At 70.1% G+C, this 54353-nt stretch carries 50 protein-coding genes and 1 riboswitch; of the genes, 23 read left to right on the top strand and 27 right to left on the bottom strand.

The window, feature by feature from the left end:
* Positions 1-192 precede the first annotated feature (192 nt).
* Both rpsR and rplI read left to right on the top strand, forming a co-directional pair.
* Entirely contained in the window at positions 193-429 is a 237-nt protein-coding gene (rpsR, locus tag EBH09_RS17800; protein WP_003949403.1) for a 30S ribosomal protein S18, read from the top strand.
* An 18-nt stretch (positions 430-447) separates the two neighbouring features.
* A complete protein-coding gene (gene rplI / locus EBH09_RS17795) occupies positions 448-894 on the top strand; it encodes a 50S ribosomal protein L9 (RefSeq protein ID WP_121747978.1) in 447 nt (148 codons plus the stop codon).
* A gap of 110 nt (positions 895-1004) precedes the next feature.
* Here the strand turns inward: rplI and EBH09_RS17790 are convergent, their stop codons facing one another.
* Entirely contained in the window at positions 1005-2342 is a 1338-nt protein-coding gene (locus tag EBH09_RS17790; protein ID WP_121747977.1) for an MATE family efflux transporter, read from the bottom strand.
* A gap of 459 nt (positions 2343-2801) precedes the next feature.
* On the opposite strand from EBH09_RS17790, the gene dnaB reads away from it, so the two are divergent.
* Together dnaB and EBH09_RS17780 are read left to right on the top strand one after the other, a co-directional pair.
* Positions 2802-4280 (top strand): replicative DNA helicase, encoded by a 1479-nt coding sequence (gene dnaB / locus EBH09_RS17785; RefSeq protein WP_121747976.1) that lies wholly within the window; start codon positions 2802-2804, stop codon positions 4278-4280.
* 59 nt (positions 4281-4339) lie between these two features.
* Positions 4340-5725: a serine hydrolase domain-containing protein gene (locus EBH09_RS17780; protein WP_121747975.1), complete on the top strand. Its 1386-nt coding sequence runs from the start codon at positions 4340-4342 to the stop codon at positions 5723-5725.
* An 85-nt stretch (positions 5726-5810) separates the two neighbouring features.
* Here the strand turns inward: EBH09_RS17780 and EBH09_RS17775 are convergent, their stop codons facing one another.
* Together EBH09_RS17775 and EBH09_RS17770 are read right to left on the bottom strand one after the other, a co-directional pair.
* A complete protein-coding gene (locus tag EBH09_RS17775) occupies positions 5811-6263 on the bottom strand; it encodes a GNAT family N-acetyltransferase (RefSeq protein ID WP_121747974.1) in 453 nt (150 codons plus the stop codon).
* Between the two features lie 58 nt (positions 6264-6321).
* Positions 6322-6786, bottom strand: a complete 465-nt coding sequence (locus EBH09_RS17770) for a MarR family transcriptional regulator (RefSeq protein WP_121747973.1) — start codon at positions 6784-6786, stop codon at positions 6322-6324.
* 141 nt (positions 6787-6927) lie between these two features.
* Here EBH09_RS17770 and EBH09_RS17765 point away from each other — a divergent pair, with 141 nt between their 5' ends.
* Both EBH09_RS17765 and EBH09_RS17760 read left to right on the top strand, forming a co-directional pair.
* Positions 6928-8139 carry an MFS transporter gene (locus EBH09_RS17765; RefSeq protein WP_121747972.1) on the top strand — a complete coding sequence of 404 codons (1212 nt, stop codon included), beginning with the start codon at positions 6928-6930 and terminating at the stop codon, positions 8137-8139.
* A gap of 112 nt (positions 8140-8251) precedes the next feature.
* The gene (locus EBH09_RS17760) at positions 8252-8671 is read left to right on the top strand and encodes a heme-binding protein (protein WP_121747971.1); all 420 of its coding nucleotides are present in this window, start codon (positions 8252-8254) and stop codon (positions 8669-8671) included.
* Positions 8672-8715: 44 nt separating this feature from the next.
* Here EBH09_RS17760 and EBH09_RS17755 read toward each other — a convergent pair whose 3' ends face one another.
* The 6 genes from EBH09_RS17755 to EBH09_RS17730 form a co-directional block, all read right to left on the bottom strand.
* Positions 8716-9582 (bottom strand): GNAT family N-acetyltransferase, encoded by an 867-nt coding sequence (locus EBH09_RS17755; RefSeq protein WP_121747970.1) that lies wholly within the window; start codon positions 9580-9582, stop codon positions 8716-8718.
* Positions 9583-9727: 145 nt separating this feature from the next.
* On the bottom strand, positions 9728-10210 hold the full coding sequence (locus EBH09_RS17750; RefSeq protein WP_121747969.1) for an NUDIX hydrolase: 483 nt from the start codon (positions 10208-10210) through the stop codon (positions 9728-9730).
* 68 nt (positions 10211-10278) lie between these two features.
* The gene (locus EBH09_RS17745; protein ID WP_121747968.1) at positions 10279-11184 is read right to left on the bottom strand and encodes a LysR family transcriptional regulator; all 906 of its coding nucleotides are present in this window, start codon (positions 11182-11184) and stop codon (positions 10279-10281) included.
* A 231-nt stretch (positions 11185-11415) separates the two neighbouring features.
* Entirely contained in the window at positions 11416-12594 is a 1179-nt protein-coding gene (locus EBH09_RS17740) for a cystathionine gamma-lyase (RefSeq protein ID WP_121747967.1), read from the bottom strand.
* A complete protein-coding gene (locus tag EBH09_RS17735; RefSeq protein WP_121747966.1) occupies positions 12591-13085 on the bottom strand; it encodes a low molecular weight protein-tyrosine-phosphatase in 495 nt (164 codons plus the stop codon). The genes EBH09_RS17740 and EBH09_RS17735 overlap by 4 nt, the downstream gene beginning before the upstream one ends.
* A 5-nt stretch (positions 13086-13090) precedes the next feature.
* Positions 13091-13468 (bottom strand): phage holin family protein, encoded by a 378-nt coding sequence (locus tag EBH09_RS17730; protein ID WP_121747965.1) that lies wholly within the window; start codon positions 13466-13468, stop codon positions 13091-13093.
* Positions 13469-13527: 59 nt separating this feature from the next.
* Between EBH09_RS17730 and EBH09_RS17725 the strand changes: the two genes are divergently transcribed.
* The 4 genes from EBH09_RS17725 (at position 13528) to EBH09_RS17710 (ending at position 15820) form a co-directional block, all read left to right on the top strand.
* On the top strand, positions 13528-13845 hold the full coding sequence (locus EBH09_RS17725; protein WP_121747964.1) for a cupin domain-containing protein: 318 nt from the start codon (positions 13528-13530) through the stop codon (positions 13843-13845).
* Positions 13846-14026: 181 nt separating this feature from the next.
* Entirely contained in the window at positions 14027-14239 is a 213-nt protein-coding gene (locus EBH09_RS17720; RefSeq protein WP_007388908.1) for a DUF5326 family protein, read from the top strand.
* Between the two features lie 318 nt (positions 14240-14557).
* Complete coding sequence (locus EBH09_RS17715) at positions 14558-15283, top strand: IclR family transcriptional regulator C-terminal domain-containing protein (RefSeq protein WP_121747993.1); 726 nt, start codon at positions 14558-14560, stop codon at positions 15281-15283.
* Positions 15284-15382: 99 nt separating this feature from the next.
* Entirely contained in the window at positions 15383-15820 is a 438-nt protein-coding gene (locus tag EBH09_RS17710) for an SsgA family sporulation/cell division regulator (RefSeq protein WP_121747963.1), read from the top strand.
* A gap of 61 nt (positions 15821-15881) precedes the next feature.
* Here EBH09_RS17710 and EBH09_RS17705 read toward each other — a convergent pair whose 3' ends face one another.
* Positions 15882-17453 (bottom strand): YibE/F family protein, encoded by a 1572-nt coding sequence (locus EBH09_RS17705; protein ID WP_121747962.1) that lies wholly within the window; start codon positions 17451-17453, stop codon positions 15882-15884.
* A gap of 71 nt (positions 17454-17524) precedes the next feature.
* Positions 17525-17714: riboswitch (TPP riboswitch) on the top strand.
* On the opposite strand from EBH09_RS17705, the gene thiC reads away from it, so the two are divergent.
* The gene (gene thiC, locus EBH09_RS17700) at positions 17707-19500 is read left to right on the top strand and encodes a phosphomethylpyrimidine synthase ThiC (RefSeq protein WP_121747961.1); all 1794 of its coding nucleotides are present in this window, start codon (positions 17707-17709) and stop codon (positions 19498-19500) included. (Overlaps the previous riboswitch by 8 nt.)
* 150 nt (positions 19501-19650) lie before the next feature.
* On the top strand, positions 19651-21117 hold the full coding sequence (locus tag EBH09_RS17695; protein ID WP_121747960.1) for a VWA domain-containing protein: 1467 nt from the start codon (positions 19651-19653) through the stop codon (positions 21115-21117).
* A 25-nt stretch (positions 21118-21142) separates the two neighbouring features.
* Here EBH09_RS17695 and EBH09_RS17690 read toward each other — a convergent pair whose 3' ends face one another.
* From EBH09_RS17690 to EBH09_RS17680, 3 genes are all read right to left on the bottom strand, one after another.
* Positions 21143-22012: a hypothetical protein gene (locus EBH09_RS17690; protein WP_121747959.1), complete on the bottom strand. Its 870-nt coding sequence runs from the start codon at positions 22010-22012 to the stop codon at positions 21143-21145.
* A 182-nt stretch (positions 22013-22194) separates the two neighbouring features.
* Positions 22195-23301 carry a metallophosphoesterase gene (locus EBH09_RS17685; protein ID WP_121747958.1) on the bottom strand — a complete coding sequence of 369 codons (1107 nt, stop codon included), beginning with the start codon at positions 23299-23301 and terminating at the stop codon, positions 22195-22197.
* 326 nt (positions 23302-23627) lie between these two features.
* Positions 23628-24740 (bottom strand): LacI family DNA-binding transcriptional regulator, encoded by a 1113-nt coding sequence (locus EBH09_RS17680; protein WP_121747957.1) that lies wholly within the window; start codon positions 24738-24740, stop codon positions 23628-23630.
* 401 nt (positions 24741-25141) lie between these two features.
* Here EBH09_RS17680 and hisC point away from each other — a divergent pair, with 401 nt between their 5' ends.
* Complete coding sequence (gene hisC, locus EBH09_RS17675; RefSeq protein ID WP_121747956.1) at positions 25142-26221, top strand: histidinol-phosphate transaminase; 1080 nt, start codon at positions 25142-25144, stop codon at positions 26219-26221.
* Between the two features lie 74 nt (positions 26222-26295).
* On the opposite strand, the gene EBH09_RS17670 is transcribed toward hisC, so the two are convergent.
* On the bottom strand, positions 26296-26670 hold the full coding sequence (locus EBH09_RS17670; RefSeq protein ID WP_121747955.1) for a cyclophilin-like fold protein: 375 nt from the start codon (positions 26668-26670) through the stop codon (positions 26296-26298).
* 210 nt (positions 26671-26880) lie between these two features.
* Between EBH09_RS17670 and EBH09_RS17665 the strand changes: the two genes are divergently transcribed.
* The 5 genes from EBH09_RS17665 (at position 26881) to EBH09_RS17645 (ending at position 35919) form a co-directional block, all read left to right on the top strand.
* Positions 26881-28386: a cytochrome ubiquinol oxidase subunit I gene (locus EBH09_RS17665; protein ID WP_121747954.1), complete on the top strand. Its 1506-nt coding sequence runs from the start codon at positions 26881-26883 to the stop codon at positions 28384-28386.
* A 20-nt stretch (positions 28387-28406) separates the two neighbouring features.
* Positions 28407-29411: a cytochrome d ubiquinol oxidase subunit II gene (gene cydB / locus EBH09_RS17660; RefSeq protein ID WP_121747953.1), complete on the top strand. Its 1005-nt coding sequence runs from the start codon at positions 28407-28409 to the stop codon at positions 29409-29411.
* 72 nt (positions 29412-29483) lie between these two features.
* Positions 29484-32984, top strand: a complete 3501-nt coding sequence (cydD, locus tag EBH09_RS17655; RefSeq protein WP_121747992.1) for a thiol reductant ABC exporter subunit CydD — start codon at positions 29484-29486, stop codon at positions 32982-32984.
* An 80-nt stretch (positions 32985-33064) separates the two neighbouring features.
* Positions 33065-34747, top strand: a complete 1683-nt coding sequence (locus tag EBH09_RS17650; protein WP_121747952.1) for a GAF domain-containing protein — start codon at positions 33065-33067, stop codon at positions 34745-34747.
* 122 nt (positions 34748-34869) lie between these two features.
* Positions 34870-35919 carry a M23 family metallopeptidase gene (locus EBH09_RS17645; RefSeq protein WP_121747951.1) on the top strand — a complete coding sequence of 350 codons (1050 nt, stop codon included), beginning with the start codon at positions 34870-34872 and terminating at the stop codon, positions 35917-35919.
* A 12-nt stretch (positions 35920-35931) separates the two neighbouring features.
* Here the strand turns inward: EBH09_RS17645 and EBH09_RS17640 are convergent, their stop codons facing one another.
* The 6 genes from EBH09_RS17640 to EBH09_RS17615 all read right to left on the bottom strand — a co-directional run bounded on the left by EBH09_RS17640 (position 35932) and on the right by EBH09_RS17615 (position 41573).
* Complete coding sequence (locus EBH09_RS17640; RefSeq protein ID WP_193776377.1) at positions 35932-36819, bottom strand: HAD hydrolase family protein; 888 nt, start codon at positions 36817-36819, stop codon at positions 35932-35934.
* Positions 36820-36867: 48 nt separating this feature from the next.
* Positions 36868-37773: an LLM class flavin-dependent oxidoreductase gene (locus EBH09_RS17635; RefSeq protein WP_121747949.1), complete on the bottom strand. Its 906-nt coding sequence runs from the start codon at positions 37771-37773 to the stop codon at positions 36868-36870.
* Positions 37774-37825: 52 nt separating this feature from the next.
* Positions 37826-38284 carry a hypothetical protein gene (locus EBH09_RS17630; protein WP_121747948.1) on the bottom strand — a complete coding sequence of 153 codons (459 nt, stop codon included), beginning with the start codon at positions 38282-38284 and terminating at the stop codon, positions 37826-37828.
* Between the two features lie 6 nt (positions 38285-38290).
* The gene (locus EBH09_RS17625) at positions 38291-38839 is read right to left on the bottom strand and encodes an RNA 2'-phosphotransferase (protein ID WP_121747947.1); all 549 of its coding nucleotides are present in this window, start codon (positions 38837-38839) and stop codon (positions 38291-38293) included.
* 125 nt (positions 38840-38964) lie between these two features.
* The gene (locus EBH09_RS17620; protein WP_121747946.1) at positions 38965-40722 is read right to left on the bottom strand and encodes an SDR family oxidoreductase; all 1758 of its coding nucleotides are present in this window, start codon (positions 40720-40722) and stop codon (positions 38965-38967) included.
* A complete protein-coding gene (locus EBH09_RS17615) occupies positions 40719-41573 on the bottom strand; it encodes a M24 family metallopeptidase (protein WP_121747945.1) in 855 nt (284 codons plus the stop codon). The genes EBH09_RS17620 and EBH09_RS17615 overlap by 4 nt, the downstream gene beginning before the upstream one ends.
* Before the next feature lie 283 nt (positions 41574-41856).
* Here EBH09_RS17615 and EBH09_RS17610 point away from each other — a divergent pair, with 283 nt between their 5' ends.
* The 5 genes from EBH09_RS17610 (at position 41857) to EBH09_RS17590 (ending at position 45747) form a co-directional block, all read left to right on the top strand.
* The gene (locus tag EBH09_RS17610; RefSeq protein ID WP_121747944.1) at positions 41857-42819 is read left to right on the top strand and encodes an ABC transporter ATP-binding protein; all 963 of its coding nucleotides are present in this window, start codon (positions 41857-41859) and stop codon (positions 42817-42819) included.
* A complete protein-coding gene (locus EBH09_RS17605; protein ID WP_121747943.1) occupies positions 42809-43717 on the top strand; it encodes an ABC transporter permease in 909 nt (302 codons plus the stop codon). Before EBH09_RS17610 ends, EBH09_RS17605 begins: the two co-directional genes overlap by 11 nt.
* Positions 43714-44625: an ABC transporter ATP-binding protein gene (locus tag EBH09_RS17600; protein ID WP_121747942.1), complete on the top strand. Its 912-nt coding sequence runs from the start codon at positions 43714-43716 to the stop codon at positions 44623-44625. The genes EBH09_RS17605 and EBH09_RS17600 overlap by 4 nt, the downstream gene beginning before the upstream one ends.
* Before the next feature lie 11 nt (positions 44626-44636).
* Complete coding sequence (locus EBH09_RS17595) at positions 44637-45356, top strand: ABC transporter permease (protein ID WP_121747941.1); 720 nt, start codon at positions 44637-44639, stop codon at positions 45354-45356.
* A gap of 100 nt (positions 45357-45456) precedes the next feature.
* Positions 45457-45747, top strand: coding sequence for a hypothetical protein (locus EBH09_RS17590; protein ID WP_121747940.1), 291 nt, complete (start codon positions 45457-45459; stop codon positions 45745-45747).
* Positions 45748-45976: 229 nt separating this feature from the next.
* Here the strand turns inward: EBH09_RS17590 and EBH09_RS17585 are convergent, their stop codons facing one another.
* The 7 genes from EBH09_RS17585 to EBH09_RS17555 all read right to left on the bottom strand — a co-directional run bounded on the left by EBH09_RS17585 (position 45977) and on the right by EBH09_RS17555 (position 54203).
* A complete protein-coding gene (locus EBH09_RS17585) occupies positions 45977-46819 on the bottom strand; it encodes an HAD family hydrolase (RefSeq protein WP_121747939.1) in 843 nt (280 codons plus the stop codon).
* Entirely contained in the window at positions 46816-48093 is a 1278-nt protein-coding gene (gene serS, locus EBH09_RS17580) for a serine--tRNA ligase (protein ID WP_121747938.1), read from the bottom strand. Before serS ends, EBH09_RS17585 begins: the two co-directional genes overlap by 4 nt.
* A 580-nt stretch (positions 48094-48673) precedes the next feature.
* Entirely contained in the window at positions 48674-49606 is a 933-nt protein-coding gene (pheA, locus tag EBH09_RS17575; protein WP_121747937.1) for a prephenate dehydratase, read from the bottom strand.
* Positions 49607-49686: 80 nt separating this feature from the next.
* Entirely contained in the window at positions 49687-51015 is a 1329-nt protein-coding gene (gene efeB / locus EBH09_RS17570) for an iron uptake transporter deferrochelatase/peroxidase subunit (protein ID WP_121747936.1), read from the bottom strand.
* Positions 51016-51023: 8 nt separating this feature from the next.
* Positions 51024-53060, bottom strand: a complete 2037-nt coding sequence (locus tag EBH09_RS17565) for a copper resistance protein CopC (protein ID WP_121747935.1) — start codon at positions 53058-53060, stop codon at positions 51024-51026.
* Positions 53061-53073: 13 nt separating this feature from the next.
* Entirely contained in the window at positions 53074-53520 is a 447-nt protein-coding gene (locus EBH09_RS17560; protein ID WP_121747991.1) for a copper chaperone PCu(A)C, read from the bottom strand.
* A gap of 29 nt (positions 53521-53549) precedes the next feature.
* On the bottom strand, positions 53550-54203 hold the full coding sequence (locus EBH09_RS17555) for an SCO family protein (RefSeq protein WP_121747934.1): 654 nt from the start codon (positions 54201-54203) through the stop codon (positions 53550-53552).
* Positions 54204-54353 lie beyond the last annotated feature (150 nt).

Here is a 54353-nt window from a genome sequence, read left to right as displayed (position 1 = left end):
GGCCAGCAGGGCGGCGGCGCTCCGGCCGACGACCCCTGGGCGACCGGCGCTCCCGCCGGTGGCCAGCAGGGTGGCGGCGGTCAGCAGGGCGGCGGCTGGGGCGGTGGCTCCGGCGGCGGTGGCGGCTACTCGGACGAGCCCCCCTTCTAGGCGGGCTCCACTCACACTTCTTGATCACACAGGAGAGACATCATGGCTAAGCCGCCTGTGCGCAAGCCGAAGAAGAAGGTCTGCGCATTCTGCAAGGACAAGGTCACGTACGTGGACTACAAGGACACGAACATGCTGCGGAAGTTCATTTCCGACCGCGGCAAGATCCGTGCCCGCCGCGTGACCGGCAACTGCACCCAGCACCAGCGTGACGTCGCCACGGCCGTGAAGAACAGCCGTGAGATGGCGCTGCTGCCCTACACCTCCACCGCGCGATAAGGGAAGGGTGACCGAATCATGAAGATCATCCTCACCCACGAGGTCTCCGGCCTCGGTGCCGCGGGCGACGTTGTCGACGTCAAGGACGGTTACGCTCGCAACTACCTGATCCCGCGGAAGTTCGCTATCCGCTGGACCAAGGGTGGCGAGAAGGACGTCGAGCAGATCCGTCGTGCTCGCAAGATCCACGAGATCCAGACCATCGAGCAGGCGAACCAGGTGAAGGGCCAGCTCGAGGGCGTGAAGGTCCGCCTGGCCGTCCGCTCCGGCGACGCCGGTCGTCTCTTCGGCTCCGTCACGCCGGCCGACGTCGCTTCGGCGATCAAGGCCGCCGGTGGTCCCGAGGTCGACAAGCGCCGCATCGAGCTGGGCTCGCCGATCAAGACCCTGGGCGCCCACGAGACGTCCGTGCGTCTGCACCCCGAGGTTGCCGCCAAGGTCAGCATCGAGGTCGTCGCTGCCTGAGCTTTGCTCTCGCTGAAGCGATGAGATGGGGCCGCATCTCCCGACTGGGAGGCGCGGCCCCATCTTCATGGTCATGTTTCACGTGAAACATCGTGTTTCACGTGAAACCGTCAGCGCGTCGCGCCCGTGACGATCCAGCGACCCGACCGGGTACGCAGCCACAGCGTCAACAGGCGCATCGCCATCATCAACGTCATGGCGGCCCACAGGGCGGTGAGCCCACCGCCGAGCGTAGGGACGAGAAGCGCCACGGGGGTAAAGACCGCCAGGGTAAGCAGCATCGCCCAGGCGAGATAAGGGCCGTCGCCGGCACCCATGAGAACCCCGTCCAGGACGTAGACCACTCCGCAGATCGGCTGCGAGACAGCCACGATCACAAGAGCGGGCAGGGCGGTTTCCTTGACCGCGGAGTCTCCGGTGAACAGGGGCAGGAACGCTGGGCGTGACAGCACCACGAGCAGGCCGAGTGCGACCCCGACCGCGACACCCCACCCCACCATTCTCCGGCAGGCATCGCGGGCCCCTTGGGCGTCACCGGCTCCCAGGTAGCGTCCGATGATGGCCTGACCGGCGATGGCGATGGCATCGAGGGCGAAGGCGAGCAGACTCCACAGAGACAGGACGATCTGATGGGCCGCGATGTCGGCGTCACCGAGTCGGGCCGCTACGGCCGTGGCGATCATGAGGATCGCTCGCAGCGAGAGGGTGCGTACCAGCAGCGGTGCCCCGGCCTGGGCCGAGGCCCTGATGCCGACGAGGTCCGGGCGCAGCGAGGCACCGTGTCGGTGTGCCCCGCGGACCACCACCCAGAGGTACACCGCGGCCATGCCGCACTGGGCGATGACGGTCCCCCAGGCGGAGCCCGCGATGCCGAGGTCGGCGCCGTAGACGAGTACGACATTGAGGACAGCGTTGGCGAGGAAGCCGGCGATGGCGACGTAGAGCGGGGTCCGGGTGTTCTGCAGTCCGCGCAGGACGCCGGTCGAGGCCAGCACGACGAGCATCGCGGGGATACCGAGGGTGGAGATCCGCAGATACGTGATGGCGTACGGGGCCGCGGTGTCGGAGGCGCCGAAGAGCTCCACGAGGGAAGGCGCAGTGGGCAGCACGACGGCTATGACGGCGGCACCGAGCAGCAACGCCAGCCAGATGCCGTCCATGCCCTGGCGGATCGCGGATTGCAGGTCGCCCGCGCCGACGCGCCGGGAAACGGCCGCCGTGGTGGCGTAGGCGAGGAAGACGAAGACGCTGACGGCTGTGGTGAGCAGGGCCGAGGCGATGCCGAGTCCGGCGAGCTGCGCGGTGCCGAGATGGCCGACGATCGCACTGTCGGCCATGACGAAGAGGGGCTCGGCGACGAGGGCGCCGAAGGCCGGGACGGCCAGCGCGACGATCTCGCGGTCGTGTCGGCGCCGGACGTTCCGGGAGCGCGCGGAGGCCTGTGTCATGAGCACCAATCTAATCGTCCACAGGTAAGAGATGCAAAGCCTTCGCGGCCCTTACGCACCGTCTCACCGTGTGTGCTTCTGGGTACGGTTCGAAGCGATCTTGATCCGACTGGGAAAGTTTTTCTTCTGCACAGGGGGTGGACGAGAAAACCGCAGCTCAGGGTGGTTTCGCAGGTGGGGACGAGGGCTTGTTCACAGGGCTGTCCACCGGGTCGTGCACAGGTTTCGCGGAGTTCTCCACAGCATCTGACCGCTCGTCCACATGGCCTGTGGATAACCAGATTGGCTGACGGTGCCCGCGGGCCTACGGTGGTCCGGCGCCTGCTCCGTCCACCGGCTTGTGAACCATCACAAAACCGACGCGCCAGAACCGGAGTTGGGCGTCTTATTTGTCAGTGCCGTGCCGTAGAAATGAGGGGCACGGCGAGGTCCGCTCGGCGGACGGGAGGAGGTGGCTCGGTGAGCATTTCCGAGCCCTTGGACGACCCGTGGGCCGACAGCGGCCCCAGTGATCGTCTGCCCGCTTCCCGTCGTCGCGGTGACGGGGGCCGCAGCCGTGACGAGCAGCACGAGCGCGGTCCGGACAACGCCGCCTGGGACGGCGGCGGGCCGTCGTTCGAGCGGGTGCCGCCGCAGGACCTGGACGCCGAGCAGTCCGTCCTCGGCGGCATGCTCCTGTCCAAGGACGCCATCGCCGATGTCGTTGAGATCCTCAAGGGCCACGACTTCTACAAGCCGGCCCACGAGACGGTCTACCAGGCCATCCTCGACGTCTACGCCAAGGGCGAGCCGGCCGACCCCATCACGATCGCCGCCGAGCTCACCAAGCGCGGTGAGATCAACAAAGTCGGCGGGGCCTCCTACCTGCACACCCTCGTCCAGACCGTGCCGACGGCCGCGAACGCCGCGTACTACGCCGAGATCGTGCACGAGCGCGCCGTCCTGCGCCGCCTGGTGGAGGCGGGTACACGGATCACGCAGATGGGTTACGCGGCCGATGACGACGTCGACGAGATCGTCAATCGTGCCCAGGCCGAGATCTACGCCGTCACCGAGCAGCGCACGAGCGAGGACTATCTGCCGCTGGGCGACATCATGGAGGGCGCGCTCGACGAGATCGAGGCGATCGGTTCGCGCAGCGGAGAGATGACCGGTGTGCCCACGGGGTTCACGGACTTCGACTCGCTGACCAACGGCCTGCACCCCGGTCAGATGATCGTCATCGCCGCGCGTCCCGCCATGGGTAAGTCGACGCTCGCGCTGGACTTCGCGCGGGCCGCGTCGATCAAGAACAATCTCCCGAGCGTCATCTTCTCGCTCGAAATGGGGCGTAACGAGATCGCCATGCGGCTGCTGTCCGCCGAGGCCCGCGTCGCGCTGCACCACATGCGGTCCGGCACGATGACGGACGACGACTGGACCCGCCTGGCCCGCCGGATGCCGGATGTCTCGGCCGCCCCGCTCTACATCGACGACTCCCCGAACCTGTCGATGATGGAGATCCGCGCCAAGTGCCGGCGCCTCAAGCAGCGCAATGAGCTCAAACTGGTCATCATCGACTACCTCCAGCTGATGCAGTCCGGCGGTTCCAAGCGCGCCGAGAGCCGTCAGCAGGAGGTCTCGGACATGTCCCGTAACCTCAAGCTCCTGGCCAAGGAACTGGAACTCCCGGTCATCGCGCTCTCCCAGCTGAACCGTGGTCCCGAGCAGCGCACCGACAAGAAGCCGATGGTCTCCGACCTGCGTGAGTCCGGCTCGATCGAGCAGGACGCCGACATGGTCATCCTGCTGCACCGTGAGGACGCCTACGAGAAGGAGTCACCGCGCGCGGGCGAAGCCGACCTGATCGTGGCCAAGCACCGTAACGGTCCGACGGCGACGATCACCGTGGCCTTCCAGGGCCACTACTCGCGTTTCGTGGACATGGCACAGACCTGATCCCCCGGCGCGGGGGAAATCGGCTCGACGTGCGGTGCCTTGGTCTATGGACTGGGAGCATGACGACACATCAGGAAGAGTTGCTCCCCGCGACCCGCCGGGCACTGCTGCACCGAATCGCCGTGGCCCAGTCCGAAGGGCGCACGCCGTCGCTCGTCGCGGCGGTGGTTCGGGGTGGACACACCGTGTGGCACGGAGCGCGGACTTCGGTCGACGGACACGGCCCGGACGAGAACGTGCAGTACCGGATCGGCTCGATCACCAAGACGTTCACCGCCGTTCTCGTCCTGCGACTGCGGGACGAGGGACTGCTCGACCTCGGGGACCCGCTGGAGAAGCATCTGCCGGGTACCGGGGCGGGGGAGGCCACGATCGCCGAGTTGCTGGCGCACTCGGGTGGGCTGGCCGCCGAGTCCCCCGCGCCGTGGTGGGAGCGGACGCCGGGCTCGCTGCGGCCCGAGCTCGCCGATGTGCTGGGCGAGCAACCGCTCCTGCACCCGGTGGGCCGTCGGCACCACTACTCCAACCCCGGCTACACCCTGCTCGGTGCGCTGGTCGAGAAGTTGCGCGGTGCTCAGTGGGAGGACGTGCTGCGCAGGGAGGTGTTGGAACCGCTGGGTCTGGACCGTACGACCGGGCGTCCGCGAGCGCCGTACGCCGGTGGCTGGGCAGTGCATCCGTGGGCCGACGTGATGCTGGCCGAGCCCGCCGAGGACCTCGGTCGAATGGCCCCGGCAGGTCAGCTCTGGTCCACCACCGGAGATCTGGCTCGGTTCGCCGTGTTCCTGGCGAGGGGGGACGACAGGGTGCTGAGCGCGGAGACCGTGCGGGAGATGCGGGCGCCCGCGGCGGCGGCCGAGGCCGCTGACGTCCTGGACGGCGCGGCGTACGGTCTCGGCCTGCAGATCCAGTGCTGGGACGGGCGGCTGCTCGTGGGGCACTCCGGCTCCCTGCCGGGTTTCCTGGCCAACCTCACCATCAGCGTCGAGGACGACGTGGCCGCGGTGGTACTGACCAACTGCACTTCCGGGCCGCTGCCGGCCAGGGTGGGTGCGGATCTCGTGCGTATCGTCGCTGAGGCGGAACCCCGGATCCCCGAACCGTGGCGACCGCTGCCGGAAGTCGACGCCTCTGTACTGGAGTTGGCCGGGCAGTGGTACTGGGGGACACACGCTTTCGCTCTACGGCTGACGGCCGACGGGGGAGTCTCGCTGGAGCCGCTGTCGGGCAACGGCCGCCGCTCGCGCTTCCGGGTGAATGCCGACGGTACGTGGACAGGGCTTGAGGGGTACTACGCCGGGGAGTCTCTGCGGGCCGTGCGGCGTCCGGACGGGGCCGTGAGCCACCTGGAGCTCGGGTCGTTCGTGTTCACGCGCCAGCCGTACGACGAGGGGGCCCCTGTACCGGGAGGCGTGGATCCGGAGGGGTGGCGGGGGATCGCCTAGGCGCCTTGTCCTGCCACGACGCGGGGTCCTGTTTCACGTGAAACAGGACCCCCACGTCGCGGTCGCTCACCGCGCGAGCCTGTGGTCAGAGCTGAAGCTTGAAACCGGTGTGCGAGGCCGAGAAGCCGAGGCGCTCGTAGAAGCGGTGGGCGTCGGTACGGGTCTTGTCGGAGGTGAGCTGCACGAGGTGACACCCCTGCCGACGGGACTCGTCGACCGCCCACTCGATGAGCTGGGTACCCAGGCCACTGCTGCGTTCGTCGGTGTGGATGCGGACGCCTTCGATGATCGACCGGGTGGCGCCGCGCCGGGACAGACCGGGGACGATCGTCAACTGGAGCGTGCCGACGACGCGGTCGTCTCGGACGGCGACCACCAGGTGCTGGTTCGGGTCGGCGCTGAGCCGTTCGAACGCTGCCAGGTAAGGGTCCAGATCGTTCGGTGACTCGCGCTGGGCGCCCAAGGGGTCGTCGGCGAGCATCGCGACGACCGCTGGGATGTCGTCCTCGGCGGCTGACCGTATTTCAAGATCTCCCATGACCGCACCCTACGCAGAGACGGCGGGAGAGGTCTCGGTGCGGTCCGGCAGCATCCGGCTAGCCGGGTACCGGTGTCTTGAGTGTCTCCACGACCCGGACCAGCGGGGTCAGGTCGGGGTTTCTGGCCGCTTCGTCGAGGGCCTCGCGCAGGGCGGCGTCATTGGTGGGCCGCGCCTCGTCCAACAGCTTGAGGCCGGCCGCCGTGACGTTGGTGTAGATGCCGCGCCGGTCGGTGGGGCACAAATAGCGCTCGAGCAGCCCCCGGTCCTCAAGCCGGGTGACCAGGCGCGTGGTGGCGCTCTGGCTGAGGACGACGGCGTCGGCCACCTGCTTCATCTGCAGATGCCCTCCGTCTCCTTCGTGCTGGCGGCTGAGCACGTCGAGCAGGGAGTACTCGCGCACGCTCAGGTCGTGCCCGGCCTGCAGGGCGCGCTCGATGTGTGCCTCGATCCTCCCGTGCAGCAGGGAGAGGGCGCACCAACCCTGGGAGAGGGCGGTGAGCGCGGGGTCCGTCGCTGTCATGTGTTTCCTCCGTCCCGGAGCGCCTGGGACCAGGGTAGACCAGTCACGCAATTGTCTGCGTTTGCATTTAGCCCGCGTCTGCAATTATTGTCAACGCACGCAAAGCGCTCCTGCAATCGTCTGGGAAGGTGTACAACCTCCATGCCTCTCGCGCTTTTGGCCCTCGCGATCGGGGCCTTCGGAATCGGAACGACAGAGTTCGTGATCATGGGCTTGCTGCCCGAGGTCGCGAGCGAGTACGGGGTCTCCATCCCCACCGCCGGCCTCCTGGTGACCGGATACGCGTTCGGCGTGATGTTCGGCGCTCCGTTGATGACCGTGCTCGGCACCAAGGTCCCGCGCAAGCGGATGCTCATGCTGCTGATGGGGTTGTTCATCGTCGGCAACCTGCTCTCCGCACTCGCCCCGGCCTTCTCCGTCATGCTGGCCGGCCGTGTGGTCGCCTCCCTCGCCCACGGCGCCTTCTTCGGCATCGGCTCGGTCGTCGCGGCCGACCTGGTCGCCCCGCACAAGAAAGCGGGCGCGATCGCGATGATGTTCACCGGACTGACCGTCGCCAACGTCGTCGGCGTCCCGCTGGGGACCCTCGTCGGACAGTCCGTCGGCTGGCGCGTCACGTTCGCCGTCGTGGCGGTGCTCGGTGTCGTCGGCCTGGCCGGTGTCGCCAAGCTGGTGCCCGATGTGCCCAAGGCCGAGGGAGTGCGGCTCCGACACGAGCTGGCCGCGTTCAAGAACGTCCAGGTCCTGCTCGCGATGGCCATGACCGTCCTCGGCTTCGGCGGTGTCTTCGCGGCCATCACCTACATCGCGCCGATGATGACCCACGTCGCGGGATTCGCCGACGGCTCGGTCACCTGGCTGCTGGTCCTCTTCGGCCTCGGCATGGTCGGCGGCAACCTCGTCGGCGGCAGGTTCGCGGACCGCGCCCTGATGCCGATGCTGTACATCTCCCTGGGCGCCCTGGCCGTCGTACTCGCCCTTTTCACGCTCACCGCGGACAACAAGATCGCGTCGGCCGTGACCATCTTCCTGATCGGCGCCCTGGGCTTCGCCACCGTCCCCCCGCTGCAGAAGCGCGTCCTGGACCATGCGCACGGCGCCCCGACGCTGGCCTCGGCCGTGAATATCGGCGCCTTCAACCTAGGCAACGCGCTCTCCGCCTGGCTCGGGGGCGTCGTCATCGCCGCCGGCTTCGGCTACACCGCCCCGAACTGGGTCGGCGCCGTGCTCGCCGCCGCGGCGCTGGTCCTCGCCCTCCTCTCGGCCGCTCTTGAACGGCGCGAGGGTGCTCCCGGCGAGGCCGTCGCGGGTTCCGCACCCGCCGAGCGGCCGGCCGCCGTCGCACATCACTGAACGGCCCCGGACGCGGGGTGCGGGGCCAGGGCCGTCCCCGCACCCCGTGGCTCCCCGCCCCGCAGACCACCGAGGCACCGCACCACCCAGCAGCAACCAAGGAGAAGACCCCATGAGCACCACCGCTGTCACCCCGCTCACTCTTCAGGACGCCGAAGTTCTCGTCGCCGCGGCCCACCGCGCCGCCGAGGCCGCCGGAGCCACCGTCAGCGTCACCGTCCTCGACGCGGGCGGGCACCTTCTCGCTTTCCGGCGCGACGACCGAGCCGTGCTGATCTCCGGGGAGACCAGCACCCGCAAGGCCTACACGGCGCTCCAGCTGAACGCCCCCACCGCAGACCTCGTGGAGGCCGTCCAGCCCGGAGGTCTCTTCCACACCTTGCCCACCGCGCTCGACCGGCCGCTTCTGTTCATCGCGGGTGGCGTGCCCGTGCACCGCGACGGCCGGCTGATCGGCGCGATCGGGGTCGGCGGAGGCGCGCCCGAGCAGGACCACGCCTTCGCCGAGGCCGCCGTGGATGCCCTCGCCTGACGCCGGCCGCCGTCCTGCCGCGAGAGCGGGTCCACCGCGCAGGGTCAGCCCGCCGCCACCGTCAGCGGAGCGAACCGCCGGTTCCAGTCGCCTGGCAGTTCCGTGATCCCGTACGTCATGACCGCGTTGGGTGCAATGGAGGCGAGACCGTGCGCCTTCGCCCAGGCCAGCAGTTCGTCGTGCCGGACGTCGATGTCCGTGCGCAGCGGCCGGTCCGTGCGGGCGGCGAGGGAGCTGATCAGAGCCTTGGCCGTCTCGGTGTCGCGGGCGATCAGGGGGCCCACGACATGCGTGTCCATGTTGGGCCAGGCCGCGGCGTACCCGATGAGACGACCGTTCTCCTCGGCGACGCGCAGTTGGTCGGCGAAGGCAGGCAGCCGCGTGATGATGGGGGTGCGGTCGGTGCCGAACACCTCCTCGTCGAGCCGGAGGATCGCGGCGAGGTCGTCGGCAGTGGCCGCGCGAGTCGCGGTCCTCGGCTCGGGTCCGCCCGGAGTGAAGCGCCCGCGCACCATCTCCGCCCGGCCGGTGGTCTTGAAGCCGAGCTCCTCGTAGAGCGGCCGGCCGTACGGGGTCGCGTGCAGGGTCAGGGGGGTGGTGCCCAGAGCGGCGACGACGTGACGCATCAGCCGGCGTCCGACTCCCTGACGGGCGTGCCGCTCGGCGACCAGCACCATGCCGATGGCGGCGAGGGAGGGGCGTCCGGGCGGCCCGTACTCGGTGACGGTGCAGGCGCTGACGAGGCCGCCACCGGGATCGTCGATGCCGTAGCCCTGCCCGGCGGTCAGGAGGAAGCCCCATTTGTGCTCCTCGCGCGGCCACCCCCGATCCTCGGACAGGTCGGCGCAGGCGGTGAGATCGCGAAGCGTCAGACGGCGGATCGGCAGAGAGGCGAGGGAAGGTGTCGGCACGCAGGTCAGGCTGTACGACAGTGGCCGTCCGCGTCCACCACTTTCCGATGGAACACGCGAGGTTTTGGCCATGTGGTGGCCGAGGGCACTGGGCCCCGTCATCCGCTGGACGCCGTACGGGAGGGCTGGCCGGCTGCCGCTGGTGTCAGCCGAGGTCGGGAGCGTGCATGGCACGCACACCCTCGATGTTGCCGTCCAGATAGTGCCGCAGCGACAGCGGGACGAGGTGGACGGAGGCGATCCCGACCCGCGTGAACGGCACCCGGACGATCTCGTACTCACCGGCGGGCTCGTCGACCTCGGGGCCGTGCCGCAGGGCGGGGTCCATGGACTCCAGGTGGCAGACGAAGAAGTGCTGCACCTTCACCCCGGTCGTTCCGGCGTCCTCGCCGATGTGCTCCACCGTGTCCACGAAGCACGGGACCACATCGGTGATCTTGGCGCCGAGTTCCTCGTACACCTCGCGGTGCAGGGCATCCACGACGGTGTTGTCGTCCGGCTCGACCCCGCCTCCGGGAGTGACCCAGTAGGGGTCCACACCGGGCTTGGTGCGCTTGATCAGGATCAAGTGGTCACCGTCCAGGAGGACGGCACGTGCGGTGCGCTTGACCACGGGTCGGACGGTCATGGAAGAAATGTGGCCCCGCTGGTTCCACGTGAAACATCGAGGTATGCCCGCTCGCGGGATCGCCGGGCTCAGTTCCAGTCGGCCGCCGCACGCAGCAACCACTCATGGGCGCGGGCAATGTGCGGCATCGCCAATGCGCCGGTCCGCACCACCAGGAAGTACGTCCGTAGCGGCGGCACCGCCGGTTCATGCAGAGCGACCACGTCACCGCGCTCCAGTGCCTCGGCGCACAGATAGCGGGGCAGTACGGCGAGCCCGGCACCCGCGACCGTACAGGCGAGGACAGCACGCAGGTCGGGAGCTATGACCATGCCCGGGGCGACCGGGCGGGTGTCGAAGACGGATGCCCAGTAACGGGCCACGAAGGGCAGTGACTCGTGCACCTCGACCACGGGGACGTGTTCCGGAGCGGGGGCGTCGGAGCGGCCGAGCTTTTCGGCGCCGGTCCGCTCCGCCCAGTGCGGCGCGGCGACCAGGACGTGTTCCTCGTCGCAGAGCGGGGTGGCCGTGAGCAGCGCACCGCGCGGCCGGGCCGTGCCGATGGCCAGATCGTGGTGTCCGGCGGCGAGACCCTCCAGGGTCTCCTCGGCGTTTCCGAACGAGGCGCGCAGCGCGAAGCCCTGTCCGTCCTCGCCGGTGAGTTCCGTGAGTACGGGAAGCGCCCGCTCGGCGGTGAACTCGGGTGGTCCGGCGAGATGGAGGGTCCTGAACGTGGAGTCGTCGTCCACCCCGGTCTCGGCGATCTCGACCAGGGCGTCGAGATGCGGTGCGGCCTTGTGGGCGAGTTCGTCACCGATCGTCGTCGGGGTGACGCCGCGGGCCTGCCGCAAGAACAAGGGACGTCCGAGCTGCCGTTCCAGAGTGCGGATCTGTGAGGTGACGGCAGGCTGGGAGAGGCCGAGCAGGGCCGCGGCACGGGTGAAGGAGCCGGCACGGTGCACGGTCACGAAGGTGCGCAGCAAAGCCAGGTCCACGACAAACCCTCCCCCTCTTCTGTTCTCCCCCAGCCCTCCGGCGGCGCCCAACTATAAATATGTCGATAGGTCGCTGTCGCTACTGTGATTGGACTCTGACACAGAGTCAACTAGCCTTAATCGTGCGGTTCTTCGCCCGCGGAACCGGAGGACGGTCCGAGCCACGAGGGGGGAGGCTCGGGCCGTCCGTCACACCTGGCCGGAAACAGCACGGTGGCTGCGCGGCGGCGCTCAGTCCGCCGATTCCTCCAGCGCACGCAGCAGGTCGGCCACCAGGTCCGCGGGATCCTCCGCACCGACCGAGAGGCGCACGAAGCCCTCGGGCACCGCGTCGCCGCCCCAGCGCCCACGCCGCTCGGCCGTGGACCGCACCCCGCCGAAGCTCGTCGCTCCCTCCACCAGTCGCAGCGCGTCGAGAAAACGATCGGCACGCGCGCGCGTGGGCAGCGTGAAGGAGACGACGCACCCGTAGCGCAGCATCTGCTGCGAGGCGATCTTGTGGGACGGGTCGTCGGGCAGCCCCGGGTACCGCAGTCCGGTGACCTCCGGCCGCGCACGGAGGGCTTCGGCCACCTTCAGCGCGGTGGCGTTCTGCCGGTCCACACGCAGTTGGAGGGTGGCGATCGAACGATGTGCGAGCCAGGCCTCCATGGGCCCGGGGATCGCACCGACGATTTTGCGCCAGCGCCGTACGGCGGTCATCGCCCCGGCATCGCGGCCGGCCACGTAGCCCAGCAGGACGTCGCCGTGGCCGGTGAGCTGCTTGGTGCCGCTGGCCACCGAGAAGTCGGCGCCGAGCTCCAGCGGGCGCTGCCCCAGCGGCGTGGCGAGCGTGTTGTCCACGGCGACCAGGGCGCCACGCGCGTGGGCCGCCTCGGCGAGTCGCCGGACGTCGCACACGTCGAGCCCGGGGTTGGACGGCGTCTCGATCCACAGCAGCTTCGCCCCGTCCAGGACGTCGAGCTGGGCGTCCCCGCCGGTCGGCGCGGTGCGCACCTCGATGCCGTACGCCTCCAGCTGGTCGCGGACCAGCGGCAGCGCCTGGTAGCCGTCGTCGGGCAGGACGGCTACGTCGCCGGCGCGCAGTTGGGAGAAGAGCACCGAGGAGATCGCGGCCATGCCGGAGGCGAACACCAGCGTCTCGACGTCGTCCTGCCCGGGAGCCTCCAGCTCACCGATGGCGCGCTCGAGGTGGGTCCAGGTCGGGTTCTCGTCGCGGCCGTAGGTGTACGGGCCGGTCGGCTCACCCGGCAGATGGAAATGGGCGGCGAACACGGGGCCGGGCAGCGTCGGCTCGTGCTTGACCGGCTCGGGCAGCCCGGCCCGCACCGCGCGCGTGCCGTCACCGGCGCCGTGAGGGGAGTCCTGCGCGCCCGTTCCGGCCCCGTTGTTCGTAGCGGAATCACTCATGCCGCCCGTCCTTCCACTTGCTCGCGTACCGCGGCGAGCAGTCCGCTGCTCGCCGCCTCCACCATCTCAAGGCATTCCTCGAAGCCGTCCACGCCCCCGTAGTAGGGGTCCGGTACGTCGAGGTCGGCGCGGCCGGCGGCGGGGTCGTAGGACCGCAGCAGCCGTACTTTGGCCGCGTCCTGTTCCGTGGGCGCGAGGCGGCGCAGTGCCCGCAGGTGGCCGGCGTCGAGGGCGACGACCAGGTCGAGGCGGGAGAACCAGGACGGCTGGAACCGGCGGGCCGTGTGGTCGAGGCCGTAGCCGTTCTCCTCCAGGACGGCCATGGTGCGCGGGTCGGCGCCCTCGCCCTCGTGCCAGCCGCCCGTGCCGGCGCTGTCGGCCTCGACCAGGCCGTCCAGCCCGGCGTCCGCCACGCGCGCGTGGAAGACGGCCTCGGCCATCGGGGAGCGGCAGATGTTGCCCGTGCACACGAAGCAGACGCGGTAGGTCATCGGGATCAGTCCTTGTCGGGCAGGAACGCGTTGAGGGCCCAGGAGACGACCGAGATGATCAGGCCGCCCAGGACAGCGGTCCAGAATCCGTCGACGTGGAAGCTCACGTCGAACGTGTCGGCCAGCCACGACGTGAGCAACAGCATCAGCGCGTTGACCACCAGTGTGAACAATCCGAGGGTCAGGACGAACAGGGGGAAGGTCAGCACCTGCACGATCGGTTTGACCAGCATGTTCACCACGCCGAACACCAGGGCGACCACGATCAGCGTGACGGCCTTCTCGCCGGTGCTGCCCCCGGTCAGGGTGATCTTGTCGAGCAGCCAAACGGCGACCGCGAGGGCGCCCGCGTTGGCGATCGTCTTGACTAGGAAATTCTTCATGTGTCTGATCGTGGCAGACGCGATCGGAAACGAACGGTGAGGTAGGGGCGGACGAGGCGATGAAGGCATTCCGGCTGGACGAACTGGAGGCGGAGCGCGCCGCCAACGACGGTGCTTACCTGCAGTTCTTGCGCGAGCGGAACATGTCGGTCGGTCTGTACGCCCTCGACGCGGGTACGGCCGACCCGCAGAAGCCGCACGCGCAGGACGAGGTGTACTTCGTGGTGAGCGGGCGGGCCGCGATCACCGTGGACATGGAGACCACCCAGGTCGCCCGCGGCAGCGTGGTGTACGTGCCGGCCGGGGTCGCCCACAAGTTCCACCACATCAGCGAGGATCTGCGGGTTCTGGTGGTGTTCTCTCCGCCGGAGAGCTGAGTCCCGACCCCGGATTCCCTAGGGGACCGGTCAGGGGGAGACAAGGGGTGCGAGGGCCCTGCCGGGGCACTCGCGGCCCTAGCATCGGGTGCAGGACATCAGATGACCCCGGAGGGACCCAGGGCCCCGGGCCGTTGAAGGACCCGGCACTCGAGCGGGCGGAAAGGTAAGGACGAGGGCGATGCGAGAGATCTTCACGGGACTGCCGTGGTGGGTGAAGTGGATCGCGGTGCCGGTCATCGCCCTGGTCGTGTTCGGCGGGCTGATCGCCAGCGTGGTCGGCTTCGTGATCGGACTGCTGTTCAAGTTGCTGGTCTTCGTCGCGCTCGTCGGCGGACTGATCTACGTCGTACGCAAGTTCATGTCGAGTTCGTCGTCGCGCAGCGACTGGTGAGAGCCGTGGGACACCGGTGGCGGTAACAGGAATCACCGGTTCCCTCGCGCGAGGGAAGTTTCCCCGACGGGCCGTCGGGGAGCGGTGACCGGCGAATAGAGTCCGGAACTCCACGCGGGGGCGACCCCGCGAGTGGCGCACACCCCCACCCGTGTCCCCCGCACGGGCTGCCCCCTCGCGTTCCGGGAGTGACTCTTGGCCACGGCCGACACCGGGTTCGTTCCACTGCACGCACTGCCCGTGCAGCCCCATTCGACGTCTCGGAACCCTCCCGCGGCTCCCTCCGCGGGTCCTCCGTCCGCGACCCTCATCAGCTCCGTGCAGCGGGCGATGCGCCTTCTGGAGTGTGTCGCCGAGCACGCGTACGGAGCCCCGGCCAAACAACTGGCCCGTGAGACGCGGCTGGCGCTCCCCACGGCGTACCACCTGCTGCGCACTCTGGTTCACGAGGGATATCTGCGCCGCGAGAAGGGCCTGTTCTTCCTCGGCGAGGCAGCCGAGCGGCTCAGCAGCAGCGGAGCCGAGCAGAAACGTCGCAGCACGGTGGTCGACGCGCTGGCCCGCTGGCGCGACGCGATCGGTGTGCCCGTGTACTACGCCATGTACCGCGACGGCGAGATCGAGGTCATGTGCGTCTCCGACACCCCGGGCAATCCGGCGGTCGAGGAGTGGGCGGACTTCCGCGAGACCGGGCACGCGCACGCGATCGGACAGTGTCTGCTGTCCCAGCTGGACGAGGACGCCCGCCGCGACCACCTGAACCGCTACCGGGTGCAGCCCGTCACGCCGTACACGGTGCGTGATGGCAATGCCCTGCTGAAGCGTCTGGAACGGATGCGGCGGATGACGCCGGTGACCGAGCGCCAGGAGTACGCCCTGGGGACGGTCTGCGCGGCGATCCCGATCACCGTGGGCACCACGGCCGCGACGATGGCCATCTCCCTGCCCCTCCACCAGGCCGACCGGCTGCTGCCCGCGGCGGAGCGATTGCAGGTCGAGGTGGGCCGGCTTCTGGGGTCGCTCGCGATCTCTATCAGTATCTGAAAACTCACTCCTTGTGATCTGGTGTGTACGTTAAGCAAGATGCCACCAGTGTTAGAGGTTTGATTCCCGGCCAGTCGACGGCGAATGACGGGGTAGGCGATGGGCGAGTCCGTACAGGCAGAGGTCATGATGAGCTTTCTCGTGTCCGAGGAGCTCTCTTTCCGCATTCCCGTGGAGCTGCGCTACGAGACCTGTGATCCCTATGCCGTGCGACTGACCTTCCATCTGCCCGGGGACGCGCCGGTCACCTGGGCTTTCGGCCGGGAGTTGCTGGTCGACGGGGTGGGCCGGCCGTGCGGTGACGGTGACGTGCGCATCGCCCCCGTCGATCCCGAGCCGCTGGCGGAGGTGCTGATCCGGCTTCAGGTCGGCAGCGACCAGGCGCTGTTCCGTTCGTCGGCGGCGCCGTTGGTGGCGTTCCTCGACCGGACCGACAAGCTGGTGCCGCTGGGGCAGGAGGGCGCGCTCGCCGACTTCGACGCCCACCTCGACGATGCCCTGGACCGCATCCTGGCGGAAGAGCAGAGCGCGGGCTGAACCGTTACGGCAGCTCTACGACCGTGGCGTAACGCTTCGCCGCGATCGGTTGCCGGATGGGTCAGCGCTTACGCCGACGGCCCCGCCCGCGTACGGGAGCCGCCCCGGCACCCGGAGCCGCCCCGGCACCCGGCGTCGTCCCGGCAGCCTGCGCCGCCGGTGGGCCGGCCGGTCGGTCGGCCGATACGACGAGGGCCGCGAGCGCCGTGGTGACCGGAACGGAAGCCACCAGGCCGATCGAGCCGACCAGCGTGCGCACGATCTCCTCCGCCACCAACTCGCTGTTGGCGACCGTCCCCACCCCGCTCTGCGCGATCGAGAACAGCAGCAGCAGGGGCAGCGCGGCGCCCGCGTAGGCGAGGACGAGCGTGTTGACGACCGAGGCGATGTGGTCGCGGCCGATCCGGATGCCCGCCCGGTACAGCCCTCGCCAGCCCATCGTGGGGTTGGCCTCGTGCAATTCCCAGACCGCCGACGTCTGGGTGACCGTCACGTCGTCGAGCACACCGAGCGAACCGATGATGACTCCGGCGAGCAGCAGGCCGCTCATGTCGATCGTCGGATAAAGGCCGTGGATGAGGCCGGTGTTGTCGTCCGTGTTGCCGGTGAGCGCGGCCCAGTCGATGAACAGCGATCCGAGCACACCGATCAGCAACAACGAGATCAGGGTGCCGAGCACCGCAACGGATGTACGGGCCGACAGGCCGTGGCAGAGATACAGCGCGATCAGCATGATGGCGCTGGCCCCGACCACCGCCACGGCCAGCGGGTTCGACCCCTGCAGGATCGCGGGCAGGATGAAGAAGTTCAGCAGCAGGAAGCTGATCGCCAGCGAGACCAGGGCCATGAGGCCCCGCAGCCTCCCGACGACCACGACGGCGAGCGCGAAGATGCCGGCGAGCAGGGCCAGCGGCAGCCCGCGGTTGATGTCGGTCACCGAGTACTGCAGGTCCTTGGGCGCGGAGGGCTCGTAGGCGACCACCACCTTCTGGCCCTCGTGCAGCTGCCGTGACTGGTCCGGCTGCACGATCTCGGTGAACGTGAGGCCCTTGTCCTTGCCGCTGTCGACGCGGATCGTCGCCCGCTTGCAGTCGCCCTGCGCCTGCTGCACCGCGGAGGAGCCCTCGGCGGTGGAGGTGTCGCCGGTCGGAGGGACGCCCGAGGCGTTGACGGACTGGCAGCTCAGCTCGACCACCTTGGTGACGGTGGCATCCTGCGTCTGCCGGTCGAAGCCGACCCCGGTGCGTTCGTGCGGCGGCGCACCGCCCGGCCACAGCAACGCGAGCCCGACCAGCACCGCCGCGGCGAACGGGATGAGGACCGCGGCGATGACCTTCCGCAGATGCCGGGAGACGGGCGCCGCCGGTCCGTGACTGTGGGAGTGCCCGTGCCCACCCGGACCGCCGTGCCCACCGGAACCGCCGTGGCCGCCGTGGCCACCGGAATCGCCGTGGCCACCGGAATCGCCGTGGCCGTCCCTCGCGCCGTGGTCGGCGTCCGTGTCGTGTCTGCCGCCGCCCCCGCCTTGAGCGCCGGAAGAGGCGGGCCCGGCTCCGTGGTCGTTGCCGTCCTCGGGGCCCGGTCCGCGGCGGGGCTCGTGCGGCGGAAACGGTGGGTGCTGCGGTGTGGTCACCGACCGATCATCGCAAGAACGAGAGGGGCCCTCTGTTCACCGCGCCCGAATTGACGCTAGCGTGGGGGCACCTTTGTACACGCGGGAGCTCGGAGCACCGGGCTGAGAGGGCGCTGACCTCCGTCCCAGCGATGTTTCACGGGAAACGTCACCGAATCCGAGTGATGTATCCCACGAAGCGTCGACAGACGGAAGCCGCTGCGTCGACCGCCGAACCTGTTACCGGGTAATGCCGGCGTAGGGAGTAGGTCTCATGACCATCAAGGACGCACGCACGCCTGCCTCCACGCAGAACTCCGCCCAGGAGGAGACCACGGAGGCCGGGAAGTCCATCGGCTGGCACAAGGCGTACGTCGAGGGTTCGCGCCCCGACCTGCGCGTGCCGGTTCGTCAGGTGCACCTCACCAACGGGCAGTCGGTCACGCTGTACGACACTTCGGGCCCGTACACCGATCCGCTCGTCGACACCGATGTCCGCAGGGGGCTGTTGCCGCTGCGGGAGAACTGGATCATCGCCCGAGGAGACACCGAGGAGTACGCGGGCCGCCCTGTCCGCCCCGAAGACGACGGAATCAAGCACACCTCTCCGCGAGGCGGCCTGCGCAACCTCGACGCCGTCTTTCCCGGGCGGCCGCGCCAGCCGCGCCGGGGGAGGGAGGGCAACGCGGTCACGCAGCTCGCGTACGCGCGCCGGGGCGAGATCACGCCGGAGATGGAGTACGTGGCCGTCCGGGAGAACGTCTCGCCGGAGGTGGTCCGGGAGGAGATCGCGGCGGGCCGTGCCGTGCTGCCCGCCAACGTCAACCACCCGGAGATCGAGCCGATGATCATCGGCAAGCGGTTCCTGGTGAAGGTCAACGCCAACATCGGCAACTCGGCGGTGACGTCCTCCATCGAGGAGGAGGTCGACAAGATGACCTGGGCGACCCGGTGGGGTGCCGACACGGTCATGGACCTGTCCACCGGCCGCAACATCCACACCACCCGCGAATGGGTGCTCCGCAACTCTCCCGTCCCCATCGGCACCGTTCCGCTCTACCAGGCCCTGGAGAAGGTCGACGGCCGCGCCGAGGAGCTGACCTGGGAGATCTACAAGGACACCGTCATCGAGCAGGCCGAGCAGGGCGTGGATTACATGACGGTCCACGCAGGCGTGCGCCTGGCGTACGTACCGCTGACCGCGAACCGTAAGACGGGCATCGTCTCGCGCGGTGGCTCGATCATGGCGGCGTGGTGCCTGGCGCACCACAAGGAGTCGTTCCTCTACGAGAACTTCGAGGAGCTCTGCGAGATCCTCGCCGCCTACGACGTCACGTACTCCCTCGGCGACGGCCTGCGGCCGGGCTCCATCGCGGACGCCAACGACGAGGCGCAGTTCGCGGAGTTGCGCACGCTAGGGGAACTCAACACGATCGCCAAGCGTTTCAACGTACAGACCATGATCGAGGGCCCGGGCCATGTCCCGATGCACAAGATCAAGGAGAACATCGACCTTCAGCAGGAGATCTGCGATGAAGCTCCGTTCTATACGCTCGGCCCGCTGACGACGGACGTCGCGCCGGCGTACGACCACATCACCTCCGGTATCGGTGCCGCGATGATCGCCTGGTGGGGCACGGCCATGCTCTGCTACGTCACGCCCAAGGAGCACCTGGGCCTGCCCAACCGTGACGACGTCAAGACCGGCGTCATCACCTACAAGATCGCCGCCCATGCCGCCGACCTCGCCAAGGGTCACCCAGGTGCGCAGGAGTGGGACGACGCGCTGTCGGACGCCCGTTTCGAGTTCCGGTGGGAGGACCAGTTCAACCTGGCCCTCGACCCGGACACGGCACGGGAGTTCCACGACGAGACACTGCCGGCCGAGCCCGCCAAGACGGCCCATTTCTGCTCCATGTGCGGTCCGAAGTTCTGTTCCATGAAGATCTCGCAGGACATCCGACGTGAGCACGGAGGCAGCAAGGCCGAGATCGAGGAGGGCATGGCTCAGAAGTCGAAGGAGTTCGCGGCACAGGGAAACAGGGTCTACCTGCCGTTGGCCGACTGAGTCCCTGCTCCGGCCTCACGCTGAGCGATGCCGCGCTCGGAGGGCGGGGCGCTTGGCGTGGGCCCGGCACGGTGGGGTGAGTGATCTCCCGGACGGGACGCCGGGTCTGCCCTCTCCCCACCGGAGGGTGCGTCTCGGCAGACTGGGCACATGACAGCCACCTCCCTGAGCAAGGGTGCCAATCTCGCCGTCGACTCCCCCGCGGTGTGCGTCGAACTCGTCTGGTCCGCCGGGCCGGGTGTGCCAGAGGTCGACGCCTCCGCGCTGCTGCTCACCTCGGCCGGACGTGTGCGGGACGACGGCGACTTCGTCTTCTACAACCAGCCCCGCCATGCGTCCGACGCGGTGAGGCACCTGGGTAAGCAGGGCGGCTCCGGTGCCGGCGCGGGTGTCACGACCGAAGCCGTCCAGGTGGACCTGCGCTCGGTGGAAGCGGCCGTCGACCGCATCGTCCTGTGTGCCTCGGCGGACGGTGGGACGTTCGGCCAGGTCCCGGGGCTGTCCCTGCGGCTGCTGGACGCCGGGACCCGCACCGAACTGGCCCGGTTCGACATGGCGGCCGGGACGGAGACCGCCCTGGTCGGCGGCGAGCTGTACCGGCGTCAGGGGAAGTGGAAGTTCCGCGCGGTCGGGCAGGGGTACGCCTCCGGACTCGCCGGCGTGGCCACGGACTTCGGCATCACCGTGGACGACGCTCCCCCGGCGGCCGCGCCCGCCGCCCCGGCTGCAGCGGCGACCGGGCTGACCCCGCAGGCGCCCATGCCACAGGCCCCACCGGCAACATCGGTCCCGCCGGTAGTACCGGCGCCGCCCGCAGCGCCGACCGCGCAACCGGTGCCCACCGGTGCGGGACCCCGCCTCACCAAAGGGGAGGAACACCTTCCCGTCGACATGCGCAAGCGCTTGTCCCTGCGCAAGGAACAGGTCGCGGTCAGCCTGAGCAAGCACGGGGCGGCCGGGGTCACCGCGCGCGTCATCCTGGTGTTGGACGCATCAGGGTCCATGTCCTTCCTCTACTCCAAGGGCGTGGTCACGGACGTCGTGGAGCGGATGGCCGCCGTCGCCGCGCAACTGGACGACGACGGTGAGATGCAGGCATGGACCTTTGCCTCGACCCCGGCCCGGCTGCCCGACCTCCGCCTCGGCGAGCTCCCCGAGTGGCTGCGGCTGCACGTACGCGTGGGGGAGATCAGTCTCTTCCGCCGCGGCAGGAAGAAGGGCCTGCACCCCGAGCAGGTCGACATGCGGGCGGTCGGCATCCAGAACGAGGAACAGAAGGTGATCGCCGAGGTCCGGGCCTACGTCCGGGACAACCCGGCGTCGGCTCCGACCCTGGTGCTGTTCTTCTCGGACGGAGGCGTCTACCGCAACGCCGAGATCGAGCGGGAGCTGCGGGAGGCGGTGGAGGAACCCGTCTTCTGGCAGTTCGTGGGGCTCGGACGGTCCAACTACGGGGTGCTCGAGCGCTTCGACACCCTGCCGGGCCGCCGCGTCGACAACGTCGGATTCTTCGCCGTGGACGACATCAGCACCGTCCCGGACCCGGAGCTGTACGACCGACTGCTGTCCGAGTTCCCGTCCTGGATCACTGCCGCCGGCCGGGCGGGCATTCTCTGATCCGCTGCCCGCCCGGGACCGGTGGCTACTCGGGCCGGTGTTCCGGGCCGCCGAAGTCCGGGCTGCTGTAGTCCGGGCTCGAGTAACGCGGACGCGGGCCCGCCTCGGGGCCGCCGTCCGGGCTGGTGAACCCGGGACGGCCGTAGCCCAGGTGCGGCATACGGCTGGTCGGCGCCGCCGGTGCCGTACGGTGCAGTGCCGTGGCGCCCGGCTCTGCGAGTGCCTCCCGGAGGAAGGGCAGGATGCCGCGCTCGAGCAGGGCTTCGTGCCAGGCCTCCCTGGCCCGGACCACTTCCTCGTCGAGTTCGCCGTAGAAGCCGGACTCGGCGGAGGGGCGGTTGCGCAGCGCGGTGAGCAGCAGCCCCACCGCGGCGACGAGGATCGCCACCGCGGTGAACGCGCCGAACACCCATCCGGTGGTGAGCATGGTCTGCGCGAATGTCTGCCCCGGATCGAGCATCTTCAGGATGTAGCCGACGAGCAGGAAGATCGCCGCGGCGGTGCCGGCCAGGACGGGTGCCAGGACGGCGACCACGGCGACGGCGCCCGCGCCGGTCGCCTCGACGACCTCGCCCATGGTGGCGGCGAGTCCGGCCGCGCCCGTGCCCGGCTCTTCGGAGCCCGACTCGCGCGTGGACGGCACCTGGGCGGGCGGCGTCGGGTGGCGCAGTTCCTCGCGGACCTTCACGTAGTGCTGGTACTCGGTCGTGGCCGCCGCGGTGATGAGGGCGGTGGCGTTGAGTGCCATGGTGCGCAGTTGTTCCGAGTTGAGCCGCTGTCCGACAGCGGCCAGTTCCGGGCGGTGTGGTGCGGAGCGCAGCGCCTCTTCGAGGACCCGCTCGTACTCTTGGCGGTCCTCGTTCGACAGGTGCTGCGGAACGCTGTTCATGTGCATCCCCCGATGCTCCGTAGGGCTTGGGGCTCGCATGCCAACGAGCCGTCGGGCAGAAACGGAGGGGAGCCTGCTACGGATAAGCCGATGGTAGAGCGGTGACGGTGGGTGGTGACAGGGGGTTTCCAGAAATTGGGTGCCGGGCTGTACGGACGCCGCCGCGCGTAAACCCGTCCGGTGAACCGTCAGGTGTCCAGCGGAAGTTGCTGGACCAGCAGCTTTCCGGCCATGGTCACGCCGCCGTCCATCGCGATGGCCAGCCCGTCCGCGTAGACGTGAGGTCCCTCGACCGCGGTACGCGTGTCGTCCTCGCCGTCCTCGGAGCCGACCTCGCCCAGCAGGTAGGGGATGGGGCTGTGGCCGTGCACGATCCGGGTGCCGCCGTACGTGTCCAGCAGTGAGCGCACGGCGTCGGCGCCGCCCTCGTCGCGGAAGGAGAAGCGCTTGGTGAACTTGCGGAACAGGTCCCACACCTCTTCCGCGTCGTTGCGCGTGAGCGTCTCGCGGACGGTGTCGTTGACCTCCTCGATGGAGCCGCCGTAGTCGAGGTAGGTGGTGGTGTCGGAGTGGACCAGAAGGTGGCCGTCGACCTCTTCGAGGGCGTCGAGGCGGGCCATCCACTGGAGGTGGTGGTCCTGCAGTCGGTCCATGTCGGTCTTCTGGCCGCCGTTCAACAGCCAGGCCGCCTGGAAGGTGGCGGTGCCCGCGCCGGAGTTGACGGGCGTGTCGCCGAATCGCTTGGCGCCGAGCAGCAGCAGTTCGTGGTTGCCCATGAGCGCCTTGCAGTAGCCGCCGGCCGCGGCGGCCTCGGCGGACAGCCGCATCACCAGGTCGATAACGCCGATGCCGTCCGGGCCCCGGTCCGTGAAGTCGCCGAGGAACCACAGGCGGGAGGTGCCCGCGCACCACCGCCCGGCGGCGTCGACGAGGCCCTTCTCCTGGAGGGCGACCAGCAGCTCGTCGAGGTAGCCGTGCACGTCGCCGACGACGAACAGCGGCCCCTGGCCCGTGGCGGGCTGCCGCACCACGATCGGTTCGGGGTCGACGGCCACCTGAACCGTGTCACCCCGACGGATGACGGGCAGATCCCGCTGAGTGGGCGTGTACCCCTCCGGGAGGCTCTCCTCGTACTCCTCCTCGGAGGGCGGCGCGGCCTCGCCCGCGTGCGTGCCGGTGGCGGCGTACGGAGCGGTCTCGTGGACGTACGCGGGCACCCGGAAGTCGCGTACCGTCGCCGTCCGCTCCACCTCGGGTCCCTGACCGGCCCCCTGAGTCATCGACCCCTCCACCATCGCGCCGCATCTGCACCGCTTCGGACTGCCTGGTCGCAGCGGCCCGCGGTGTGTGGGCCCATCATAGGAATGCGGATCGCGCTGTGTGATGACCCAGGGGTGGTGAATCAGAACAGGACTCCGGTTCGCCGCGGCTTTCGCCCCGATTGGGCCGGGCTTCGACCGCCCGTAGCGGCGGTGTGATCATGCCCCGGACGTGCCGGGTACCGTCTCCGCCGTCCTCGCCGCCCCTCCCGTACGGGGGTGGCGCCGAACCCGCTGGGCCACCTGCCCTCCCGGGCGGGTGCGTCGGCCGGGCCCCGCCTCCCGCTTCCCAGACGGGGGCCCTACTTGCCCTCGGGTGACCGCGGCGGGCTGACCGTCGTCCGTGGCGGACGCCGCTGCGAAGACGTACGCACGATCAGTTCGGTCGGTATCACCTGCTCGACCGGCTGGTCCGAGTCGAGCCCCTCGATGGCGTCGATGAGGACCTGGATCACCGCCGTGCCGATGCGGCGGGGCTTCAGCGACAGGGTGGTGATGGGCGGTTCGGTGCTGGCGTACACGGTGGACTCGCTGCAGCAGACCAGCAGCAGGTCCTCCGGGACGCGCAGACCGTAGCGGCGGGCGGCGGCGAGCAGGTCGGTGCCGTTCGGGTCGAACAGGCCGTATACGGCGTCGGGCCGGTCGGGGCGGGCGAGCAGTCGGTCGGCGGCGACGGCGCCGGCGCACGGGTCGTGTGCCGGGTAGGCCTCGTAGACCGGGTCCTGGCCGATGCGCTCGCACCAGCGCAGGTAGGCGGTGGTCGACAGATGGGTGTACGTGTCGGTCGTGGTGCCGGTGAGCAGGCCGATCCTGCGGGCACCGGCGGCGGCCAGGTGGTCGAGGATGCCGAGTACGGCGGCCTCGTGGTCGTTGTCGACCCAGGCGGTCACGGGGAGCGAGCCGGCCGGGCGGCCGTCGGAGACGACCGGTAGACCCTGGCGCACCAGTTCGCTGACGACCGGGTCATGGTCCGAGGGGTCGATGACGACCGTGCCGTCGAGCGCGACGTTCGACCACACGTCGTGACGGGAGGTCGCCGGGAGGATGACAAGGGCGTATCCGCGGGCCAGCGCGGCGGACGTGGCGGCCCGCGCCATCTCGGCGAAGTACGCGAACTCGGTGAAGGTGAAAGGTTCATCCCCGTACGTCGTCACGGTCAGGCCGATGAGTCCGGACTTGCCGGTGCGGAGCGTGCGGGCGGCGGCCGAGGGCCGGTAGCCCAGTCGGTCGGCGACCTCGCGCACATGGCGCCGGGTGGCATCCGGGAGTCGGCCCTTGCCGTTGAGGGCATCGGAGACGGTAGTGATGGATACTCCGGCGGCGGCGGCCACGTCCCTGATGCCCGCCCGGCCCGGCCGGCTGCCTCGACGTGAGGTTTCCGCGCGGCTCACCTGGTGCTTCCCTGCTGCTGTCATGGCGAGCCGATAGTAGGGCTCATGGGGTGGGGTAGGGCGGACGCATATGCACGCGTTGACAGTCACGTTTCTGCATGATCATCTAGCCGCAACGGCCTTCGAAAGCAAGCCAGTTGGTCGGATGCAACCCATTACCTGGCGTGTCGACCAGTGAGGGCCTGCCAAGTGGCAGATGTTGCGAAGAGGTCTCAACTCACCTGCACGAGGGATGCGCGCCACGGCGCGAGCCACCGGCGCGTAGATATATGTGCGGCGCGCCCCCCGAATCGTGCGCCTTCGTGTGCTGATGCCCCTGATGCCAGTGTGACGGACGAGGTCTCGCCTCATCTATACGCAGCGGCGCTGAATCCTCATAAGGTGAGAAGTATTCGATGCCGGTGGTGGTCACGAGGAGGACTGCGGTGAGCGAGACGAGCCCCAAGCTGCGCGCCGAGCTGGAGGGAATTCCCACCTACAAGCCGGGCAGGCCCGCCGCGGCCGACGGTCCGGTGGCCTACAAGCTGTCCTCCAACGAGAACCCCTATCCGCCTCTGCCCGGCGTGATGGAGACGGTGACGGCCACGGCCTCGTCGTTCAACCGGTACCCGGACATGGCCTGTACGGCCCTGATGAGCGAGCTGTCGGACCGGTTCGGCGTGCCCCTTTCCCACCTGGCCACCGGCACCGGCTCGGTCGGTGTGGCCCAGCAACTCATCCAGGCGACCTCGGGCCCGGGCGACGAGGTCATCTACGCCTGGCGCTCCTTCGAGGCGTACCCGATCATCACGCAGATCAGCGGCGCGGCGTCCGTGAAGGTGCCGCTGACATCGGGCGACGTGCACGACCTGGACGCGATGGCGGCCGCGATCACGGACCGGACCCGGCTGATCTTCGTCTGCAACCCCAACAACCCGACGGGCACGGTGGTGCGGCGGGCCGAGCTGGAGCGTTTCCTCGATCAGGTGCCGAGCGACGTGCTGGTGGTCCTCGACGAGGCCTACCGCGAGTTCATCCGGGACCCCGAGGTGCCGGACGGCGTCGAGATCTACCGTGAACGTCCCAACGTCTGCGTCCTGCGCACCTTTTCCAAGGCGTACGGCCTCGCCGGCCTGCGGGTCGGGTTCGCTATCGCCCACGAGCCGGTGGCGGCGGCGCTGCGCAAGACGGCGGTGCCCTTCGGGGTCAGCCAGATCGCGCAGGAGGCGGCGATCGCCTCGCTGCGCGCCGAGGACGAGTTGATCGGCCGGGTCGGTTCGCTGGTGTGCGAACGCAAGCGCGTGGTCGACGCGCTGCGCGCACAGGGCTGGACGGTGCCCGAGACCCAGGCCAACTTCGTGTGGCTGCGGCTGGGGGAGCGCACGGTCGCCTTCGCCGACGCCTGTGAAGAGGCGGGCGTGGTCATTCGACCGTTCCCGGGTGAGGGTGTGCGGGTGACGGTCGGCGAGAGCGAGGCGAACGACATCTTCCTCAAGGTGTCGGCGGAGTTCCGCAACGAGCTGTAGGCCGCTGTAGAACCTCGCAAGACCGCTGTGGTGGTCGGCGACCGCTGTGGTGGTTGATGACCGCTGTAGGGCTTCTACGCGTCGGCGCGTTCGACGCGTATCGGGTCGCCGTCTCGCACCGTCGCCAGCAGGCGCGGTTCGCCGTCGAGACGGCCCAGGACGTTGGAGGGACTCGCGAGGCGGCATTCGTCGCCTCGCGAGATCGGCGTGGGCCCGTAGGGCAGCGCCAGAGCGTCGCCGTCGGTCCAGAAGGCGACCGTGCCCGGCTCCACGACTTCCCGGGCGTCCGTTTCACGTGAAACCGACAAACCCGTGTCGAAGTACACCTCCTCGCCCCATGTGTGAGCGGAGGCAGTGAACGGCAGGGCTTTGAGCAGCGCCTGGGTGGTCGGGGTGTCGTCGAGCGCTGCGGTGAGGTGACCCGCGGGCCATGAGATTCGAATCTTCATGCGGCGAATTCAACAAGTTGTTGAAGCCCTTGCCAAGGGGTTGACGTCACAGGGGACCCCCCTTCCGGTGTCGAAAAGCTGTACGTCATAATTGCTTGTGAATGTGAACGCGTTCACAAGCGTGTCCCGGTTGCGCCCGAGATAGGTGTGACATACACGCTCAAAGCACCGCCGACCACGGCGATGTGGCGATGTAAGGAGACTGACGACGTGGACATGGCTCTGGCGCCGGAGACGCTGGCGCGATGGCAGTTCGGCATCACGACCGTCTACCACTTCCTGTTCGTCCCGCTGACGATCTCGCTGGCCGCCCTCACGGCCGGACTGCAGACCGCCTGGGTCCGTACCGAGAAGGAGAAGTACCTCAGAGCGACCAAGTTCTGGGGCAAGCTCTTCCTGATCAACATCGCCATGGGTGTCGTCACCGGCATCGTGCAGGAGTTCCAGTTCGGCATGAACTGGTCCGACTACTCCCGCTTCGTGGGTGATGTCTTCGGTGCCCCGCTCGCCTTCGAGGCGCTGATCGCCTTCTTCTTCGAGTCCACCTTCATCGGTCTGTGGATCTTCGGCTGGGACAAGCTGCCCAAGAAGATCCACCTGGCCTGCATCTGGATGGTCTCGATCGGCACCCTGCTGTCGGCGTACTTCATCCTGGCGGCCAACTCCTGGATGCAGCACCCCGTCGGCTACCGCATCAACGAGGAGAAGGGCCGCGCCGAGCTGACCGACTTCTGGGCCGTCCTGACCCAGAACACCACGCTCAACCAGGTCTTCCACAGCTTCTCGGCGGCCTTCCTGACGGGCGGCGCCTTCATGGTCGGCATCGCCGCCTTTCACCTGATGCGCAAGAAGCACATCCCGGTGATGCGAACGTCGCTCCGGCTCGGCCTGGTCACCCTGGCGGTCGGCGGCATGCTCACCGCGATCAGCGGCGACACCCTCGGCAAGGTCATGTACGAGCAGCAGCCCATGAAGATGGCAGCCGCCGAAGCCCTGTGGGACGGCGAAGAGCCGGCGCCGTTCTCCGTCTTCGCCTACGGGGACGTGGACAAGGGCCACAACAAGGTCGCCCTGGAGATCCCCGGACTGCTGTCCTTCCTCGCCCACAGCGACTTCGACTCGTACGTGCCCGGCATCAACGACACCAACAAGGCGCTGCAGGAGAAGTTCGGCCCCGGTGACTACAAGCCCATCGTCCCTGTCGCCTACTGGGGCTTCCGGTGGATGATCGGCTTCGGGATGGCGTCCTTCTCCCTCGGCCTGCTGGGCCTGTGGCTGACGCGGAAGAGGTTCCTGCTGCCGGCCGCTCTGCGAACCGGTGAGGACGAGGTGCCGCACCTGGTGCTGCTGCGCAAGCCGCTCGGCGTCAGACTCACCCGTCTGTACTGGCTTCTGGCCCTGTGGACGATGGCCTTCCCGCTGATCGCCAACTCCTGGGGCTGGATCTTCACCGAGATGGGCCGGCAGCCCTGGGTCGTCTACGGCGTGATGCAGACCCGCGACGCGGTCTCCCCCGGCGTCTCCCAGGCGGAGGTCATCATCTCGATGGCCGTCTTCACCACGCTCTACGCCATCCTCGCCGTCATCGAGGTCAGACTGCTCGCCAAGTACGTCAAGGCGGGCCCGCCCGAGCTCACCGAGGCCGACCTCAACCCGCCCGCGAAGATCGGCGGCGACCTCCGTGACGCCGACAAGCCGATGGCCTTCTCGTACTAGGCCGAGGGAGCTGCACAGTCATGGAACTGCACGACGTCTGGTTCGTTCTGATCGCCGTCCTGTGGACGGGCTACTTCTTCCTGGAGGGCTTCGACTTCGGGGTTGGCGTGCTCACCAAGCTGCTCGCCCGGAACCGGGCCGAGAAGCGGGTCCTGATCAACACCATCGGGCCCGTGTGGGACGGCAACGAGGTATGGCTGCTCACGGCCGGCGGTGCGACCTTCGCCGCCTTCCCCGAGTGGTACGCCACTCTCTTCTCCGGCTTCTACCTGCCCCTGCTCGTCATCCTGGTCTGCCTGATCGTCCGGGGGGTCGCCTTCGAATACCGCGTGAAGCGGCCGGAGGAACGCTGGCAGCGCAACTGGGAGACCGCGATCTTCTGGACCTCGCTGCTCCCGGCGTTCCTGTGGGGCGTGGCCTTCGGCAACATCGTGCACGGCGTGAAGATCGACCGGGACCTGGAGTACGTCGGATCCGTTTGGGACCTGCTCAATCCCTACGCCCTCCTCGGCGGCCTGGTCACTCTGACGCTGTTCACATTCCACGGGACGGTGTTCACGGCGCTCAAGACCGTCGGTGAGATCCGCGAAAGGGCACGGACCCTCGCGCTGCGCGTCGGCCTTGTCACGGCCGTCCTGGCTCTCGCCTTCCTGGTCTGGACCCAGGTCGACAGCGGGGACGGCAAGAGCCTGGCCGCCCTCGTGGTGGCCGTCGCCGCCCTGGTCGTCGCCCTGGTGGCCAACCAGGCCGGCCGCGAGGGCTGGTCGTTCGCGCTGTCCGGCGTCACCATCGTGGCCGCCGTGGCGATGCTCTTCCTGACGCTCTTCCCGAACGTCATGCCGTCCACGCTCAACGCGGACTGGAGCCTCACTGTCACCAACGCCTCGTCCAGCCCGTACACCCTGAAAATCATGACTTGGCTGGCCGCGGTCGCCACGCCGGTCGTCCTGCTCTACCAGGGCTGGACGTACTGGGTGTTCCGCAAGCGGATCGGTACCCAGCACATCGCCGAACCCGCGCACTGAGTCCGGCAGGGTGTGTTTCACGCGGCTCGTTTCACGTGAAACACACCCTCTGGACGGGAGGGCATGTTTCACGTGAAACCCATCGATCCACGTCTTCTGCGGTACGCCCGCGCCACCCGGTTCTTTCTGACGGCGGTCGTCGTCCTGGGTGCCGTCGGGGCCGGGTTGCTCGTCGCACAGGCGATGCTCATCGCCGAGATGGTGGTGGGCGCCTTCCAGCACGGCATGGCAACCCGCGAACTCCGTACTCCCCTGCTGCTCTTGGTTGCTGTCGCCTGCGGCCGTGCGCTGGTCGGCTGGCTCACCGAGCTGGCCGCGCACCGGGCGAGCGCGGCAGTGAAGTCGGAGCTGCGGAGCCGGCTGCTGGAGCGCGCCACCACGCTCGGTCCCGGTTGGCTGAGCGGGCAGCGGACCGGGTCGCTGGTGGCGTTGGCCACCCGTGGAATCGACGCCCTCGACGACTACTTTTCACGCTATCTGCCCCAGTTGGGTCTCGCGGTCGTCGTACCCGTGGCGGTGCTGGCCCGCATCGTGACCGAGGACTGGGTCTCGGCGGCCATCATCGTCGGCACCCTGCCCCTGATCCCGATCTTCATGGTGTTGATCGGCTGGGCCACACAGTCCCGGATGGACCGGCAGTGGCGGCTCTTGTCTCGGCTCTCCGGACACTTCCTGGACGTGGTCGCCGGGCTGCCGACGCTGAAGGTCTTCGGGCGGGCCAAGGCGCAGGCCGAATCGATCAAAAGCATCACCGGCGAATACCGGCAGGCGACCATGCGGACGCTGCGGATCGCCTTCCTGTCGTCCTTCGCGCTGGAACTGCTCGCCACGCTCTCCGTGGCACTCGTCGCCGTCACCATCGGCATGCGGCTCGTCCACGGCGACATGGCCCTGTACGACGGCCTGGTGGTACTCGTGCTGGCGCCCGAGGCCTATCTGCCGCTGCGGCAGGTGGGGGCGCAGTACCACGCGGCGGCGGAGGGACTTGCCGCCGCCGAGGAGATCTTCGAGGTGCTGGAGCGGCCCGCGCCGGCCTCGGGTACCGGTCCTCTGCCGGTGGACAGCGCGCTGTCCGTGGAGGGCGTGACCATCCGCTATCCCGGACGCGCCGCGGCCGCCGTGACGGACGTGAGCTTCACCGTCCAGCCCGGGGAGACGGTCGCGCTCGTCGGTCCGAGTGGGGCGGGCAAGTCGACGCTCCTCAACGCCCTCCTCGGCTTCGTGCATCCAGCCGGTGGGCGGGTCCGCATCGGGGGAGCTGATCTCACCTCCCTCGACCTGGCACAGTGGCACGCCCGCGTCGCCTGGGTGCCTCAGCACCCGCACCTGTACGCCGGCACCATCGCCGAGAACGTACGCCTGGCCCGGCCCGACGCCGACGACACCGCCGTACAGCGGGCGCTGCGGGATGCGGGCGCGCTGGAGTTCGTGGACGCGCTGCCCGAGGGGGCGGGGACCGTGCTCGGGGAGGACGGCGCCGGGCTGTCCGCCGGGCAGCGGCAACGGCTGGCGCTGGCCCGGGCGTTCCTCGCGGACCGGCCGGTACTGCTGCTCGACGAGCCGACGGCCGCCCTGGACGGGGCGACGGAGGCCGAGGTCGTGGCCGCCGTGCGAAGGCTTGCGGAGGGGCGGACGGTGCTGCTGGTGGTGCACCGCCCGGCGCTGCTGGAGGTGGCCGACCGGGTGGTGCGACTGGAGGAGCCGACGCCCGTCGCCGCGGTCGACGGCACTTCCGTGGCGCCCGCTGCCCGCCCCCTCGACGAGGTAGTCGGAGCCACTGCTGTGGTTCCCCCGCAGGGCGCGGCTCCCTCGACGCCCGCCGGGGGAGGCGTCCTCGCCCGGGTGCGGGCGATGTCCGGCGCCCGGAGCGGTTCGCTCGTCCTCGCGCTGTTGCTCAGCAGCCTGGCGCTCGGCAGCGCCGTCGGTCTGATGGCCACTTCCGGGTACCTCATCTCGCGGGCCTCCGAGCAGCCGCCGGTGCTGTATCTGATGATGGCCGTGACGGCGACGCGCGCCTTCGGGATCGGGCGGGCCGTGTTCCGCTACGCCGAACGGCTCGTGTCGCACGACGCCGTGCTGCGGATGCTGGCTGACACCCGGGTCGCCGTGTACCGGCGTCTCGAGCGGCTGGCACCCGCGGGGCTTCGCCGCAGCCGCCGGGGCGACCTGCTGTCCCGGCTCGTCGCGGACGTCGACGCCCTGCAGGACTACTGGCTGCGGTGGCTGCTGCCCGCCGCGTCCGCAGTCGTCGTCTCCGCCGCGTCGGTCGGCTTCACGGCCTGGCTGCTGCCGGAGGCCGGAGTCGTGCTCGTGGTCGGTCTGCTGGCGGCCGGAGTCGGGGTCCCGCTCGTCACCGGCGCGGTGGCACGGCGGGCCGAGCGCAGGCTCGCCCCCGCCCGAGGCCTGCTCGCCACCCGGGTGACCGATCTGCTCACCGGCACCGCCGAGCTGACCGTCGCCGGTGCTCTGCCCGCGCGGGGCGCCCAGGCGCGCCGAGCCGACGGCACGCTCACCCGGATCGCCTCGCGTGCCGCCACTGCCACCGCGCTGGGCGACGGGCTCACCGCGCTGATCTCCGGCCTGACCGTAACCGGGGCCGCCCTCGTCGGGATCCAGGCGGTCGCCGACGGCCGGCTCGCCGGCGTGGCCATGGCCGTCGTCGTGCTCACTCCGCTGGCCGCCTTCGAGGCCGTACTCGGGCTGCCACTGGCCGTGCAGTACCGGCAGCGCGTGCACAGGAGCGCGGAGCGGGTGTACGAGGTGCTCGACGCATCCGAGCCCGTACGGGAGCCGGAGACGCCCCGGCAGGCGCCCGCGTCGCCGTTCCCCGTAGTCCTCAAGGGGCTGGCCGCGCGCCACGCCGGGCAGGACCGGGATGCCCTGGCGGGGCTGGACCTGACTCTGGCGGAGGGCCGGCGTATCGCCGTGGTCGGCCCCTCCGGGTCCGGCAAGACGACGCTGGCCCAGGTGCTGCTGCGGTTCCTCGACGCGGACGCGGGTTCCTACACGCTGGCCGGCGTGGACGCCTACGCCCTGGCCGGCGACGACGTACGGCGCCTGGTCGGGCTGTGCGCGCAGGACGCGCACCTCTTCGACAGCTCGGTGCGCGAGAACCTGCTCCTGGCCAGGAAGGACGCCACCGAGGACGAGCTGCGCGACGTGCTCGGCCGGGCCCGGCTGCTGGAGTGGGCAGACAGCCTGCCCGACGGCCTCGACACGCTGGTCGGTGAGCACGGGGCACGGTTGTCCGGCGGGCAGCGGCAGCGGCTCGCGCTCGCCCGGGCGCTGCTCGCCGACTTCCCCGTCCTCGTACTCGACGAGCCTGCGGAGCACCTCGACCTGCCGACCGCCGACGCGCTCACCGGCGATCTGCTGGCCGCCACCGAGGGGCGTACCACTTTGCTGATCACGCACAGGCTGGCAGGTCTGGAGGCCGTGGACGAGGTGATCGTCCTGAGCGAGGGCCGGGTCGCGCAGCGGGGGACGTACCCGGAGCTGGCCGCGGTGCCGGGGCCGCTGCGGGCGATGGCGGAGCGGGAGGCCGCGGCGGAGCTGCTGGTGGGAGCCCACTGAACGGCAGACCTCGGCGAGGCCGACGAAATTCTCAGCGAATCCGACTTTCCTGAACAAAAGGGTCTCATTAGGCTCGGGTCATGCCTCCAGTACCGCATCCCGGCCCCCCGCCGCACCGCGAGGGGGTATCGGCCGAGCTCCTGGCACGGGTACCGAAACTGCTGGACGCGATGCGGTCCGTCGGCAGCGGACTGGAGCTGCACTCCACGCTGAACCGGATCTGCGAGACGGCGGCCGACCTGGCAAGCGCCCGGTACGCGGCCATCGGCGTCGCGGCCGAGGACGGCGACGGCCTCGCCGACTTCGTGCACCACGGCGTCGACGAGGCGACCGTCCGACGCATCGGCCACCTGCCCGACGGCCGCAAGGGCCTGTTGGGCGCCCTCATCCGAGACCCGGAGCCGGTCCGGCTCACGGACCTGAGCGACGACGCGCGCTCGTGCGGTTTCCCCGAGCATCACCCGCCGATGCGCACCTTCCTCGGTGTCCCCATCCGCGTGCAGGACGAGATCTTCGGCAACCTCTATGTGACGGACAAACGCGCGGATGAGCCGTTCAACGACTACGACCTCGCCGTGGTCCGCGTCCTGGCCACGGAGGCCGGCATCGCCATCGGCAACGCGCGTCTGTACGAGGCCGCCCGGCAGCGGGAGCGATGGATCGACGGGTCGGTCGCCGTGACCACCGCGCTGCTGTCCGGCGGCGACATCGACGACGCCCTCCAGGTCGTCGCCGAACAGGCCCGCCGGCTCTCCGGAGCGGCCGCCGGAATCGTGCTGCTGCCGGCCGACGGGGGCGGCCTGGAGATCGCGGCCGTCGCAGCGGAGCATCCCACGAACGACCTGGGCAGGGTCATCCCGCCGGACAACGGCATCGTCGCCGAACTACTCGCGGGGCGAGCCCTGTTCGTGGACGACGCCGCCACCGACCCGCGCCTGGAGGCCGGACCGGTGCGCGCCTACGGTCCGGTCATGCTGCTGCCCCTGTGCCGTGACGGGCGGGTCCTCGGGAGCCTCGTCATGCCCCGCGCCCGGGGGGATCGCCCGTTCACCAGGGCGGAACGCGCACTCGGCGACCGGTTCGCCGCGCAGGCCGCGCTGGCGCTGATGATGGCCGACGCCCAGCGCGACCGGGAGCGGCTCGCGGTGTACGAGGACCGCGACCGCATCGCCCGGGACCTGCACGACCTCGTCATTCAGCGGCTGTTCGCCACGGGGATGATGCTGGAGAGCGCCCAACGCAGGTCGGTCGTCCCCGAGGTGCGCGACGGTGTGGGCGGGGCCGTCGACGAACTCGACGTCACCATCCAGGAGATCCGCTCGGCGATCTTCGCGCTGCGGCAGTCGGCAGAGGCGCCCATGGGGCTGCGCACCCGTGTGCTGCGCGAGATCACCATGGCCGCGGTCCCGCTCGGTTTCACGCCCTCGTGCCGCTTCGCCGGCCCGGTGGACGCCGCCGTCGGCGAGCTGACCGGCAAGAACCTTATCGCCGCGCTGCGCGAGACGCTGTCCAACGCCTTCCGGCACGCCCACGCCACCCGGATCGAAGTGGTCGTCGACGCGACGGCGACTCTGGCGGACGGCCGACGGGGCGTGCGGCTGACCGTCGCGGACGACGGCGTCGGCATCCCCGAGGGCGGTCGGCGCAGCGGCCTGCACAACCTCGAGCGCCGAGCCGAGACCGTCGGCGGCGCCAGTCGGCTCGGGCCGGGCATCGGCGCGGACGGCGCCGGCACGACGGTGCTGTGGGAAGCACCGTACTGAGGTCTGCCGATGCGGTGTAGCCCCATGTGCAGCAGCCGCAATGAGCCGAGTGCAGCAATCGGTAGCCCGCTCGTACGACCTGAACAAGACCGTGTGCCCCTGTTCGGTCCACGATCGCTGACATGCGCTCACCTCGCCGCCATCCGCTGCTCGTATCGGTGTTGCTGTGCGCGCTCGCCGTGCTCGCGGCCCGCCCCACCGACGCCATGGACGAGGACGGCGGCTCCGGCTCCGCTCTCGGTGCGCAGGTGGCGCGGCTGTACGAGGACGCGGGCAGGGCCACCCAGCAGTACGAGGAGGGACGGCGCGAGGCCGAGGCGCAGCGGTCGAAGGCCCTCGAATACGAGAAGCGTCTCGACCGGCAACGGCAGAAGATCGACGCCATGCACGAAGACCTGGGCCGGATCGCCCGCGCCCAGTACCGCAGCGGCGGCGGTCTCCCGCTCACCGCGCAGATGATCCTCGCGGAGGACCACGACGAACTGATGCGAGGTCAGCGAGCGCTCTCACGCGCGGATCTGGCTGTCAACAACGCCATCGGCAAGAGCCTGCGGGCCGAGGCCCGCCTCGCCGCCGACGAGGCCAAGGCGCAGGCGACCTGGCAGGCGTTGGAGGAGCGCAACGCCGGTCTGGCGGAGCTGAAGAAGAAGATCGAGGGCAAGCTCCAGGCGGCGCGGTCGCGGCTGGAGGGGCAGGCGGACGCCTCCGTCGCGGCCGGCTCGTGTCCCGGCGCGGTCCGCCTCGACCAGCCGGGCGGGCGCTCCAGCCGTCCCTGGGTGGCCCCGGTGGAGACGTACGAGCTGTCGGCGTCCTTCGGCAGCGGCGGGAGCCGGTGGGCGAACCGGCACACCGGCCAGGACTTCGCGGTGCCGGTCGGCACACCGGTGCGGTCGGTCGGCACGGGTCGGGTGGTGAAGGTGTCGTGCGGTGGCGCCTTCGGCATCCAGGTCGTGGTCCAGCACGCGGGCGGCTACTACACGCAGTACGCCCATCTCGCCGCTGTCGCCGTCGACCAGGGCGACCGGGTCCGTCCCGGCCAGTGGGTCGGACAGTCGGGCAGCACCGGCAACTCCACCGGACCGCATCTGCACTTCGAGGTACGGGTCACCCCGGAAATGGGCTCGGGGCTGGACCCGGTGCCATGGCTGTCACAACGCGGTGTGCCGCTCTGACGGCGCCGGCCGCTAGGACAGGTCCGTCAGCATCCGCTCGATCACGACCGCCACCCCGTCGTCGTTGTTGGCCACCGTCCGCCCCGAAGCGGCGGCGATCACGTCCGGGTGCGCGTTGCCCATGGCGTACGACCGCCCCGCCCAGGTGAGCATCTCCACGTCGTTCGGCATGTCACCGAAGGCGACGACCTCCTCGTGGGAGATACCGCGCTCGGCGCAGCACAGGGCGAGCGTGCTGGCCTTGGACACATCTGGCCCGCTGATCTCCAGCAGGGCGCTGGGGCTGGAGCGGGTGACGTTGGCACGGTCGCCGATGGCGAGGCGGGCCAGCGTGAGAAAGCCGTCGGGGTCCAGCTCGGGATGGAAGGCGAGGATCTTGAGTACTGGCTCGGCGGCGGCGCGACCGCCCGGGGCCAGGATCTCCTCGGCGGGCAGGAGGTCGTCGGGGACCTCCATGTGCATTTTCGGATACGCCGGCTCCTGGTGGAAGCCGTACGTCTGCTCGACCGCGTACACCGTGCCGGGCGCCGCCTCGCGCAGCAGTCGTACGGCGTCCAGCGCGTTGTTCCGGGCCAGCTCCCGGACCTTCACGAACCGGTGGGCGCCGGGGCCGCCGTGCAGGTCGACCACGGCGGCGCCGTTGCCGCAGATGGCGAGGCCGTGACCGTGGACGTGGGCGCTGACGACGTCCATCCAGCGGGCGGGGCGGCCGGTGACGAAGAAGACCTCGATGCCCGCCTTCTCGGCGGCGGCCAGCGCGGCGACCGTGCGCGGTGAGACCGACTTGTCGTCGCGCAGCAGGGTGCCGTCGAGGTCGGTGGCGATGAGCCGCGGGCGGGTGGCGGCGGCCGGGGGCTCGGGCTGTCGGGTCGCTGAGGTCACCGGATCATTGTCACGCATATGCCTGCACGACCGTGCGCGAGTCCGCACATCTGTGAGCTACCGCTCTCATTCCTTCAGCTGCGCCGGCGCCTCCATGGCGATCCGCTCGAAGATCTTCTCGTCGGCCGTGAAGTCCGAGTCGGGGATCGGCCAGTGGACGACGAGCTCGGTGAATCCCAGATCGCGGTGCCGGCCCGCGAAATCCACGAACGCGTTCACGGACTCCAGCGGCCGACTGCGGTCGGGTGTGAAGCCGGTGAGCAGGACCCTGTCCAGCTCACTCACCTCGCGGCCGATCGCGGCGCAGGCGTCGGCCAGCTTGTCGCTCTGCTCCCGCAGCGCCCGGTCCGACTGCTCAGGGGTGCCGCTCTCGTACAGCTTCGGGTCGCCGGTGGTCACCCATGCCTGTCCGTACCGCGCGGCGAGCCGCAGCCCGCGCGGACCGGTCGCGGCCACCGCGAACGGCAGCCGCGGCCGCTGCACGCATCCCGGGATGTTGCGCGCCTCGTGCGCCGAGTAGTAGTCGCCCTCGTACGACACGGCGTCCTCGGTCAGCAGCCGGTCGAGCAGCGGGAGGAACTCGGCGAGCCGGTCGGCCCGCTCTCGGGGAGTCCACGGCTCCTGGCCGAGCGCCGTGGCGTCGAAGCCCGTGCCGCCCGCTCCTATGCCGAGCGTGACCCGGCCGCCGGAGATGTCGTCGAGGGAGATCAGCTCCTTGGCGAGCGTCACCGGGTGCCGGAAGTTCGGCGAGGTCACCAGGGTGCCCAGGCGAAGCCGCTCGGTGACGGCCGCGGCAGCGGTGAGCGTCGGCACGGCACCGAACCACGGGCCGTCCCGGAAGCTCCGCCAGGACAGATGGTCGTAGGTGTACGCGGTGTGAAAACCGAGCTGCTCGGCACGCGTCCAGGTGGAACGGCCGCCTTCATGCCAGCGGCGGTACGGGAGGATGACGGTGCTCAGACGCAGACTCATGCTTCCGAGCCTATGCGGCCGGTCCCCGTTTCACGTGAAACAACCACCGGCGTCACCGTACGCGACTGCTCAGCCACGGGGTGAGGAGGATCGCCGGCACGAATTCCGTGTGCGTGCGGTCGCTAGGCAGCGGCACGATCAGGCGGTAGCCGGGCGGAAAGCGACGCCCGTTGACGAAGGCGAGACCGCCGAAGACGGAGCGAAGGAAGGCGGGGACGTCGTCGCGCGGGATGTCCGGGCACTCCACGTTCTCGACGGTGATCAGGGCATCGCCCTCGGAGAAGAGCCGGACGCTCACCCGTGGCACTCCGCCGAACTCGACGAAGGCCTCATGGGGGAGAGAGCCGTCGGCGTCGGTGATCACGCCCACGCCCGCGGCGCTGCGGCGGGAGGTCTGGTCGGCGCCGATGTCGTCGGTGACCTCGATCTCCAGCGCGTACTCCGCCGCGATGGCGCGGAGAGCGGTGACGGCGGCTTGGGTGGTGGGCAACTGCTTCATGCCACCGATCATGTGGGATCACTGCCGAGCGGGAAAGCGCACATACCGCGGTGGCACGTCCTTCGTCAGCCAGACCCCGTTGGCACTGACGTGGAAGACATGGCCGTCGCGGTGCATGGTGGCGGCGTCCACCGACAGCACGACCGGCCGACCACGGCGGGCGCCGACCCGGGCCGCGGTCTCGCGGTCCGGCGAGAGGTGCACGTCGTGCCGGCTCATCGGCCTCAGCCCCTCGGCGCGGATCGCGTCGAGGTGCCGGGGCACGGTCCCGTGGTAGAGGAACGGCGGCGGGGTCGCCGCGGGCAGGGCGAGGTCCACGTCGACGGTGTGGCCCTGGCTGGCGCGGATACGGGTGCCCTCGATCGCGAAGCGCCGCTTGTCGTTGGTGGCGACCACGTGGTCGAGTTCCTCGCGGGTGAAGCGGAATCCGTGCGCCGCGGCTGCGGCGATCAGCGTGTCGATCTCGACCCAGCCGGCTTCGTCGAGCGCGAGCCCGATTCTCTCCGGCTGGTGGCGCAGGTGCCTCGACAGATACTTGGACACCTTCACGGTGCGCCTGTCGTCCATGTGCTGCTGTTGCATGGAATCAGCGTGCCGAGCGAGGCGCGCGTCACGCGAGCGGTTTTGCAGCCGATGTTTGATCCACAGCCAAGTGCGGTTATCCACAGGCTGGTTGGAGCAGCCTGTGGAAACTACAGTGGCGGCTTCACACGTGCGAGACGCCTCAACGCTCCCGGAACGAACCGGGACAAGAGATGGGCACCACGCGCCTCCGGCGTCACCGGGACCACGGCCCTGTTGCGCACGACCGCCTCCAGGACGGCGTTGGCGACCTTCTCCGGCGGGTAGTTGCGCAACCCGTACAACCGCGCCGTGCGTCGCTGCCGCCGTATCTCCTCGTCGGCGTCGACGCCCGCGAAGTGCGCCGTGGAGGTGATGTTGGTGTTGACGAGGCCGGGGCAGACCGCCGTGACGCCGATTTCCTGTCCGGCCAGCTCGGCGCGCAGGCACTCGCTCAGCATCAGCACCGCCGCCTTGGAGGTGCTGTAGGCGGGCAGCGCCCTGGAGGGCTGGAAGGCCGCCGCCGACGCGGTGTTGACGATGTGGCCGCCCTGCCCGCGCTCGGCCATCTGCCTGCCGAAGAGGCGGCAGCCGTGGATCACGCCCCAGAGATTGACGTCGAGGACCTTCTTCCAGTCCTCCGGCGTGGTGTCGAAGAAGGAGCCCGACATGCCGATCCCGGCGTTGTTCACCAGGACGTCCACCACGCCGTACTCGGCGGCGACCTTGTCCGCCAGCTTCTCCATGGCCTGCTCGTCGGAGACGTCGACGGTCTCCGCCCAGGCCGCGGGCGCACCGATCAGCCGGGACAGCTCCGCGGTGCGGGCGGCGGCCTCGGCGTCCCGGTCGACGGCCACCACGCGTGCGCCGGCCTCGGCGAAAGCGAACGCCGTGGCCCGCCCGATGCCGTTGCCCGCGCCGGTGACCAGCACCAGCTGCCCGCCGAAGCGGTCGGCGTACTTCCCGCTCGCCGCGGCCTCGGGCCGGCCGGCGTCGACGGCGGTGACGAACTCCGTGATCCAGTCCGCGAGCCGGTCCGGACGGGTGCGCGGCACCCAGTGTTTGGCAGGCAGCGTGCGGCGGGTCAGCCGCGGTGCCCACAGCTCCAGTTCGTCGTAGAGCCGCTCCGACAGGAACGCGTCACCGAGGGGCGTGATGAGCTGCACGGGTGCGTGCGCGTAGGCGTCGTCGCGCGGGCGGCGCAGCCGGGGCCGGACGTTGTCCCGGTACAGCCACGCCCCGTGCGCCGCGTCCGACGGCAGGGACGGGGTCGGGTAGTCGCCGCCGGGCACCTTCTCGATGCGTCGCAGGATGCCCGGCCAGCGCTTCCCCAGGGGGCCGCGCCAGGCGAGTTCGGGCAGTACGGGCGTGTGCAGCAGGTAGACGTACCAGGACTTGGCGCCCTGGCCGAGGAGCTGACCGACCCGGCGCGGGGTGGGGCGCCTCAGACGCCTGTTGATCCAGTGGCCGAAGTGATCGAGAGACGGACCGGACATCGAGGTGAAGGAGGCGATGCGGCCCTCGGTGCGCTTGACCGTGACGAACTCCCACGACTGCACCGAGCCCCAGTCGTGGCCCACCAGATGCACGGGCCGGCCCGGACTGACGGCGTCCGCCACGGCCAGGAAGTCGTCCGTCAGCTTGTCCAGCGTGAACCCGCCGCGCAGCGGGCTCGGCGCGGTGGACCGGCCGTGGCCCCGGACGTCGTAGAGGACCACGTGGAAGCGGTCGGCGAGGCGGGTGGCGACCTCGGACCAGACCTCCTTGCTGTCCGGGTAGCCGTGCACCAGGACGACCGTGGGCCGGTGCGGGTCGCCCAGTTCGGCCACGCACAGCTCGACCCCGCCCGTGCGCACCCAGCGCTCCCGCGCACCGTCCAGGACCGTCATTTCTCCTCCGCCCAGTGCCGCACGTGCGGCAGATCGTCGTCCAGCCAGAAGGCGCTCTGCTCGGGGTCCGCGGAGTCGGTGACGACGAGGACCTCCTCGAACTTCGCGCCGGTGCCCCGGAAACCGAGGTGGGGTTCGACCGCCCACAACCCCGGCCGGGGCGGGTGGTCGGAGAAGCGGTACGGCGACCACAGCGGGGACCAGCCCTCGCGGTGGCCGTGCAGCGCGTCGCTCGCCAGTCCCTTGAGCGACTGCGTGCCGAAGCCGAACAGGCGTGGGGAAAAGCGTCGTTCCCGCACCCGGTCCACCTTGTGGGCGATCACGCCGAACGGGTAGGCGCGGTGCCGGTTGGCGTAGCCCTGGCGGACCATGAGCCGGTCCACGTCCTCGTAGATCTCCCGCAGCGGGCGGCGTTCGCGCACCTCGCGCAGGATCAGCGCGCGGTGGGCCTCCAGATCGGCCATCAGTCGCCGCTGCACGGGGTTGGGACCGAGCGAGCCGGAGTAGCCGATGTCGGCGGTGAAACCCCCGTACACCGGGGCCATGTCCAGGATGAACGGCATGCCCGGCTCCAGCCGGCGCCCAGTCGGGAAGAACTGCAGCGGAACGCGGAAGTCCGTGAAGGCCGTGCGGTCGCCGAACCAGGCGAACGGCAGGTGGAACCAGTCCCGCACGCCCCTCTCCCGCAGCCACTCGCGCTGCATGCGGGCCGCTTCCCGCTCGGTCACCCCCGGTTCCAGCCGGGCCGCCACGGCCTCGGCGCACTCGTAGGCGAGACGCTGCACCTGCCGGAATCCGCGCAGCTGCGTGCGGAATTCCGCGCCCGCTCCCGATGCCACTGCCGTTGTCATGCCACCCCGTCCCACCCGTCGGTCCGTCCACCCGCCCACGAGCCGGGCGCGGTCCGTGCCGACCGAGCTACTCGCGCGTAACGTGACGCCGCCGAATCTCCCAGCTGTTAGACCTCGCGTCAATAGTGCGTGCGAAGGGCGGAGCACACGGCCCCGGAAGACCGATCCGTAGCTCTCAGGCACGGCATCCCCTACGGGCCCGTACTACTCGAGTCTGACTCCAAGACGGCTCTCCGGTCTGACGACTCCAGTGGCGCGCGTCACTACTGTCATGGATGTGACTGTGATCGCGACCGAAAGCCTGAGCAAGCGGTACCCACGGGTGACCGCGCTCGACCGGCTCTCCGTGGACGTCGGACCCGGTGTGACCGGACTCGTCGGTGCCAACGGCGCCGGCAAGTCCACCCTGATCAAGATCCTGCTGGGTCTGTCTCCCGCCACCGAGGGCCGGGCCGAAGTGCTCGGACTCGATGTCGCGACCAAGGGCGCCGACATCCGCGAGCGAGTCGGCTACATGCCGGAACACGACTGCCTGCCGCCCGACGTCTCGGCCACCGAGTTCGTCGTCCACATGGCACGCATGTCCGGCCTGCCCCCCACCGCCGCCCGCGAACGCACGGCCGACACCTTGCGCCACGTCGGCCTGTACGAGGAGCGCTACCGGCCCATAGGCGGCTACTCGACCGGCATGAAACAGCGCGTGAAGCTCGCGCAGGCCCTCGTCCACGACCCCCAGCTGGTCTTCCTCGACGAGCCCACCAACGGTCTCGACCCGGTCGGCCGCGACGAGATGCTCGGCCTCATCCGGCGCATCCACACCGACTTCGGCATCTCCGTCCTGGTCACCTCGCACCTGCTGGGCGAGCTGGAACGCACCTGCGACCACGTCGTCGTGGTGGACGGCGGCAAGCTGCTGCGCTCCAGCTCCACCACGGACTTCACCCAGACCACGACGACCCTCGCGATCGAGGTCACCGACACCGACGAGCACCCCGACGGCACCCGCGCGGTGCGCGAGGCGCTCGACGCGCGCGGGGTGACCGTCCAGGACGGCAGCGGCCTGCCCGGCGCCGGCCACGTCCTGCTGCTCACCGCGGCGGGCGAGGAGACCTACGACCTGGTCAGAGACGTCATCGCCGACCTCGGTCTCGGCCTGGTGCGCATGGAGCAGCGCCGGCACCACATCTCGGAGGTCTTCCAGGACAGCGACGCAGAACGGAAGGAGGCGGTCGGCCATGGCAGCTGAACAGCCCACAGCCACGGTGCCGGGTGACCAGACCCGCATCCACAACATCGGCTACCGCAGCTACGACGGCCCTCGCCTCGGCCGCGCCTACGCCCGCCGCTCGCTGTACTCGCAGTCCCTGCGCGGCGCCTACGGCCTCGGCCGCTCGGCCAAGTCCAAGGTGCTGCCGATGCTCCTCTTCGTGGTGATGTGCCTGCCCGCGGCCATCATGGTCGCCGTCGCCGTCGCCACCAAGGCGAACGACCTGCCCCTGGACTACACGCGCTACGCGATCGTCCTGCAGGCCGTCATCAGCCTCTACGTCGCCTCTCAGGCCCCCCAGTCCGTCTCGCGCGACCTGCGCTTCAAGACCGTGCCGCTGTACTTCTCGCGGCCGATCGAGACCGCCGACTACGTCCGGGCCAAGTACGCGTCACTGGCCTCGGCCCTGTTCATCCTCACCGCCGCCCCCCTGGTGGTGCTCTATGTGGGCGCGCTGCTCGCCAAACTCGACTTCGCGGACCAGACCAAGGGGTTCGCACAGGGACTCGTCTCCGTGGCACTGCTCTCGCTGCTCTTCGCCGGCCTCGGCCTGGTGGTCGCGTCGGTCACCCCGCGCCGCGGCTTCGGTATCGCGGCCGTCATCGCCGTCCTGACCATCACCTACGGCGCGGTCTCCACGCTCCAGGCCATCGCGGACGTCCAGGGCAGCTCCGGATCCGTCGCCTGGATCGGCCTGTTCTCGCCGATCACCCTCATCGACGGCGTGCAGTCCGCCTTCCTGGGCGCCACCTCGGCCTTCCCCGGCGGGGTCGGCCCGAGCAACGGCGAGGGCGCGGTCTACGTCCTCGTCACCCTGGGCCTGATCGCCGGCGCCTACGGCCTGCTGATGCGCCGCTACCAGAAGGTGGGACTGTGACCACGCTGAACATCGACCACGTCTCCCGCTGGTTCGGCAACGTGGTCGCCGTCAACGACATCACCATGACGATCGGCCCCGGTGTCACCGGCCTCCTCGGCCCCAACGGCGCGGGAAAGTCCACCCTCATCAACATGATGGGCGGCTTCCTCGCCCCCTCCACCGGCAGCGTCACCCTCGACGGACAGCCGACCTGGCGCAACGAGGCCATCTACAAGCACATCGGCATCGTCCCCGAGCGTGAGGCGATGTACGACTTCCTCACCGGCCGTGAGTTCGTCCTCGCCAACGCCGAACTGCACGGCCTCGGCGCCAAGGCGGCCCACGAAGCGCTCGCCACGGTCCAGATGGAGTACGCGCAGGACCGGAAGATCGCCACGTACTCCAAGGGCATGCGGCAGCGCGTGAAGATGGCGAGCGCCCTCGTCCACAACCCCTCGCTGCTCCTGCTGGACGAGCCCTTCAACGGCATGGACCCGCGCCAGCGCATGCAGCTGATGGACCTGCTGCGGCGCATGGGCGACGAGGGCCGCACGGTGCTGTTCTCCTCGCACATCCTCGAAGAGGTCGAGCAACTCGCCTGGCACATCGAGGTCATCGTCGCCGGACGGCACGCGGCCAGCGGCGACTTCCGCAAGATCCGCCGCCTCATGACCGACCGGCCGCACCGCTACCTGGTGCGCTCCAGCGACGACCGGGCCCTCGCGGCGGCGCTGATCGCCGACCCGTCGACGTCCGGCATCGAGGTCGACCTCGCCGAGGGCGCCCTGCGCGTCCAGGCCGTCGACTTCGGCCGGTTCACGGCCCTGCTGCCGAAGGTCGCCCGCGACCACGGCATCCGGCTGCTCACGGTCTCGCCGTCCGACGAGTCCCTCGAGTCCGTCTTCTCGTATCTCGTCGCGGCGTAGGAGGCCGAAGAATGTACGACCCCACAGTCGCCAGGCTCACCTACCGAGCCCTGCTCGGCCGCCGCCGGGCCCTCATCCTGGGCGCACTGCCCCTGCTGCTGCTCGTCATCGCCGTGGCGGTGCGCGCGCTCGCCGGCGCCGACGACCAGACGGCGGCGGACGTGCTGGGCGGATTCGCCCTCGCCACCATGGTGCCGATCATCGGTGTCATCGCCGGCACCGGGGCCATCGGCCCGGAGATCGACGACGGCTCGGTGGTGTACCTGCTGTCCAAGCCGATCAAGCGGCCGACGATCATCTTCACCAAGCTGATCGTCGCCATCGCCGTGACGATGGTCTTCTCCGCCGTGCCCACCCTGCTCGCCGGCCTGATTCTCAACGGCAACGGCCAGCAGGTCGCCGTCGCCTACACCATCGCCGCGCTGGTCGCCTCCATCGCCTACGCCGCGCTGTTCCTGCTGCTGGGCACGGTGTCCCGGCACGCGGTGGTCTTCGGGCTCGTCTACGCCCTTGTCTGGGAGGCCCTGTTCGGCTCCCTGGTGCCCGGCGCCCGGACCCTGAGCGTCCAGCAGTGGTCGCTGGCGGTGGCCCAGAAGGTCGCCGACGGGAACCTGGTGACCTCCGACGTCGGCCTGCCGACCGCGACGGTCCTGCTGGCCGGGGTCACCGTGCTCGCGACCTGGTACGCGGGCCAGAAGCTGCGGACGCTGAAGCTCGCCGGGGAGGAGTGACCGGGTCCCGGTCCTGACGGGGCCTTCACCCCGGCCCGGGCACACTGGGCCGGGGAACGTACGGGGGAGACACGGGGGACGCAGGCTGGGAGGAACCGGGATGGCGGGCCAGACACCTCAGCAGGACGGCCGCGGACAGCCGGAGGACGGTGCCGGTAGCGCCGCCGGGCACGGGACCACGGACGGCGCCGGTGACGACGCCTGGGACGGGCTCGTTCTGGACGAGGAGTTTGTACGCGACGCCGGTACCTCCGAGCCGTCGGCCCGCGCCCGGATGCTCGCCGCCCGCTGGCGCCGTGAGAAGCCGGAGCCGCAGCCGTGGCGTTCCGACGAGCCACCCGCCGGATGGTTCTTCAGCAAGGGCCGCCGTCGCAGGTGGCGCCGACGATAAGGCGGCGTACGTCCGCTTTTAATCGGTGGCGCCCAGCTTTCCGTACCGGCACTGTGGTGCATGCACGAGGCCGGACGGCGCCGGCGAATCGGGCGGCCGCTTCGAGCACGCGAGACGCCTCGCGTGGGCCGACCGACGGGGACGCCGGCGCCGTCCGAACCGTGCGCCTGGAGCCCCTGGCCTCAGAGACCTGCGGTGCGACCTGGTCTCGGAGACCGGGGGGCCTGGGTCAGGCCGTCAGCCGCTCCAGCACCACCGCGATACCGTCCGCGTCGTTCGAGGTCGTCACCTCGTCGGCCACCGCCTTCAGCTCCTCGTGGGCGTTGGCCATCGCCACACCCCGGGCGGCCCAGCCGAACATCGGGACGTCGTTGGGCATGTCGCCGAACGCGATCGTGTCCGCGGCCTTCAGCCCCAGGCGACGCGCCGCCAGTGACAGCCCAGTGGCCTTGGACAGGCCGAGGGGGAGCAGCTCGACGATGCCCGCGCCCGCCATGGTCACCGTGACGAAGCCGCCCGCGGTGTGCCGGGCAGCCTCGGCCAGCTCGTCGTCCGACAGGGTCGGATGCTGGATGTAGATCTTGTTCAGCGGCGCCGACCACAGGTCCGAGGCGTCGGTGAACGGCACCGCGGGCAAGTCGCCCCCGACCGCGTAGCCCGGTCCGACCAGGACGTCGCCGTCCAGGCCGTCACGGCTCGCGGCCAGGTACAGCGGGCCGGTCTCCGCCTCGATCTTGGCCAGTGCCACCCCGGCCAGCTGACGGTCCAGCGTGACCGAGGTCAGCAGCCGGTGCTCCCCGGCGTGGTAGACCTGACCGCCCTGACCGCAGACGGCCAGCCCGTCGTACCCGAGGTCGTCGAGGATGTGCCGGGTCCACGGGACCGCGCGGCCGGTGACCACGATGTGGGCCGCGCCCGCCGCGGTGGCCGCGGTGAGCGCGTCGCGGGTACGCGGCGAGATCGTGTCGTCGCTGCGCAGCAGCGTGCCGTCGAGATCGGTCGCGATCAGCCGGTACGGGAAACCCCCGGCCGAACCGCTGCCGGGACCCGTGGCGGAGCCGGTGTCAGTCACTTGGCCACCGGCTCCAGGACCTCCCGGCCGCCCAGGTACGGGCGCAGCACCTCGGGCACGTGCACCGAACCGTCGGCCTGCTGGTGGTTCTCCAGGATCGCCACGATCGTGCGCGGTACGGCGCACAGCGTGCCGTTGAGCGTCGCCAGCGGGCGCACCTTCTTGTCCTCACGGACCCGGATCGACAGTCGGCGCGACTGGAACTCGGTGCAGTCCGAGGTCGAGGTCAGCTCGCGGTACTTCCCCTGGGTCGGGATCCACGCCTCGCAGTCGTACTTGCGCGCGGCCGAGGAGCCCAGGTCCGCCGAGGCGACGTCGATGACCCGGAACGGCAGCTCGAGCGACGTCAGCCACTGCTTCTCCCACTCCAGCAGGCGCTCGTGCTCGGCCTGCGAGTCCTCGGGGAGGACGTAGGAGAACATCTCGACCTTGTCGAACTGGTGCACGCGGAAGATGCCCCGGGTGTCCTTGCCGTGCGAGCCCGCCTCGCGGCGGAAGCAGGGCGAGAAGCCGGCGTAGCGCAGCGGCAGGCGGTCGGCGTCGAGGATCTCGTCCATGTGGTACGCGGCGAGCGGTACCTCGGACGTGCCGACCAGGTACAGGTCGTCCTTGTCGAGGTGGTAGACGTCCTGGGCGGCCTGGCCGAGGAAGCCGGTGCCGGCCATGGACTGCGGGCGCACCAGCGCCGGGGTCAGCATCGGGGTGAAGCCGGCCGCCGTGGCCTGGGCGATCGCCGCGTTGACCAGGGCCAGCTCCAGGAGCGCGCCGACGCCGGTCAGGAAGTAGAAACGCGAGCCGGAGACCTTGGCGCCGCGCTCGACGTCGATGGCGCCGAGCAGCTGGCCCAGCTCCAGGTGGTCCCTGGGCTCGAAGCCCTCGGCCGCGAAGTCGCGGTGCGTGCCGTGCGTCTCCAGCGTGACGAAGTCCTCCTCGCCGCCGACGGGTACGTCGGGGTGGACGAGGTTGCTGAGCCGCTGGAGCAGCTCCTGGGTCTCGGCGTCGGCGGCGTCGCGCTCGGCGTCGGCCGCCTTGACGTCGGCGGCGAGTCCGCTCGCCCGCTTCAGCAGTTCGGCCTTCTCGTCTCCGGAGGCCTTGCCGATGAGCTTGCCGAGGCCCTTCTGCTCGGCGCGCAGCTCGTCGAAGCGGACGCCGGACGACCTGCGCCGTTCGTCGGCGGACAGGAGGGAGTCGACGAGCGCGACGTCCTCTCCACGGGCGCGCTGAGACGCGCGCACACGGTCGGGGTCCTCACGGAGCAGGCGAAGGTCAATCACGCGGTCAAGGCTACCGGTGCGCGGTCACGGGTCTCGACTCACTATTGCCGAACGCGGGCCGCACGTTCCGCTATGCGGGAATCGCGGCATATGTGGTCCTTGTAAGAGCGTGGTCGCGCGGGTCAATGAAAGGCGTCCCGTTCCCCGGAACGAAGCGGTCGACGAGCCGTGGGTTGACCGGATTTCCTTGTGGAGGAGGGGACTTGAGCCCTACCGCGCGCTCGTCTGTCCACAGGAATCCCCAACCCGGAAAAGTTATCCACAGGCTGTGCGAAAGGTCTGTGGACTCACGGAGGTGATCATTCCCAATTCCTGAGATGGGCCACCCAAACCCTTTGCGACCCCACTTTCGAGTGGAAACGGGACGCTCGGTGTCACTCCGGAGGATGGCGGGCGAGAAACAGGTGGACGAAGGGTGACCTGGGCGCCTGTGGACGAAGTGGGGGCTGTTGGGGGATTTGTCGACTGAGTACCACTTCGTTGTCGACTTGTCCCCAGGTCGAGAAGCGGACCTGTGGATAACTCGGAGCGCTCCTGTGGACAACGAAAATCAGCAGGTAGGACTGGCCGGTTCCGGCCGTCAGAAACGGCCGTCCTGGCAGCGCGCCACCCAGTCCGCCGCCGCCACGAAGTCCTCGTCGGAGGTGCCCCGCCGCAGCGCGTCCACGTCCGCCGGCTCGACCTCCGCCCGCGGGTACGACCCGAGGTAGCGCACCTGGAGACAGGTCCGCTTCAGGCCCATGAGGGCATCGGCCACCCGGCGGTCGGAGATGTGGCCCTCGGCGTCGATGCAGAAGCAGTAGTTGCCGATACCCGCGCCGGTGGGCCGGGACTGCAGCAGCATCAGGTTGACGCCCCGGGTGGCGAACTCGCTCAGCAGGTCGCGCAGGCCGCCGGGGTGGTCGTCGCGCTGCCAGAGCACGACGGACGTCTTGTCCGCGCCGGTCGGTGCCGCGGGCCTGGCGGGCCGGCCGACCAGCACGAAGCGCGTCTGGGCGTTCTCCGCGTCGTGGATGTCGGCCTCCAGGACCTCCAGGCCGTAGCGGGCCGCGGCGAACTCGCCGGCGAATGCCGCGTCGTAACGGCCCTCCTGCACCAGGCGGGCGCCGTCGGCGTTGGAGGCGGCCGACTCCCAGGCGACCTCCGGGAGGTGCGCCTTGATCCAGTTGCGTACCTGGGGCTGGGCCGCCGGGTGGGCGGTGACCGTCTTGATGTCCGACAGCTTGGTGCCGGGGCGGACCAGCAGCGCGAAGGTGATGGACAGCAGCACCTCGCGGTAGATCATCAGCGGCTGGCCGGCGACCAGCTCGTCGAGGGTGGTGGTGATGCCGCCTTCCACGGAGTTCTCGATCGGCACGAACGCGGCCTCGGCCTCGCCGGTGCGGACCGCGTCGAGCGCGGACTGGACGGAGACGTAGGGGACCAGCTCCCGGGTCGCCGTCTCCGGAAGTGTGCGCAGAGCGACTTCGGTGAAGGTGCCTTCGGGGCCGAGATACGCGTAACTGGCTGGCATGACCTCACCCTAATAGGCCCCGGGAGACCGGGCTCACGCGTCTCGTGCAACCCGCTCTTCGGGGTGGCTCCCGGTCGGTTTCACCCCTCCAGCAGCCGCTGTCCCACGTACTCTCCCTCCGCCGCCCCGCCCGGCACCGCGAACAGACCGCTCGCCTCGTGCCGGATGAACCGCGAAAGCGCGTCGCCCCGGTCCAGCTTGCGCTGCACCGGCACGAAGCCGCGCAGCGGATCGGCCTGCCAGCAGATGAAGAGCAGCCCCGCGTCGGGGACGCCGTCCGCGTCGAAGCCGTCGTGGTACGAGAAGGGTCGGCGGACCATGGCCGCGCCGCCGTTCTGGTCGGGGCGGGTGATGCGGGCGTGGGCGTTGATCGGGACGATCAGGTTCCCGGCCTGATCCGTCTTCTCCAGGTCCATCTCGGTCGTCTCGCTGCCCCCGGACAGCGGAGCCCCGTCGGACTTGCGGCGCCCGATGACGTCCTCCTGGGCCTTGGCCGAAAGCTTCTCCCAGTCATCGAGGAGCATGCGGATGCGGCGTACGACGGCGTAGGAGCCGTTCGCCATCCATGCCTGCTCGGTCTTCTCGTCCTTCTCGGGCCTCTCGGGGACGAAGATCCGCTGGTCGAAGTCGGCGTCGGCGGGCTTCGGATTGCGGGTGCCGTCGACCTGGCCCATGAGGTTGCGGGCCGTCATGGGGTGGGCGGTGGCGCCCGGTGAGCGGTTGAAGCCGTTCATCTGCCACCGGACGCGGGCGGCCGACCCGGCGTCCTGCTGGATCGCGCGCAGGGCGTGGAAGGCGACCAGGGCATCGTCGGCGCCGATCTGCACCCACAGATCGCCGTTGCTGCGGTTCTTGTCGAGGTGGTCGGAGGAGAAGTCGGGCAGCGGGTCGAGAGCTACCGGGCGGTGCTTGTCCAGGCCGGTCCGGCCGAAGAAGCTGTGTCCGAATCCGAAGGTGACAGTCAGCGAGGAAGGCCCCGCGTCCCGGGCCACGCCCGTGTCACGGGCACCGGCGGGCTCCCCCGCCATCAGCCGCCGGGCGGTCTCGGACCAGCGGCGCAGCAGCGCGGCGGCCTCCCGGCGGCCGGCGCCCGCCGCCAGGTCGAACGCGACGAGATGCCCGCAGGCTTGCATCGGGGTGGTGATGCCGGGCTGATGTTTCCCGTGAAACATCACCTCCTCGTCGCCCAGCGAGGTGAGCGGCGTGGCCGGGGAGGGCGCGGCGGCGTAGCCCGCGGCGCCGCCGACCGCGCCGAGTACGAGCCCGGTGGCGCCTGCGGTGCCGAGCAGCCGCCGCCGCGAGACGCCCTGGCGTGTGCTGGTGTTCTCGGAGTCGAGCGGCCCGGGTCCGCCGGGCGCCACGCGGGTCGCCTCGGGGGTACGGGCCTCCGGGATGGACTGGTCAGCCATGGTGCGGTTCAGCCGATCTGCGCGTTCTTCGAGACGGTCGCCTGGTCGATGTCGGAGGTCCGGACGGTCACGGCGACCTCCCAGTCCCCGGCGATCGGGATCTGCACCCCGCTCGCCGACCAGTGTCCGGTGGTGATGTGGTCGGGGACGACGGGGAGCGGCCCGATGTCCTTGGCCTTCTGGGTGAAGGCGACCTTCACCTCGGGGATGTCGAAGGCCTTGCCGTCCGGGCGTTCGACGTAGAGGTGCATGTCGTTGGCGCCCACCCGGGCGGGGTCGAGCTCGACCCGTACGACTCCCTTGCCGTTCTGGCCGCCGGTGTCGAAGGGCATGTCCAGGGTGACCGCACCGGAGGAGGGACCGGTCGTGGCGGCGGAGGTCGGGTTGGCGGCCTTGGCCTCCTCCTCGGTCCGGCCGGGCTCGGTCTGGGTCAGGACGGTGGTGACGGCGAGCAGGACGACGGCGATGCCCGCCTCTGCGAGCACGGAGCGGCGCAGTCCGAAACGCTGGGGGTCGGCGTCTCGTTCCCGTTTCTGCCGGGCGGCGTCCACGGCCGCGCGCTGCCGGGCGAGCTGGGCGTCGCGCTGGGAGGTGCCGGAGCCCTTCGCGGCCCCGGCCCCGGAGCCCTGCCCGGAAGCCTTCGCGGCCCCGGCCCCCTTCGCGGCCCCGGCTTTCGTCGCTGCCCCGGACACCTTCTCGGCGGCCTTCGCCTTCTCGGTGGATCTAGCCTTCTCCGCGGATCCCGCTCCCGTGGTCGTACGGCCACGGGACGACCCGACCTGCTCCTTCTCCCGCTGGTGGGCGATGGCCGGCACCGCCTCCACCAGCTGTGCCGTCCACCGGCGCGAGAGGTAGGCGATGCCGACCAGCACCGCCACGAGCCCGATCTTTACGAGGAGCAGCTGCCCGTACCGGGTGTCGGTGAAGGCCGTCCAGGAGCCGAGCTGGCGCCAGGACTGGTAGGTGCCGGTCACCACCAGCGCGATCACGCTGCCGAAGGCGAGGCGCGAGAACCGCCGTACGGCCGAGGCCGCGACGGGCGTGTCCGCGGGCGCCCGGTACAGGGCGACGAGCAGGGCGGTGAGCCCGCCGAGCCAGGTGGCGACGGCGAGCAGGTGAACGATGTCGACGGGCATGGCGATACCGGCCTGGAGGCCGACCGAGGCGTGCTCGGACATCGCCCAGGTCGCCGCGAGTCCGGCCGCCACCACGGCTCCGCCGACCGCGAGTCCGAAGGTGAGGTCCCGTTTCTCCTCGTCCTCCCGCTTGTCATAGGCGCCGAAGAGCACGGCGACGAAGAGCGCGGCCGCCGCCAGCAGCAGCAGCCGGGAGACCAGCGCGGCGCCGGTCTTGGTCTGCAGCACCTCGCCGAGCAGGTTCAGGTCGAAGACGTCGCCGAGCTTCCCGGAACCGGTGTAGGAGCCGCGCAGCAGGAGCAGTACGAGGGTGGCGGAGGTCAGCGCGAGCCATCCGGAGACCACGAGCCGCTGCACGGCCCGGACGCCGGAGCCGCGCGGCCAGCAGGCGAGGACGAAGGCGGCGCCGCCCACCAGCACGGTGAATCCGGCGTACGACACGTACCGTCCGAGGCCGTACAGCCAGCCGACGGTCCCGCCGCCCGCCTCCGTGCCGTAGACGGAGACGGAGGTCTCGGACGGGGCGCCGATGGAGAAGGTGTAGGCACCGGCCACGGGATGACTGTCGGCGGAGACGACCTGGTAGGTCACCGTGTACGTGCCGTCGGGCAGCCCCGCGTGCAGTCTCACGGTGTACTTCGTGCCGCCCGTGCCGGACGGCCTGCCGTCGTCGACGCGCTCACCCTTGGGGTCGAGGACGCGCAGCGAGTCGTCGTCCATGGAGACCGACTCGGAGAAGGTGAGCGACACCTGGGCCGGAGCCTTGTCGACCACCGCCCCCTGCCCGGGGTCGCTGCCGGTCAGCGCGGCGTGCGCGGAGGCCGGCCCGGCGCCGGCGAGCAGCGCGCAGGCCGCGGCCAGGAGCAGCAGCACCAGGGTCCGGACGCGCGGGGCGATGGTCTGCGTCAAGGTGGTCCCTCCCTCAGTGTCCGGAGTGTCCGGTGGTGGGCTGGTAAGTGGCCGCCTTCACGGGGAGCTTGACCGTGACGGGGCCGGAGCGGGCGAAGCGCAGTTCGACGGAGACCGTCTGTCCCTGCTTGAGCCGCTGCTTCAGCTTCTCGAACATCAGGTGGTTGCCGCCGCTCTTGAACACGAGTCGACCGTGGGCGGGGACGGGGAGGCGGTCGACCTCCTTCATTGTCCCGTCGACGGTCTCGTGGACGGTGACGTCACCGGCCTCGCTGGTGACGGAGGTCAGCTCGTCCTCGGCGTCGCCCTTGTTGGTGATGGTGAGGAAGCCCGCCGCCATCGAGTCGGACACCGGCTGCGGTATGTAGGCGGCGCCGACGGAGAGTTCGGCACCGGCGGCCGAGGAGTCGGAGTCGGAGCCCGAGTCGCCGCAGCCCGCGAGGGCCAGGGCGCCGGTCATCGTCACGGCGGCGAGGGTGGGACGGCCTCTCACGGGTTCTCCCCCTTGACGAGCTTGGGGAGATCCTTGGTGTAGTCCTCGACGGTGGCGTCCTCGCCGTAGAGGACGTAGCCGGCGTCGGACTTCGGGGAGAAGGCGACGACCTGGGTGCCGTGCGTCGAGACGACCTTGCCGTCCTTGTCCTTGGTCGGCGGGTCGATGGAGATGCCCAGGGTACGGGCGCCGGCCTGGATGGTGTCGAACTCGCCGGTCAGACCGACGATCTGCGGGTCGATGCCCTTGAGCCACTTGCCGAGCGCGGCCGGGGTGTCGCGCTCGGGGTCGGTGGTGACGAACACGATCTGGAGCTTGTCCTGCTCGGCCTGGGACAGCTGCTTCTTGGCCACGGCGACGTTGTTCATGGTCAGGGGGCAGACGTCGGGGCAGTGGGTGTAGCCGAAGTAGATCAGGGTGGGTTTGCCGGCGGTCCGCTCGCGGAGGTCGTACTCCTTGCCCTTCGTGTCGGTGAGGACCAGGTCGGGCTTCTCGAACGGCTTGTCGAGGACGGTGGCGGCCTGCTGGCCGGTGTCCTCGGAGACCACGGTGACGGGCGCGTCGCTGTCGGCGGCGCCGCCGCCGCAGGCGGTCAGGGTCAGGGAGGCGGCGGCGAGCAGCGCGGCCGCGGCGAACGTCTTCTTGCGCATAGAAAAATGTCCCAGATGTGAGGTGCTCCGGTGCGCGCCGGGGTCCGTCGGACCGACGGAGGATGCCCGGCGCGCACCGGACGAGAGGATGCGGCGGCGTCGCTGCACCGCCGCACCGGCACGGGCGTCGCTACGCCGACGCGCCGGAGT

This window comes from Streptomyces sp. E2N166 (genome assembly GCF_003671715.1).
Classification (GTDB): Bacteria; Actinomycetota; Actinomycetes; order Streptomycetales; family Streptomycetaceae; genus Streptomyces; species Streptomyces thinghirensis.
Note: the sequence above shows the minus strand (reverse complement) of the source record. Positions and strands in the feature narration are given on the sequence as shown.

Coding starts and splice junctions, on each gene's coding strand:
- rpsR (WP_003949403.1), top strand. CDS start 193: ATGGCTAAGCCGCCTGTGCGCAAGCCGAAGAAGAAGGTCTGCGCATTC.
- rplI (WP_121747978.1), top strand. CDS start 448: ATGAAGATCATCCTCACCCACGAGGTCTCCGGCCTCGGTGCCGCGGGC.
- EBH09_RS17790 (WP_121747977.1), bottom strand. CDS start 2,342: ATGACACAGGCCTCCGCGCGCTCCCGGAACGTCCGGCGCCGACACGAC.
- EBH09_RS17780 (WP_121747975.1), top strand. CDS start 4,340: ATGACGACACATCAGGAAGAGTTGCTCCCCGCGACCCGCCGGGCACTG.
- EBH09_RS17775 (WP_121747974.1), bottom strand. CDS start 6,263: ATGGGAGATCTTGAAATACGGTCAGCCGCCGAGGACGACATCCCAGCG.
- EBH09_RS17770 (WP_121747973.1), bottom strand. CDS start 6,786: ATGACAGCGACGGACCCCGCGCTCACCGCCCTCTCCCAGGGTTGGTGC.
- EBH09_RS17765 (WP_121747972.1), top strand. CDS start 6,928: ATGCCTCTCGCGCTTTTGGCCCTCGCGATCGGGGCCTTCGGAATCGGA.
- EBH09_RS17760 (WP_121747971.1), top strand. CDS start 8,252: ATGAGCACCACCGCTGTCACCCCGCTCACTCTTCAGGACGCCGAAGTT.
- EBH09_RS17750 (WP_121747969.1), bottom strand. CDS start 10,210: ATGACCGTCCGACCCGTGGTCAAGCGCACCGCACGTGCCGTCCTCCTG.
- EBH09_RS17740 (WP_121747967.1), bottom strand. CDS start 12,594: ATGAGTGATTCCGCTACGAACAACGGGGCCGGAACGGGCGCGCAGGAC.
- EBH09_RS17735 (WP_121747966.1), bottom strand. CDS start 13,085: ATGACCTACCGCGTCTGCTTCGTGTGCACGGGCAACATCTGCCGCTCC.
- EBH09_RS17730 (WP_121747965.1), bottom strand. CDS start 13,468: ATGAAGAATTTCCTAGTCAAGACGATCGCCAACGCGGGCGCCCTCGCG.
- EBH09_RS17725 (WP_121747964.1), top strand. CDS start 13,528: ATGAAGGCATTCCGGCTGGACGAACTGGAGGCGGAGCGCGCCGCCAAC.
- EBH09_RS17720 (WP_007388908.1), top strand. CDS start 14,027: ATGCGAGAGATCTTCACGGGACTGCCGTGGTGGGTGAAGTGGATCGCG.
- EBH09_RS17710 (WP_121747963.1), top strand. CDS start 15,383: ATGGGCGAGTCCGTACAGGCAGAGGTCATGATGAGCTTTCTCGTGTCC.
- thiC (WP_121747961.1), top strand. CDS start 17,707: ATGACCATCAAGGACGCACGCACGCCTGCCTCCACGCAGAACTCCGCC.
- EBH09_RS17695 (WP_121747960.1), top strand. CDS start 19,651: ATGACAGCCACCTCCCTGAGCAAGGGTGCCAATCTCGCCGTCGACTCC.
- EBH09_RS17690 (WP_121747959.1), bottom strand. CDS start 22,012: ATGCACATGAACAGCGTTCCGCAGCACCTGTCGAACGAGGACCGCCAA.
- EBH09_RS17685 (WP_121747958.1), bottom strand. CDS start 23,301: ATGGTGGAGGGGTCGATGACTCAGGGGGCCGGTCAGGGACCCGAGGTG.
- EBH09_RS17680 (WP_121747957.1), bottom strand. CDS start 24,740: ATGACAGCAGCAGGGAAGCACCAGGTGAGCCGCGCGGAAACCTCACGT.
- EBH09_RS17670 (WP_121747955.1), bottom strand. CDS start 26,670: ATGAAGATTCGAATCTCATGGCCCGCGGGTCACCTCACCGCAGCGCTC.
- cydB (WP_121747953.1), top strand. CDS start 28,407: ATGGAACTGCACGACGTCTGGTTCGTTCTGATCGCCGTCCTGTGGACG.
- EBH09_RS17650 (WP_121747952.1), top strand. CDS start 33,065: ATGCCTCCAGTACCGCATCCCGGCCCCCCGCCGCACCGCGAGGGGGTA.
- EBH09_RS17645 (WP_121747951.1), top strand. CDS start 34,870: ATGCGCTCACCTCGCCGCCATCCGCTGCTCGTATCGGTGTTGCTGTGC.
- EBH09_RS17640 (WP_193776377.1), bottom strand. CDS start 36,819: ATGCGTGACAATGATCCGGTGACCTCAGCGACCCGACAGCCCGAGCCC.
- EBH09_RS17635 (WP_121747949.1), bottom strand. CDS start 37,773: ATGAGTCTGCGTCTGAGCACCGTCATCCTCCCGTACCGCCGCTGGCAT.
- EBH09_RS17630 (WP_121747948.1), bottom strand. CDS start 38,284: ATGATCGGTGGCATGAAGCAGTTGCCCACCACCCAAGCCGCCGTCACC.
- EBH09_RS17625 (WP_121747947.1), bottom strand. CDS start 38,839: ATGGACGACAGGCGCACCGTGAAGGTGTCCAAGTATCTGTCGAGGCAC.
- EBH09_RS17620 (WP_121747946.1), bottom strand. CDS start 40,722: ATGACGGTCCTGGACGGTGCGCGGGAGCGCTGGGTGCGCACGGGCGGG.
- EBH09_RS17615 (WP_121747945.1), bottom strand. CDS start 41,573: ATGACAACGGCAGTGGCATCGGGAGCGGGCGCGGAATTCCGCACGCAG.
- EBH09_RS17605 (WP_121747943.1), top strand. CDS start 42,809: ATGGCAGCTGAACAGCCCACAGCCACGGTGCCGGGTGACCAGACCCGC.
- EBH09_RS17595 (WP_121747941.1), top strand. CDS start 44,637: ATGTACGACCCCACAGTCGCCAGGCTCACCTACCGAGCCCTGCTCGGC.
- EBH09_RS17590 (WP_121747940.1), top strand. CDS start 45,457: ATGGCGGGCCAGACACCTCAGCAGGACGGCCGCGGACAGCCGGAGGAC.
- pheA (WP_121747937.1), bottom strand. CDS start 49,606: ATGCCAGCCAGTTACGCGTATCTCGGCCCCGAAGGCACCTTCACCGAA.
- efeB (WP_121747936.1), bottom strand. CDS start 51,015: ATGGCTGACCAGTCCATCCCGGAGGCCCGTACCCCCGAGGCGACCCGC.
- EBH09_RS17560 (WP_121747991.1), bottom strand. CDS start 53,520: ATGACCGGCGCCCTGGCCCTCGCGGGCTGCGGCGACTCGGGCTCCGAC.
- EBH09_RS17555 (WP_121747934.1), bottom strand. CDS start 54,203: ATGCGCAAGAAGACGTTCGCCGCGGCCGCGCTGCTCGCCGCCGCCTCC.